This window comes from Curtobacterium sp. ISL-83 (genome assembly GCF_018613895.1).
Taxonomy (GTDB): Bacteria; Actinomycetota; Actinomycetes; order Actinomycetales; family Microbacteriaceae; genus Curtobacterium.
On the sequence record NZ_JAGGPH010000014.1, the window covers coordinates 1 to 56,818 of the forward strand.

At 71.5% G+C, this 56,818-nt stretch carries 45 protein-coding genes, 1 other RNA gene and 1 pseudogene; 24 read left to right on the top strand and 23 right to left on the bottom strand.

Translation table 11 applies throughout. The features are described 5' to 3' along the window. Window positions 1–241: 241 nt before the first annotated feature. The 5 genes from J7E22_RS14180 to J7E22_RS14200 all read right to left on the bottom strand — a co-directional run bounded on the left by J7E22_RS14180 (window position 242) and on the right by J7E22_RS14200 (window position 3,769). Window positions 242–856, bottom strand: coding sequence for a GNAT family N-acetyltransferase (locus J7E22_RS14180; RefSeq protein ID WP_214982483.1), 615 nt, complete (start codon window positions 854–856; stop codon window positions 242–244). Between the two features lie 69 nt (window positions 857–925). After that, a complete protein-coding gene (locus J7E22_RS14185) occupies window positions 926–1,627 on the bottom strand; it encodes a uracil-DNA glycosylase (RefSeq protein WP_214982484.1) in 702 nt (233 codons plus the stop codon). A 5-nt stretch (window positions 1,628–1,632) separates the two neighbouring features. Then, on the bottom strand, window positions 1,633–2,352 hold the full coding sequence (locus J7E22_RS14190; protein WP_214982485.1) for a Type 1 glutamine amidotransferase-like domain-containing protein: 720 nt from the start codon (window positions 2,350–2,352) through the stop codon (window positions 1,633–1,635). Further along, a complete protein-coding gene (locus tag J7E22_RS14195) occupies window positions 2,349–2,882 on the bottom strand; it encodes a phosphoribosyltransferase (RefSeq protein WP_251009188.1) in 534 nt (177 codons plus the stop codon). Before J7E22_RS14195 ends, J7E22_RS14190 begins: the two co-directional genes overlap by 4 nt. 95 nt (window positions 2,883–2,977) lie before the next feature. Next, the gene (locus J7E22_RS14200) at window positions 2,978–3,769 is read right to left on the bottom strand and encodes an SDR family oxidoreductase (protein ID WP_214982486.1); all 792 of its coding nucleotides are present in this window, start codon (window positions 3,767–3,769) and stop codon (window positions 2,978–2,980) included. A gap of 344 nt (window positions 3,770–4,113) precedes the next feature. Here J7E22_RS14200 and J7E22_RS14205 point away from each other — a divergent pair, with 344 nt between their 5' ends. The 5 genes from J7E22_RS14205 (at window position 4,114) to J7E22_RS14225 (ending at window position 10,244) form a co-directional block, all read left to right on the top strand. Further along, window positions 4,114–5,445, top strand: coding sequence for a bifunctional o-acetylhomoserine/o-acetylserine sulfhydrylase (locus J7E22_RS14205; protein WP_214982487.1), 1,332 nt, complete (start codon window positions 4,114–4,116; stop codon window positions 5,443–5,445). Window positions 5,446–5,639: 194 nt separating this feature from the next. Next, window positions 5,640–6,848, top strand: a complete 1,209-nt coding sequence (locus tag J7E22_RS14210) for a homoserine O-acetyltransferase (RefSeq protein WP_214982488.1) — start codon at window positions 5,640–5,642, stop codon at window positions 6,846–6,848. 136 nt (window positions 6,849–6,984) lie between these two features. Beyond that, complete coding sequence (locus tag J7E22_RS14215; protein ID WP_214982489.1) at window positions 6,985–8,142, top strand: sensor histidine kinase; 1,158 nt, start codon at window positions 6,985–6,987, stop codon at window positions 8,140–8,142. Next, window positions 8,139–9,461 (top strand): hypothetical protein, encoded by a 1,323-nt coding sequence (locus tag J7E22_RS14220; RefSeq protein ID WP_214982490.1) that lies wholly within the window; start codon window positions 8,139–8,141, stop codon window positions 9,459–9,461. Before J7E22_RS14215 ends, J7E22_RS14220 begins: the two co-directional genes overlap by 4 nt. 111 nt (window positions 9,462–9,572) lie before the next feature. Continuing rightward, window positions 9,573–10,244 (top strand): response regulator transcription factor, encoded by a 672-nt coding sequence (locus J7E22_RS14225; RefSeq protein WP_214982491.1) that lies wholly within the window; start codon window positions 9,573–9,575, stop codon window positions 10,242–10,244. A 136-nt stretch (window positions 10,245–10,380) separates the two neighbouring features. Here J7E22_RS14225 and J7E22_RS14230 read toward each other — a convergent pair whose 3' ends face one another. Both J7E22_RS14230 and J7E22_RS14235 read right to left on the bottom strand, forming a co-directional pair. After that, complete coding sequence (locus tag J7E22_RS14230) at window positions 10,381–11,646, bottom strand: MFS transporter (protein WP_214982492.1); 1,266 nt, start codon at window positions 11,644–11,646, stop codon at window positions 10,381–10,383. Between the two features lie 374 nt (window positions 11,647–12,020). After that, window positions 12,021–12,197: a hypothetical protein gene (locus tag J7E22_RS14235; RefSeq protein WP_214982493.1), complete on the bottom strand. Its 177-nt coding sequence runs from the start codon at window positions 12,195–12,197 to the stop codon at window positions 12,021–12,023. Window positions 12,198–12,317: 120 nt separating this feature from the next. Here J7E22_RS14235 and J7E22_RS14240 point away from each other — a divergent pair, with 120 nt between their 5' ends. Continuing rightward, window positions 12,318–12,485, top strand: a complete 168-nt coding sequence (locus tag J7E22_RS14240) for a hypothetical protein (protein WP_214982494.1) — start codon at window positions 12,318–12,320, stop codon at window positions 12,483–12,485. A gap of 64 nt (window positions 12,486–12,549) precedes the next feature. On the opposite strand, the gene J7E22_RS14245 is transcribed toward J7E22_RS14240, so the two are convergent. The 3 genes from J7E22_RS14245 to J7E22_RS14255 all read right to left on the bottom strand — a co-directional run bounded on the left by J7E22_RS14245 (window position 12,550) and on the right by J7E22_RS14255 (window position 15,110). Beyond that, a complete protein-coding gene (locus J7E22_RS14245; RefSeq protein WP_214982495.1) occupies window positions 12,550–12,858 on the bottom strand; it encodes a thiamine-binding protein in 309 nt (102 codons plus the stop codon). Then, window positions 12,855–14,135 carry a glycosyltransferase 87 family protein gene (locus tag J7E22_RS14250; RefSeq protein WP_214982496.1) on the bottom strand — a complete coding sequence of 427 codons (1,281 nt, stop codon included), beginning with the start codon at window positions 14,133–14,135 and terminating at the stop codon, window positions 12,855–12,857. Before J7E22_RS14250 ends, J7E22_RS14245 begins: the two co-directional genes overlap by 4 nt. A gap of 114 nt (window positions 14,136–14,249) precedes the next feature. Next, on the bottom strand, window positions 14,250–15,110 hold the full coding sequence (locus J7E22_RS14255) for an ADP/ATP-dependent (S)-NAD(P)H-hydrate dehydratase (protein ID WP_214982497.1): 861 nt from the start codon (window positions 15,108–15,110) through the stop codon (window positions 14,250–14,252). 24 nt (window positions 15,111–15,134) lie between these two features. Here J7E22_RS14255 and J7E22_RS14260 point away from each other — a divergent pair, with 24 nt between their 5' ends. The 4 genes from J7E22_RS14260 (at window position 15,135) to J7E22_RS14275 (ending at window position 19,598) form a co-directional block, all read left to right on the top strand. Then, complete coding sequence (locus J7E22_RS14260; protein ID WP_214982498.1) at window positions 15,135–15,767, top strand: HAD family phosphatase; 633 nt, start codon at window positions 15,135–15,137, stop codon at window positions 15,765–15,767. A gap of 9 nt (window positions 15,768–15,776) precedes the next feature. Then, window positions 15,777–16,859 (top strand): NADH:flavin oxidoreductase/NADH oxidase, encoded by a 1,083-nt coding sequence (locus J7E22_RS14265; RefSeq protein WP_214982499.1) that lies wholly within the window; start codon window positions 15,777–15,779, stop codon window positions 16,857–16,859. A 223-nt stretch (window positions 16,860–17,082) separates the two neighbouring features. After that, on the top strand, window positions 17,083–18,522 hold the full coding sequence (locus tag J7E22_RS14270; RefSeq protein ID WP_214982523.1) for a hemolysin family protein: 1,440 nt from the start codon (window positions 17,083–17,085) through the stop codon (window positions 18,520–18,522). Next, the gene (locus J7E22_RS14275; protein ID WP_214982500.1) at window positions 18,519–19,598 is read left to right on the top strand and encodes a hemolysin family protein; all 1,080 of its coding nucleotides are present in this window, start codon (window positions 18,519–18,521) and stop codon (window positions 19,596–19,598) included. Before J7E22_RS14270 ends, J7E22_RS14275 begins: the two co-directional genes overlap by 4 nt. 145 nt (window positions 19,599–19,743) lie before the next feature. Here J7E22_RS14275 and J7E22_RS14280 read toward each other — a convergent pair whose 3' ends face one another. Next, window positions 19,744–21,183 carry a GuaB1 family IMP dehydrogenase-related protein gene (locus tag J7E22_RS14280; protein ID WP_214982501.1) on the bottom strand — a complete coding sequence of 480 codons (1,440 nt, stop codon included), beginning with the start codon at window positions 21,181–21,183 and terminating at the stop codon, window positions 19,744–19,746. Between the two features lie 210 nt (window positions 21,184–21,393). Here J7E22_RS14280 and J7E22_RS14285 point away from each other — a divergent pair, with 210 nt between their 5' ends. Then, window positions 21,394–25,158, top strand: a complete 3,765-nt coding sequence (locus tag J7E22_RS14285) for a multifunctional oxoglutarate decarboxylase/oxoglutarate dehydrogenase thiamine pyrophosphate-binding subunit/dihydrolipoyllysine-residue succinyltransferase subunit (RefSeq protein ID WP_214982502.1) — start codon at window positions 21,394–21,396, stop codon at window positions 25,156–25,158. 90 nt (window positions 25,159–25,248) lie between these two features. On the opposite strand, the gene J7E22_RS14290 is transcribed toward J7E22_RS14285, so the two are convergent. From J7E22_RS14290 to J7E22_RS14300, 3 genes are all read right to left on the bottom strand, one after another. Beyond that, window positions 25,249–25,689: a GNAT family N-acetyltransferase gene (locus tag J7E22_RS14290; protein WP_214982503.1), complete on the bottom strand. Its 441-nt coding sequence runs from the start codon at window positions 25,687–25,689 to the stop codon at window positions 25,249–25,251. Window positions 25,690–25,754: 65 nt separating this feature from the next. Continuing rightward, entirely contained in the window at window positions 25,755–25,997 is a 243-nt protein-coding gene (locus J7E22_RS14295) for a zf-HC2 domain-containing protein (RefSeq protein ID WP_214982504.1), read from the bottom strand. Continuing rightward, the gene (locus J7E22_RS14300) at window positions 25,994–26,701 is read right to left on the bottom strand and encodes a sigma-70 family RNA polymerase sigma factor (protein ID WP_308159266.1); all 708 of its coding nucleotides are present in this window, start codon (window positions 26,699–26,701) and stop codon (window positions 25,994–25,996) included. The genes J7E22_RS14295 and J7E22_RS14300 overlap by 4 nt, the downstream gene beginning before the upstream one ends. 348 nt (window positions 26,702–27,049) lie before the next feature. Here J7E22_RS14300 and aroA point away from each other — a divergent pair, with 348 nt between their 5' ends. From aroA to glmS, 6 genes are all read left to right on the top strand, one after another. Beyond that, window positions 27,050–28,426: a 3-phosphoshikimate 1-carboxyvinyltransferase gene (gene aroA / locus J7E22_RS14305; RefSeq protein WP_214982505.1), complete on the top strand. Its 1,377-nt coding sequence runs from the start codon at window positions 27,050–27,052 to the stop codon at window positions 28,424–28,426. Then, window positions 28,423–29,481: a ribosome small subunit-dependent GTPase A gene (rsgA, locus tag J7E22_RS14310; protein ID WP_214982506.1), complete on the top strand. Its 1,059-nt coding sequence runs from the start codon at window positions 28,423–28,425 to the stop codon at window positions 29,479–29,481. The genes aroA and rsgA overlap by 4 nt, the downstream gene beginning before the upstream one ends. A 594-nt stretch (window positions 29,482–30,075) precedes the next feature. After that, window positions 30,076–31,269, top strand: coding sequence for a hypothetical protein (locus J7E22_RS14315; protein ID WP_214982507.1), 1,194 nt, complete (start codon window positions 30,076–30,078; stop codon window positions 31,267–31,269). 38 nt (window positions 31,270–31,307) lie between these two features. Beyond that, a complete protein-coding gene (locus J7E22_RS14320; protein ID WP_214982508.1) occupies window positions 31,308–32,090 on the top strand; it encodes an inositol monophosphatase family protein in 783 nt (260 codons plus the stop codon). A 711-nt stretch (window positions 32,091–32,801) separates the two neighbouring features. Next, complete coding sequence (locus tag J7E22_RS14325) at window positions 32,802–35,492, top strand: LuxR family transcriptional regulator (RefSeq protein WP_214982509.1); 2,691 nt, start codon at window positions 32,802–32,804, stop codon at window positions 35,490–35,492. A gap of 440 nt (window positions 35,493–35,932) precedes the next feature. Continuing rightward, the gene (gene glmS / locus J7E22_RS14330) at window positions 35,933–37,747 is read left to right on the top strand and encodes a glutamine--fructose-6-phosphate transaminase (isomerizing) (protein ID WP_214982510.1); all 1,815 of its coding nucleotides are present in this window, start codon (window positions 35,933–35,935) and stop codon (window positions 37,745–37,747) included. 90 nt (window positions 37,748–37,837) lie between these two features. Here glmS and J7E22_RS17700 read toward each other — a convergent pair whose 3' ends face one another. Then, window positions 37,838–38,080 (bottom strand): hypothetical protein, encoded by a 243-nt coding sequence (locus J7E22_RS17700; protein WP_251009190.1) that lies wholly within the window; start codon window positions 38,078–38,080, stop codon window positions 37,838–37,840. Between J7E22_RS17700 and J7E22_RS18430 the strand changes: the two genes are divergently transcribed. From J7E22_RS18430 to J7E22_RS14350, 4 genes and pseudogenes are all read left to right on the top strand, one after another. After that, on the top strand, window positions 37,988–38,257 hold the full coding sequence (locus J7E22_RS18430) for a M50 family metallopeptidase (RefSeq protein WP_374193280.1): 270 nt from the start codon (window positions 37,988–37,990) through the stop codon (window positions 38,255–38,257). The genes J7E22_RS17700 and J7E22_RS18430 overlap by 93 nt on opposite strands. Further along, window positions 38,146–38,619, top strand: a pseudogene (locus J7E22_RS14340) (M50 family metallopeptidase); the annotation flags it as partial. The gene J7E22_RS18430 and the pseudogene J7E22_RS14340, both read left to right, overlap by 112 nt. Before the next feature lie 111 nt (window positions 38,620–38,730). Continuing rightward, entirely contained in the window at window positions 38,731–40,146 is a 1,416-nt protein-coding gene (locus J7E22_RS14345; RefSeq protein ID WP_214982513.1) for an O-acetylhomoserine aminocarboxypropyltransferase/cysteine synthase family protein, read from the top strand. 1 nt (window position 40,147) lies between these two features. After that, entirely contained in the window at window positions 40,148–41,455 is a 1,308-nt protein-coding gene (locus tag J7E22_RS14350; RefSeq protein ID WP_214982525.1) for an LLM class flavin-dependent oxidoreductase, read from the top strand. 134 nt (window positions 41,456–41,589) lie between these two features. Here J7E22_RS14350 and J7E22_RS14355 read toward each other — a convergent pair whose 3' ends face one another. From J7E22_RS14355 to J7E22_RS14390, 8 genes are all read right to left on the bottom strand, one after another. Continuing rightward, entirely contained in the window at window positions 41,590–43,257 is a 1,668-nt protein-coding gene (locus J7E22_RS14355; RefSeq protein WP_214982514.1) for an APC family permease, read from the bottom strand. A gap of 189 nt (window positions 43,258–43,446) precedes the next feature. Next, a complete protein-coding gene (locus J7E22_RS14360) occupies window positions 43,447–44,355 on the bottom strand; it encodes a hypothetical protein (RefSeq protein WP_214982515.1) in 909 nt (302 codons plus the stop codon). Window positions 44,356–44,498: 143 nt separating this feature from the next. After that, window positions 44,499–44,875, bottom strand: a transfer-messenger RNA (tmRNA) gene (gene ssrA / locus J7E22_RS14365). Window positions 44,876–45,009: 134 nt separating this feature from the next. Beyond that, entirely contained in the window at window positions 45,010–45,486 is a 477-nt protein-coding gene (gene smpB / locus J7E22_RS14370; protein ID WP_214982516.1) for an SsrA-binding protein SmpB, read from the bottom strand. Window positions 45,487–45,656: 170 nt separating this feature from the next. Then, a complete protein-coding gene (ftsX, locus tag J7E22_RS14375) occupies window positions 45,657–46,571 on the bottom strand; it encodes a permease-like cell division protein FtsX (RefSeq protein WP_214982517.1) in 915 nt (304 codons plus the stop codon). Further along, window positions 46,568–47,323 carry a cell division ATP-binding protein FtsE gene (gene ftsE, locus J7E22_RS14380; RefSeq protein ID WP_214982518.1) on the bottom strand — a complete coding sequence of 252 codons (756 nt, stop codon included), beginning with the start codon at window positions 47,321–47,323 and terminating at the stop codon, window positions 46,568–46,570. Before ftsE ends, ftsX begins: the two co-directional genes overlap by 4 nt. 51 nt (window positions 47,324–47,374) lie before the next feature. Then, entirely contained in the window at window positions 47,375–48,484 is a 1,110-nt protein-coding gene (prfB, locus tag J7E22_RS14385; RefSeq protein WP_214982519.1) for a peptide chain release factor 2, read from the bottom strand. A gap of 136 nt (window positions 48,485–48,620) precedes the next feature. Then, window positions 48,621–49,784 carry a cysteine desulfurase family protein gene (locus tag J7E22_RS14390; protein ID WP_214982520.1) on the bottom strand — a complete coding sequence of 388 codons (1,164 nt, stop codon included), beginning with the start codon at window positions 49,782–49,784 and terminating at the stop codon, window positions 48,621–48,623. Window positions 49,785–49,861: 77 nt separating this feature from the next. On the opposite strand from J7E22_RS14390, the gene glgX reads away from it, so the two are divergent. The 3 genes from glgX (at window position 49,862) to glgB (ending at window position 56,785) form a co-directional block, all read left to right on the top strand. Then, on the top strand, window positions 49,862–51,943 hold the full coding sequence (gene glgX, locus J7E22_RS14395) for a glycogen debranching protein GlgX (protein ID WP_214982521.1): 2,082 nt from the start codon (window positions 49,862–49,864) through the stop codon (window positions 51,941–51,943). A 187-nt stretch (window positions 51,944–52,130) separates the two neighbouring features. Beyond that, on the top strand, window positions 52,131–54,131 hold the full coding sequence (locus tag J7E22_RS14400) for an alpha-1,4-glucan--maltose-1-phosphate maltosyltransferase (RefSeq protein WP_308159265.1): 2,001 nt from the start codon (window positions 52,131–52,133) through the stop codon (window positions 54,129–54,131). Beyond that, on the top strand, window positions 54,128–56,785 hold the full coding sequence (glgB, locus tag J7E22_RS14405; protein ID WP_251009191.1) for a 1,4-alpha-glucan branching protein GlgB: 2,658 nt from the start codon (window positions 54,128–54,130) through the stop codon (window positions 56,783–56,785). The genes J7E22_RS14400 and glgB overlap by 4 nt, the downstream gene beginning before the upstream one ends. Window positions 56,786–56,818 lie beyond the last annotated feature (33 nt).

The following is a 56,818-nucleotide window of genomic DNA, read 5'->3' on the forward strand; positions in this document are numbered from 1 at the left end:
CCGGACGGGAGGCACGGGTCGGCTTGGCACCGCGCCTCCCGTCCGCAGGCGGGCCGCCGCGCCCGGGCGCAGGCGCCGAGCGCGCGCAACACGCCGCAGGCGCGGCGCAGAGAGCGCAGAAACCGTCGCCCGGAAGCGCCGACAGCGACGAAACGTGCGACCTCGGCGGACGGCCTCGGGCGTGTCCGCGCGCCGCCGCCGCCGACGCCCACGCCCGCCGACCCGACCCGACCCGCCCCGCCTACGCCCGGAACAACCCCCGCCGGTTCCGCCGCCCGCCCCGGAGCCGCAACCGCATCGTCACCGTCCCGAGCCACCGGTCGTACTTGTAGCCGACGCGTCCCATGCGCCCGATCTCCTCGAACCCGAGCCGCTCGTGCAACCGGATCGACGCCTCGGCCTGCCGGTCGGCGATGACCGCGACGACCTCCCGGACCCCGGCGGCCTGGCACGCGTCGAGCAACGCCTCCATGAGCGCACGCCCCAGCCCCTTCCCGCCGGACGCAGCACCGAGGTAGATCGAGTCCTCGACCACGTGGTTCGACCGGTCCCGCGGGTTCCACGGCTCGACCAGGGCGTACCCGAGGATCTGCCCGCTCGGGTTCTCGGCGACGAGGAACGGCAGCTTCCGCTTCCGGATGTCGTCGAACCGCCGTTTCCAGGCCGCGTACGTGAAGGCCGCCGGGTCGAACGTGACGGACGAGTTCCGCACGTAGTGCGTGTGGATCTCGCGGATGTGCGGCAGATCGTGCGACTCGGCCGGGCGGATCGTGTACGCGAACCCGGTCTCCGGTGGCGCGGGCGCACGCAGGTGGCGTGGCAGCACGCGCCGTCGCTGGTATTCCTCCTCGAGCACGGGTCCGAGCCTAGAGGTCGGGCCCCCGCCTCGCGCGCGACCGGCGGGCGCGCGCCCGACGGACCGTCGTCACGGCCTGGAGGCTCGACTCGCCTCCGCGGGCAGGTTCCAGTCGACGGGCTCCGCACCCTGGGCGACGAGCAGCTCGTTGACCTGCGAGAACGGACGGCTGCCGAAGAACCCGCGGGAGGCGCTCAACGGACTCGGGTGCGCGGACGCGACGACGGGGGTGTCCCCGAGGAGCGGCCGGACGGACGCGGCCTGCGCGCCCCACAGCACCGCGACGAGCGGCGTGCCCCGAGCGACGAGCGCCCGGACGGCCTGGTCGGTGACGGCTTCCCACCCCTTGCCGCGGTGGCTGCCGGCCGCGCCCGCCTCGACGGTGAGCACCCGGTTGAGCAGCAGGACGCCGCGGTCGGACCACGTCCGGAGGTCACCGTGCACCGGTGGCGTGATCCCGAGGTCCGAGGCGAGCTCCCGGTAGATGTTCGCCAGGCTGCGGGGCACGGGCCGGACCTCCGGGTCGACGGCGAACGACAGCCCGATCGGGTGGCCGGGCGTCGGGTACGGGTCCTGGCCGATCACCAGGACGCGCACGGCCTCGAACGGCTGGGTGAACGCGCGGAGGACCACGTCACCGGCGGGCAGGTAGTGGCGACCGGCGGCGACCTCGTCGCGGAGCCAGGCGCCCATCCGGTGGACCTCGGACTCGACGGGCGCGAGGGCGCTGGCCCAACCCGGGTCGACGAGGTCGGCGAGGGGCTTCGGCACGGTGGCTAGGCGCCCATCGTCGCGACGGACACGGAGTCCTCGCCGGCGACGACGCGCCAGACGCTGCCGGTTCCCCGGACCTCGAGCGGCCCGTCGCCGACGACGAGGGTCGTGTCCTCGTCGATGGCCAGGCCCGCGGCGACGAACTCCGCCTCGGCGCTGGCGATGAGCCGCGCGAGGGTCCCGGCCTGCACGGCGTGGACGTCGATCGTCAGGTCGACCAGGCCGAGTCCCTCGCGGAGCTCGACCTCGTCGAGGCCCTCGGAGGCGTCCTCCGGGCAGACCTCGACCCGGCCGATCAGCCAGCCGCCGACCAGGGCCCGGTCGGCCGCGATCATCGCGCCGGCCGAGTAGCCGAGGTACGGCAGCCCGTCGGCGACGAGCAGGCGGATCTGGTCGACCAGGGGTGCGACGGCATCGAGGTAGTGCGGCGTGACCCCGCCACCGACCACGAGGGCGTCGACGTCGCTCAGGACGGTCGTGGCGAACGGGTCGCCCGGCGTCGTCTCGGTGACCAGGACCTCGGCCGCGCGGGCACCGCCCAGGACCTCGGCGATGTCAGCCGTCGACCCGGGGCTCGCGCCGTCGGCACCGGCGACGGACAGGAGGCCGATGCGCGGGACGGCGCGACCGACAGCGGCCGCGCGGGCGGTCGCCTCGGCCAGGAACGGCGCGGCGGCGTCCGAGGCGACGAACGCTCCGCCGCCGACCAGGTGGATGCTCACGACTCGGCCGTCACCGGGGCGAGGGCGCTCCAGGGGAACGTGATCCAGCCGTCGACCCGGCGCCAGACGTGGTCCGGTTCGAGCACGGTGCCGGGCTTGGAGTACAGGCAGGCACTCCGCACGTCGGCGCCGGCGTTCTGCACGATGTCGACGACCAGGCGCAGGGTGCGACCGCTGTCCGAGACGTCGTCGACGACCAGCACCCGCTTGCCGGCGAGGCTCGGCGCGTCGAGCGCCGGCGACAGGATGACCGGTTCCTCGAGGCGCTGTTCGACGTCGGTGTAGAACGCGACGTTGATCGAGCCGCACTCCTTCGTCCCGAGCGCGTAGGCCACGGCACCGGCGATGATGAGCCCTCCGCGGGCGACGGCCACGACGACCTCGGGTTCGAAGCCGGAGGACAGCACGTCCTTCGCCAGCAGGCGAGCGGCATCGCCGAACTCGAGCCAGCCGAGCACCTCGGGTCCGCTCGTCACGGTCACGGTCGACGGAGCCTGCGACGCGGGCTCGGGTTCGCTGCTGATCGGCATCCGCCCACGGTACCGGCAGGGGCACCGCCGCCGCGACCCGTCCCGACGGCCCGGGCGCGTGGACCCACGCGTCGAGCGGCCCGAGACTCGCGCCGCTACACCCGCGGCGTGAGGGGCCCGCGCGCGAGCTTGTGCTGCGCCGACTGCGCGACCGGCCGGATCGTGATGAGGTCGAGGTTCACGTGCCCGGGCAACTCGACCGCGTGCACGATCGCCTCGGCGACGTCCTCGGCGACGAGTGGTTCCGGCACGTTGTCGTACACCGCAGCGGCCTTCTCCGCGTCACCCCGGAACCGGGTCAGCGCGAACTCGTCGGTCTTCACGAGCCCCGGCGCGATCTCGACCACCCGGATCGGCTCGCCGTTCAGCTCGAGCCGGAGCGCGCCGACCAGGGCGTGCTCGGCGGCCTTCGCGGCGTTGTAGCCCCCGCCGTTCTCGTAGGACACGAACCCGGCGGTACTCGTCACCGTGACGATGTCCGCGTTCCCGGCCACCGCCGCACGCTGACGGAGGTGCGGGAGGAGCGCCGCGATGACCCGCTTCGTGCCGATCACGTTGACCTCGAACATGGTGCGCCAGTCCTCGACGTCGGACTCCTCGACGGTCGCCGACCCCAGGGCACCACCCGCGTTGTTCACCAGTACGTCCGCACCGCCGAGCGCCGCGACCCGTGCCGCGAGCGCCTGGACGTCATCGGCGTCGGTGATGTCCGCGACGAGCGTGTCCGTGCCGGTCTCCTCGGCGAGCGCCGCGAGCCGGTCGGCTCGCCGGGCGACGGCGAGCACCTCCCAGCCGTGTTCGCGGAACCGGCGGACGGTGGCCGCGCCGATCCCGGAGCTCGCGCCGGTGACGACTGCGCGTCGGACCTCGGTGTCGGTGGATGCCATGCGTGGTGCCTTCCCGTGGTGGACAGCGTCGGTCCACCGTACCGATCGCGCCCCGGTGCTCCGCACCGTCGCCGTCCGCTGGTGCGCGGTCCGCAGGTCGGTGCGAGGGTGTTCCTCCGCACGGAGCCGCCGACCTCGCACCAGGACGGGCGGCCTGGAGGCGCGGGACCGGTCCGCCCCGTCCGTTACGTCACGAGACGCGGACCCTGGTGCCCACCGGGCCACGTGCGTAGCGTGACCGACGTCGCAGCGCCGCACCGTTCCTCCCGACCGGCACCGCTCGGTACCGAGGGCCCACCGGCCGGCGCGCGACCCGACGACACCGCACCCGACAGGAGCACTCGATGAGCACGAACGACGCAGCCGCCTGGCGGTTCGAGACCACGCAGGTCCACGCCGGAGCCGCACCCGACCCGACCACGGGTGCCCGGGCGACCCCGATCTACAAGACGACCTCGTACGTGTTCGAGAACTCGGACCACGCCCGTGACCTCTTCGCCCTCGCGAAGCCGGGCAACATCTACTCCCGCATCATGAACCCGACGAACGACGTCGTCGAGCAGCGCATCGCCGCGCTCGAGGGCGGCACCGGGGCACTCCTGGTGTCCTCCGGTCAGGCCGCCGAGACGTACGCCGTGCTGAACATCGCCGGCGCCGGGGACCACATCGTCTCGTCGTCGTCGATCTACGGCGGCACCTACAACCTGTTCAAGTACACGCTCGCGAAGCTCGGCATCGAGACCACCTTCGTGGAGGACCAGGACGACCCCGAGGAGTGGCGTCGCGCGGTCCGTCCGAACACGAAGCTGTTCTTCGCCGAGACGATCGGCAACCCGCGCATCAACGTGCTCGACATCGAGCGGGTGTCGGGCATCGCACACGAGGCCGGCGTGCCGCTCATCGTCGACAACACGATCGCCACGCCGTACCTGATCCGCCCGTTCGAGCACGGCGCGGACATCGTGGTGCACTCGGCGACGAAGTTCCTCGGCGGCCACGGCACCGTCATCGGCGGCATCATCGTCGACGGTGGGTCGTTCGTCTGGTCGGACCACGCCGAGAAGTTCCCGGAGTTCAGCACGCCGGACCCGTCGTACCACGGTGCGGTGTTCTCCGACGCGGTCGGTGACTCGCTGGCGTACATCATCAAGGCCCGCGTGCAGCTGCTCCGCGACCTCGGGGCGTCGAACTCCGCCGACACCGCGTTCGCGCTCCTGCAGGGCATCGAGACACTGAGCCTCCGCATCGAGCGGCACGTGTCGAACGCGCAGGAGATCGCCGAGTGGCTCGACCAGCACCCGGACGTCGCGTCGGTGTCCTACGCCGGGCTCCCGACCTCGCCCTGGTACGCCGCGGCGAACAAGTACGCGCCGAGGGGCGTCGGGGCGGTGCTGTCGTTCGAGCTGAAGGGTGGCGTGCCCGCGGGCAAGGCGTTCGTCGACAACCTGCAGCTGTTCTCGCACCTGGCGAACATCGGTGACGTGCGCTCCCTCGTGATCCACCCGGCGTCGACCACGCACTCGCAGCTCACGCCCGAGCAGCAGCTCACCACCGGGGTCACGCCGGGCCTGGTGCGCCTGTCGGTCGGCATCGAGAACATCGCCGACCTCAAGGCGGACCTCGAGGCCGGGCTCGCGGCGGCCCGCGCCGTCTCGCAGGAGGGCCAGCGCGCCTAGCGGCCGCGCGCCTCCCTCCCCTCCCCCGGAACCAGATTCCGGACACAGCACCGCGGAAGCCCGCGGTGCTGTGTCCGTCCCGCGGTTCCCGACGCGGCCGCGACCCGCCCGACCCGCCCGCGCCCCGCCCGACCCGCCGGACGTGACGTAACACGACTGCGGTGACCCGCGCCTCCCGGGAGAATGATCGGACCATGGACTGGCAGACGATCCCCGAGGACTCCGTGCCGTCCACCCTGGTGCCCGGTGCCGAGCTCCGCACCGTGGGCAAGCCCCCGGTGACGGGCGCCTGGCGCCCCGGGGACGACCCCGGTGCACGGCGCTTCGCCGCACTCGGCGAGCAGTGGGTCCGCGGCGGTCGCCTGCCAGCGGTCCGTGTGGCGTACGAGACGTGGGGCACGCTCAACGACGCCGCCGACAACGCGGTCCTCGTCTTCCACGCGATGACCGGGGACTCGCACGTCGCCGGCGCTCCCGGGCCGGGCCACCGCACCGCGGGCTGGTGGGGTGACGTCGTCGGGCCGGGCCTCGCGATCGACACCGACCGCTGGTTCGTCATCGCGCCGAACATGCTCGGCGGGTGCCAGGGCACGACCGGCCCCTCCTCCGTGTCGCCCGACGGCCTCGAGTGGGGCTCGCGGTTCCCGTTCGTCACCGTGCGCGACCAGGTCGCCGTGCAGGTGCAGCTCGCGGACCAGCTCGGGATCGACCGCTTCGCCGCGATCGTCGGCGGGTCGATGGGCGGTATGCACGCCCTCGAGTTCGCGATCGCGCAGCCCGAGCGGGTGGCGCGGCTCGCCGTCCTCGCGTCGACGGCGCAGACCACCGCCGACCAGATCGCCGCGAACTCACTGCAGCGCGCCGCGATCCAGATGGACCCGGGCTTCGCGGGTGGTGACTACTTCGAGGCGGACCCGGGTGAGGGGCCGCACCGCGGGCTCGCGCTGGCCCGACGGATGGCGCTCATGACCTACCGCGCCCCGGACGAGCTGAACGGCCGGTTCGACCGGTCCTGGCAGAGCGACGTGTCCCCGCTCGGCGACGACGGGCGGTTCTCGGTGGAGAGCTACCTCGACTTCCACGGCAACAAGTTCACCCGGCGGTTCGACGCGTCCTCGTACGTCGCGCTCACCCACGCGATGGACTCGCACGACGTCGGGGCGGCCCGCGGTGGAGTGGCGGCCGCGCTCGGACGGGTCACGGCGCGGACGCTCGTCGTCGGCATCTCGAGCGACCGCCTGTTCCCGGTCGAGGACCAACACCGGATCGCGGCCGGGATCCCGGACACGCTCGACGGTGACCACGCGGCCGTGATCCCGAGCGAGTTCGGGCACGACGGGTTCCTCATCGAGCACGCCGCAGTTGGCGGACATCTCGGGCGGCTGCTCTCCGGGCGGGTGTAGTAACGATCCCGCACCCATCCGAACCGGGCGGGCGCGCCGAACACCCCCCAACGGGTGTCGCGCATGGAATGATGACGGAGAGCGTCGATGACCGACACTCGCCTTTCCGGCACGACCACGTGACAACAGGACTCCGATGGAACTCATCGCACAGGAACGCGACCGCTTGCTCCGGTCGACGACCCGTGTCATCGGGATCGTCTGCGCGCTGATCTCCGTCATCGGGATCGTCAGTTCCCCCGCCGTCCCCGTGCTGCCGCTCGTCGGCGCTCTGGTGTGCATCGCGGTGATGATCGGCGGCTTCGTCGTCTTCGGCACGAACGGCGCGGTGTGGTGCACCGCCCTCGTGCTCGCCGCCGGGCTCGGCGCGCTCGCGCTCCTGTTCCTCGGCGTCGACCCCGCGTCCCGCCACGTGATCGCGAGCGCCGTCGTCCCGCTCGCCGGGGGCAGCGTGGCCGCGCCGCTCATGGCCCAACGCGGCAAGCCGTTCGGCCTGGCCCTCACGATCGTCGCCGGGCTGCTGACGCTCGTCGCGGTGACGTGGGCGTCCGGCAGTCCGGTCTCCACGTCGACGAGCGGCGTCGCGCTCAGCTGGGTGCTCATCGCCGTCGTGGCGTTCTGGATCTCGCGGAGCATCCCGCGCGTGGCCCGCCGGATCTACAGCATCGGCACCGCACACCGTGCAGAGCGGCAGGCGAGCGAGACCGAGGCCCAGCGGCGGCAGGGTGCGCGGCTGCTGCACGACACCGTGCTGGCGACCCTGACGCTCCTCGCGCACTCGGGCGTCGGCGTGTCCGAGCAGGCGATGCGTGAGCAGGCAGCCGAGGACGCCCGGCTCCTCCGTCACCTCCGCCTCGGCGCCACGCCCCAGCCGTCCCAGTCCGGCGACTACTCGCTCACCCGCGAGGAAGAGTCGCCCCTCGGGCAGACCCTCGAGTCCGTGAAGCAACGGTTCGGCCGGATGGGCCTCGAGGTCAGCTGGCACGGCACCGGGCAGGTGCTGCTGCCCTCGCACGTGCTCGACGCCTTCCTGCTCGCGCTCGGTGAATGCCTCGAGAACGTCCGCCGGCACGCGGGCGTCGGCGAGGCGCACGTCACGATCGTGCACGACAACGAGATGGTCCGGGCCATGGTCACGGACTCCGGGGTCGGCTTCCAGCTCGACGCGATCAGCGCCGAGCGACTCGGCTTCAAGGAGAGCGTCGTGAACCGCCTCCGCGAGGTCGGCGGCGACGCCAAGCTGTTCTCCGCGCCGGGATCCGGCACCACCGTCGTGTTGGAGGCACCGCGATGAGCCGCATCCCCGAGGACACCATCAGCCACGGGCTGCCGGGTGAGCCGCCACTGCCCGCTCCGCGGACCCGCCGGGAGGCCCGTGAGCGGTACCGGGGCAGCGAACGTCGACAGGCGCGCGGCCTCCCCTCCACCTCCACCGGTGCGCGATCGCTGCGGCAGGCCGCGAAGCCGGGCGCCTCGCTCGGCGCCGGCTACCTCGGCCTCGGCGCCGCGGTGCTCACCGCCATCGAGGCCGTCGCCGGCATCGCGTTCTTCATCGCGCGCTGGCACGGTTACGTCGACCCGTGGCTGCCCGCCATCGCGTGGGGGCTCTACGTCGTCGCGGCGATCGGCGTCGGGCTGAGCGTCCTCACGTACGGCGAACGGCTGACCGGCCCGGCGTTCGTGCTCATCTGCGTGGTGCTGGCGTGCGTGGTGACGCTCGACTTCGTGGGCATCTGGCCCCAGCACGACATCGTGCACACCGCGACGGCCTCGATGGCGGCGGGCTTCGCGCTGCTCCCGATCGCGACCCTCCGGCCGGCGCGAGAGGTCGCCGCCGCCATCACGGTCCTCGGGCTCGCGTTCGTCGCCATGTCGTTCGCGTCCACGCCGATCACCCGCGACTCGCTCCCCGGCATCGTGTCCCTGCTCTCGCTCGTGGTCGTCCCACCGTCGATCGCGCTCTACGTGGTGCAGCGGTTCCGGCAGCTCGTCCAGCGCGAACTCGACCGGGTCCTCGTGCAGAGCAACGTGCAGGCGCCGCAGTTCGCGGTCGGGATGCTCGCGTCGGACGAACTCGCCCGGCTGGACCTGGCGGCCGAGAAGCTCCTCGACGCGGTCGCGAACGGGACCGACCCGCTGCCGTTGTCCGACGCCTCGGCATCGGTGGCGGCGTCGCTGGCGACCGAACTCCGACTGCACCTCATCGAGGGCCGGCGCGAGACCTGGCTCTACCACGCCATCACCGAGTCGGACAACCTCGGTCGTGCGGTGAGCGTCGCCGACCCCGCGTCCCTCGCCGGGCACTTGTCGCCCGCACAGCGCGACGGGCTGCTGCAGGCGCTCTGGCAGATGGTGGGCGACGGGCGGACGACGCAACCGGGCTCCCCCGTCGTGTCCGTCACGCTTGGTCCGGTCGGCACGGACGGCCACCCGGTCACCGACGACACGATGGACGTCCCGATCATCATCGAGTCGCACGGCGTCGCCCGACGGAGCCTCGGCCCGATGGCCTGGAGTGCACTCGCCCGGGTCGGGTCGTACTCCGAGACCGTCCGGGACGGCACCCTGCACATCGTCGCGCACTGCGTCGTCGACCGGCATCCGACGATGTAGTCCGCAGCGCGAACCGGCTGGCCCGAACACGCCGGACACCCTGACCAGCCTGCCCGTGCCACGTGGCCCGTCCCCCTAGGATCAGCCACACCCCCGAGAAAGGACGCCCCCATGGCGACTCCAGAGGAACCGATCCGACTCGCGCTCGTCGACGACCACAAGATGCTCCTCGGGGCCCTCACCGAGTGGATCCGCGGTGCCGCTGACGACATCACCCTCGTCGCCGCCGTCACGACCTGGCCCGAGCTCCTGACGAGCCCGTCGTTCCCCGTGGACGTCGTGCTGCTCGACCTCGACCTGAAGGACGCGATCCCGGTCTCGCTGAAGATCTCGACGCTCAAGACGGCCGGCGTGAAGACCGTCGTCATGAGCACGTACTCCGAGCCGAACGTCGTGCGCGAGGCCCTCGCCTCCGGTGCCCTCGGGTACCTCGTGAAGAGCGAGGACGCCGAGATGATCGTCGAGGCCATCCGCTCCGCCCAGCGGGGCGAGCAGTACGTGTCCGCCGAGCTCGACCTGGCGATCAACAGCGGGGACGTCGGCGGGGTGCCGAAGCTCAGCGCACAGGAGCGCCGGGTGATGGCGCTGTACGGCGGCGGGGAGCCCGTGAAGAGCGTGGCGTACCAGCTCGGCATCTCGGAGGAGACCGCGAAGAGCTACCTCAAGCGCATCCGCGAGAAGTACCGCGTGGCCGGCTTCGACGTCGGCACGAAGGTGGCGCTGCGGAAGCGCGCGATCACCGACGGCATCATCGTGCAGGACGGCAGCCCCGTCGGCCTGTAGTGCGCCGCCCGCCCCGTGCGGGTCGTGTGCGAGCTTGTGGCCCCGTGCGAGGTTGTGTGCCCCGTGCGACCGTGTTCCGCCGCACGGGGCGCACAACCCCGCACCACACTGGAGGCGCGGCGGCGGCCGACCGCCGTCAGGCCGTCGGCACCGGCGCCGTGACCGGGCCGGTGGACGGCGACGAGGAGCGCAGCGCGGCGCGCCGGTTGCTCCGCCGCTCCACCCGGTAGCTGATCGTCGTCACGCCGACCCCGAGCAGCGCGAGCCCGATGCCGAGCCACCCCGGCGCCAGGAACCCGAACCCGGCCGCGATCACCGCACCCCCGAGGGCTGCCCCGATCGAGTTCCCGATGTTGAACGCCGAGTGGTTGAGCGCCGCCGCGATCGTCCGGGCGTCTCCGGCGACGTCCATCAGGCGCGACTGCACCGCGGGCGGGATCGCCGACGAGGTCGCCCCGAGCAGGAACGCACCGAGGAACATCCCCCACACCCACTGCGCGGTCAGCACGGTGAGGAGCAGGGCCCCGATGAGCGCGAACATCCCGATGAAGATCGTGCGCTTGACGCTGTGGTCGGCCAGGAATCCGCCGAGGACGCCACCGACGACCATGCCGATCCCGACGACGACCAGGACGAGCGGCACGAACGACTCCGGCAGGCCGGTCACGTTCTGCACGAGGGGCGAGATGTACGAGTACACGGCGAAGAACCCGCCGAACCCGACGGCGCCGAGCCCCATCACGATCCACACCTGCGGCACGCGGAAGGCCCGGAGTTCGCGGCCGATCGTGGCGTGCTCGTCACGGGCACTGCGCGGGACGAACGCGAGCACGGCGAGGAACGTCAGCGCGAACAGCGCCGCGACCACCCCGTAGGCGACGCGCCAGCTCGCCATCTGTCCCACCCACGTGATGGCCGGGACCCCGACGACGTTCGCGACGGACAGACCGAGCAGCACCATCGCGATGCCCTTGCCACGCTTGCCCGGGCCCATCAGGTCGCCCGCGACGATCGAGGCGATGCCGAAGTACGCCCCGTGCGGGAGCCCGGCGACGAACCGCGCGACGAGCACGAGCCCGAACGAGGGCAGCACCGCACTCGCGACCGTGGCCACGACGAACCCGACGAGCAGCACGAGGATCAAGCCCTTGCGAGGGAACTTCGCGGACATCGCGGCGATCGTCGGCGCGCCGACGACGACCCCGAGCGCGTACGCACTGACGAGCCATCCGGCGTGGGCGATCCCGGCGTCCGGGTGGGCCGCGTACTGCTGCGGCAGCAGTGCCTCGGCGATGTTCGGCAGCAGCCCCATCGCGACGAACTCCGTCGACCCGATGGCGAATCCGCCGAGGGCGAGCGCGAGCAGTGCGAACGTGCGGCGCGTGGGCGTGAGCTGGGTCATCTGGCCTCTTCGGACGGGAGGATCGTGGGGGCGTTCGCGAATCGGCACCGCTGGTCTCGTGCGGGCGGCCGCGACGGACCGACCGATGAGCCGGACCGCGGGACACGACGGCGGGGTGCACGGGATCGCGACACCCGCACGGACCGTGCCTGCACGCAGTCACCGCCGCCGAACGGTCGATCCCGGTTCAGCGGCGAACGGAACTGCCGGGCACGTCGGAACGGCCCGGTCCCAGCAGCATAGACCGCTCCAAACCGTCGACGGAAGACGTCGCGTCGAATCGATTCGAAGCCCGCGCTTCCGACGTCGATCGGAACGGACGCGGATGAGCGATCTATCCCCTGCTGGCAAAAGCGACGCCCAGGCGGGAGCCGTCAGGCGGCGCGACGCTCCGGCACGCTCGCGGCGACCGCGAGCTCGGGGAGCTCGTCGCGGTGGGTCCAGCCGACGCCGCACTCGGTGCAGCTCGCCCAGGCGTTCTCGCCCTGGTCGTCCGTGTCGATCACGACCGTCTGCATGTCGCAGTCGGGGCACCAGCCATCGTGCATCATCACGTGCTCCTCCGCCGTCTCGACGGCCACCCGGTGTGGCTCGATGTGCCCCATGAGACACCCGGCCACCGACATCCCCGGGAGGTGCCCGGCGTGTCGTCGCCGTGGTTCACTGGCGGCATGACGACCAGCGTGGGCACCGTCCTGGCATCGTGCGCGATGAGCACTCCCGACTGCGTGGACAACCACTCGGTGGACGCGTTGCCGACCGTCGCCGTCGTGCTCGTCATCGTCGCGGCCATCGTCGCGGTGGGCATTTGGTTGCTCCGTCGACACCCGCGCGGCTGACCGCGACCAGACGAACCGGACCTCCCGGACCTCCCCGCCGAAGCGACGAACCGGACGAACCAGGTCAGTCCCCGAGCGCCGCCTCGAGCCGCTCGAGCTTCCCGTCCAGCTCCCCCGTGTGCCCCGGACGGATGTCCGCCTTGAGCACGAGCGACACCCGCGTGCCGAACGGTGCGACGGCCTCGGTCGCCCGCTTCACGACGCCCATCACCTCGTCCCACTCGCCCTCGAGCTCGGTGAACATCGACGACGTGCGGTTCGGCAGCCCGGATTCCCGGACGACACGCACGGCCGCAGCCACGGCATCGTGCACGGAGGCGTCCGCGGACGCATCAGGACCACCGGACGGGGCGACGGAGAACGCGACGATCATGCGTCCATCCTGCCCGCCTCCGGCACGGCACGCGCACCGGAACCGTCAGCGGCCGAGGACGGACGACCGGCCGGCGCGGAACGGCCGAGACGCACGATCGCCACGACGGTCCAGACGAGCACGGCGACCTCGAGCAGGTTGCGGAGCGTCAGGACGACCAGGACCCACGGCTGCACGGTGAGCACCTGGTCGTAGTACCCCGGGTAGATCACCTGCGTGAGCAGCGCCATCGGCAACACGGCGACGGCGACCGGCAGGAACCGCGTCGCACTGGCCCGTCCGGCGACGAGCCCCCACACGACGGGCACCGCGATCCACCCGATGTACTGCGGCGACCCGACCTTGTTGGTGGCGATGAGCGCCGCGACGAGCAGCATCGCGAGGAGCGGCGCCGCCTCGGCACGGCGCGCCCCGCGGTGCACGGCCCAGAGCGCGAGCAGCACCCCGCCGACGACGACCACGGCCATGAGCGGCGTCGAGAGCACGGCTGCCGTGTGCGTGCCGGCCCCGGAGACCTCGAACGTCAGGATCTCGCGGTTGTAGTAGACGGCGGCGCCGGGGACACCGAGCGCGGCGGCCCACATGAACGGCGTCGCGAGGGGTGACTCGATCTGCAGTGCACGACCGCTCTGCTGCCCGACGAACGACAACAGGTGCGCGGCTCCCCCGTACAGGACGCCGACCAGGACGATGAGCGCGGAGAGCACCAGCGCCCCCGCCAGAACGGCGCGACGGTGCCCCCGCCGCAGCAGCAGCAACACGCCGACCAGGGCGGCCGGCCAGACCTTCGTCCAGGCCCCGGCGGTGAACAACGCCGACGCGATGGCCGGACGCGATGCGACGAAAGCCACCCCGATCAGCGCGAGGACGGTGGAGACCGTGTCGATGCGCGCGAGCCCGATGGGGCCGAGGGCGAGCAGGAAGGCCAACCACCACCAGACCACGGGGACGCCGCGCACCCGGAACCGCCACAGGAACGCGCACGCGACGGCGTCGAGCAGGGTCATCAGGACGAGCCAGCCGGGCCCGATCGACGCGACGCCGCCCAGCGCCGCGGCCGCCATCGGCACGATCGCGAGGATCGGGTACACCCAGTCCGAGTCGATGCCGACCCAGTACCCCGCCTGGTGTCCCGTCTCGATCCAGCGCCGGTACGTGATCGTGACGTCGCCGAGCGGGATGTTCGGGGAGACGGCCGTCAGCCAGAGCAGGACTGCGTGGACGGCGACGAACGCCACCACGAAGGCGACGACCGGGAGCCAGCGTCTCGTCTGCACCGCACGAGCGTACCGGCCGACGCACGCGGACAGCGCGTGACCAGACGACGGACGGGAGGCGCGGGGCGGGCCGGTCCATCGCCTCCCGTCCGCCCTCCGGGTCGTCTGCACGTCCTAGCCCTGCGCGTCCCCGTCCACCACGAGGTCCCGGACCACCCCGGGCAGCTGCTCGACGACGGCCGTCATCGGGAAGGGGCCCCCGCCGGACGCCCGTCGCGCGGCGACCCCGTGCACGACGGCGGCTGCGGCCGCCAGGTGGGCGAGGTCGGACGGCGTCAACGGCGTGCCGGATGCCTCCGCGGCGGCCGCCCGCGTCGCGACCAGAGCGCCGAGCACCCCACCCAGTACGTCCCCGGCCCCGGCGGTCGCGAGCCACGGCGTCGCCGAGGACGCGACGAGCCGGACGCTGCCGTCGGGTGTGGCGACGTGGGTGCGCTCCCCCTTGAGCAGCACGACGCTGCCCGTCTCCGCCGCCGCCCGGAGTGCCGCCGCCGCCGGGTCCTCCTCGATGGACCCGCGTGGCACGTCGAGCAGCGCGGCGAGCTCCCCCGCGTGCGGCGTGAGCACCGCGAGCGGCCCGAGGTGCACGAGGGGCAGGGCACCGGCGTCGACGACCACGGGCACACCGTCGTCGGACGCGTGCGCGAAGGCGTCGGCCGTGGTGGGGTCGAGTTCCCCGAGCGACGACGCCGAGATGCCCGATCCGACCACCCACGCTTGCACCCGTCCTCCGCCTGCGACCACCTCGGGGCGTCGGATCAGCACGTGGTCGGTCGCCCGCGACGGTCCGACGTACCGGACCATGCCGACCCCGGTGTGCACGGCGGCGTCGACCCCGAGCACCGCCGCCCCCGGGTACTGGTCGGAGCCGGTGGCGATGCCGAGTACGCCGCGTCGGTACTTCGTGGAGTCACCGGTCGGTGCGGTGGTCCAGCGGGCGGCGTCGGTCGGGGCGAAGGGGACGAAGTCGTTCACGGGCGCCACGTTACGGTGGACCGCATGAGCCTGTTCCTGCCCGGTCGCGTGGTGGTCTTCGACTACGGCGAGGTGATCAGCCGGACGCCGCACGCCGCGCGGACGGCACTCGTCGAGGCGACCGGCCTCACGGCGGAGCAGCTGTTCCCCGTCTACCAGGAGCTCCGGCACGACCTGGACCGTGGCGACCTGTCCGTCCTCGACTACTGGCGTGCCATCGCTGCCAGGACGGGCCGGTCGTGGAGCGTCACCGACATCCACCGGTTCTGGGCCCTCGACTTCACCGGGTGGTTCGAGGTCGACCCGGACACCCTCGCGATCGTCGAGGAGCTGCACGACGCGGGCACCCGGCTCGCGCTGCTCTCGAACGCGGGCTTCGACTTCGGCGACCCGTACCGCCGGTCCCCGATGGGGTCGCTGTTCGAGGCCGTCGTCGTCTCCGCCGAGGAGCACGTCCTGAAGCCGGCGTCGTCCATCTACCGCGACACCTGCGTCCGTCTGGGAATCGAACCCGCGCAGATGGTGTTCGTCGACAACAGGGCCGAGAACGCCGCCGGCGCGGAAGCGATCGGGGCGGTCGGCCACCACCACACGTCGCCGGAGTCGCTCCGCTCGTTCCTCACGGAACTGGCCGCGCTGCCGGCGCCCGTTCACTGAGGAGCACACGTGACGCACGCCCTGTTCGAACCGATCACCATCCGTGACCTGACCGTCCGCAACCGCATCTGGGTCTCGCCGATGTGCCAGTACTCGGTCGAACAGCACGACGGCGTCCCCACGCCGTGGCACCTCGTACACCTCGGCGGGTTCGCGAAGGGCGGCGCCGGCGCCGTCGTCGTGGAGGCCACCGGGGTCGTTCCCGAGGGCCGCATCACCCCGCAGGACCTCGGGATCTGGAACGACCAGCAGCGTGACGCGTTCCGCCCGATCGTCGACTTCATCCACTCGCAGGGTGCCGCCGCCGGCGTGCAGCTCGCCCACGCCGGGCGCAAGGCCTCCACGTTCCGCCCGTGGGAGTCCGTCCACGGCAGCGTCCCCGCGGACCAGGGCGGATGGCAGACCGTCGCCCCCTCCGCCGAGGCGTTCGACGGCTACGCGACCCCGCGCGAGCTCGCGACCGAGGACATCCGCGTCGTGGCCCTGGCCTTCGCCGCCGCTGCCCGCCGATCGGTCGAGGCCGGGTTCGACCTGGTCGAGATCCACGCCGCGCACGGGTACCTCCTGCACCAGTTCCTCTCGCCGCTCAGCAACCGCCGCACGGACTCCTACGGCGGGTCGCTCGAGAACCGGGCCCGCGCGCTCCTCGAGGTGCTCGACGCCGTGCGCGCCGAGGTCGGTGAGGGCTTCCCCGTCGTCGTGCGGTTCTCCGCCACCGACTGGGTCGACGGGGGCCTGACGCTCGACGAGACCACGCAGGTCGCCCGGTGGGCGGCCGAGCACGGCGCCGACCTGGCCGACGTCTCGACCGGCGGCAACGTCGCGTCGGCACCGATCCCGGTCGGGCCCGGCTACCAGGTGCCCTTCGCCGCCGCGGTGAAGCGCGACTCGGGCATCGGGACGATCGCGGTCGGCATGATCTCCGAGGCGTTCCAGGCCGAGCAGATCGTGGCGACCGGCCAGGCCGACGTGGTCATGGTGGGCCGTGAGCTCCTCCGCGACCCCGGGTTCCCGCTCCGCGCGGCCGTCGAGCTCGGCGTCAGCGTCGACTACGAGCCGCAGCAGTACCACCGCGCCCGCGTCACGTCCTAGACCGACGTCCGCGACGCGGGTCGCGCCTCCAGGCCGGGGAGGCGCGACCCGCCTTCTGTACGTTCTCACGGTTCCGCCGACCGGCAGGCAGTACCATCGGAGGCACTGTGGACGATCCCCCGAATAGTGCTTCTCCGCCTTCCCACTCATCCGGCGCTCACTCGGTGAGCTGCCCGACCCCGCGCGGCCCGGGGGGTGCATCGTGACACCGATCGACATCGTCATGCTCGTCGGCGGCATCCTGCTGACGCTCGGCACCGGCGTGTTCGTCGCGTCCGAGTTCGCCCTCGTGAACCTCGACCGCGCCGACGTCGAAGCACGGCGCGACCGAGGCGAGACCGGGCTCGCGCCGGTGATCGCGGCGCTCAAGGTCACCTCGACGCACCTGTCGAGCGCGCAGCTCGGCATCACGCTGACGACGCTGCTCACCGGGTACCTGCTCGAACCCTCGATCGCGAAGCTCCTCGAAGCGCCGTTCCTGGCACTCGACATGCCCGAGGGGGTCATCGAGACGGTCGGGTCGATCGTCGCGCTCGTCATCGCCACGCTGCTGTCGATGATCCTGGGCGAACTCGTGCCGAAGAACTTCGCGCTCGCCCTCCCCCTGCAGACCGCTCGACTCGTCGTGCCGGTGCAGGTCGCGTTCACGATGGTCTTCAAGCCCGCGGTCCGCGTGCTGAACGGCACCGCGAACGCCGTCCTCCGGTCGCTCGGGATCGAGCCGCAGGAGGAACTGTCCGGGGCACGGAGCGCCGAGGAGCTCACCTCGCTCCTCCGGCGTTCCGCGTCCGAGGGCTCGCTCGAGCAGGACACCGCCACGCTGCTGCAGCGTACGATCTCGTTCTCCGAGCTGAGCGCCAGCGACGTGATGACCCCGCGGCCGCGCCTCTCGACGATCCGCGTGTCGGAGTCCGCCGACGACGTGATCGCCCTCGCCCGTCGCACCGGGTTCAGCCGGTTCCCCGTCATCGAGGAGGACGCCGACGACGTGGTGGGGCTCGTGCACGTCAAGCAGGCCGTGGCCGTCCCGCGCGAGAAGCGCCGTGACGTGCCGGTCGGTGCGCTGATGACCGACGCCGAGCGGGTACCGGAGACCATGCCCGGCGACACGCTGCTGGCCGAGGTCCGCAGCCGCGGCTACCAGATGGTCATCGTCGTCGACGAGTACGGCGGGACCGCCGGCGTCGTCACGCTCGAGGACCTCGTGGAGGAGCTCGTCGGTGAGGTCTCCGACGAACACGACCGCGCCCGCATCGACGTCGTGCGCTCCCGGAACTGGCTGACGTTCCCGGGGCTCCTGCGGCCGGACGAACTCGAGGACCGCGCCGGCGTGCGCGTGCCCGAGGAGGGCCCGTACGAGACCGTGGGCGGGTTCATCATGTCGACGCTCGGGCGGCTGCCGTCCGTCGGGGACGAGGTCGCGATGGACGACGGGGTGTTCCGCGTCGAGCGGCTCGACGGCCGCCGGGTCGACCGGATCCGGTGGACACCGACACCCTCCGCGACCGAGCCGGGATCCGCCGGTGCGGGGTCGGTCGGTGCGGGGTCGGCCTCTGGGGGCCCGGCGACCGGGTCGACCGCGACCACCGGGTCGAACCCGACCACCAACTCCTCGCCGGTCACCGGCATCATCATCCCCGCGACGAAGGGCGGTTCCCGATGAACGGCCTCGTCCTCGCCACCGGCGACGCCTCCCGCTCGACCAGTTCGGACTGGTGGGGCATCTTCTGGCTCGTCGTGCTCCTGCTCGGCAACGCGTACTTCGTCGCCGCGGAGTTCGCCGTCATCTCGGCACGCCGCTCCCAGATCGAACCACGCGCAGAAGAGGGCTCGAAGGCCGCCCAGATGACCCTGTGGGCGATGGAGCACGCCACCCGGATGCTCGCCACCACGCAGCTAGGCATCACGGTGTGCTCGCTGCTCATCCTGAACGTGTCCGAGCCGGCGATCCACCACCTGCTCGAGGGCCCGCTGCATCTCACCGGGTGGAACGCCGAGGTCATCGGCACGGTGGCCTTCGTGTTCACGCTGCTGCTCGTGTCGTTCCTGCACGTGGTCTTCGGCGAGATGGTCCCCAAGAACATCTCGTTCTCGATGCCGGACCGCGCCGCGCTGCTGCTCGTCCCGACCCTCTGGTACATCGGCCACGGACTGCACTGGGTCATCGTCGGCCTGAACGAGGCGGCGAACGCCGTGCTGCGCCTGTTCAAGGTCGAGCCGAAGGACGAAGCGGTGAGCGCCTTCACCGTGGAGGAGGTCCAGACGATCGTCGAGCAGTCCCGCCGCGAGGGCATGCTGACCGACGACGGCAAGCTCGCCATGGCGTTCGAGTTCACCGAGAAGAAGGTCCGCGACGTCGCCGTGCCGATGGCCGAGCTCGTCACGCTGCCCGACGACGCCACCCCCGGGGACGTCGAGCACGCCGTCGCGCAACGCGGGTTCTCGCGCTACGTGCTCGTCGGCGACGACGGCGACCCCACCGGGTACGTGCACGTGAAGGACGTCATCGACCTGCGCCCGGACGAGTACGACGAGCCGGTGCCGCCGAAGCGCATCCGCCAGCTCATCTCGCTCTACACGGAGATGGACCTCGAGGACGCGCTCGCGACGATGCGCGGGGCTGGACGGCACGTGGCGCGGGCGTTCGACGCGGACGGCCGGACGGTCGGGGTCCTGTTCCTGGAGGACATCCTGGAGGAACTCGTCGGCACCGTCGAGGACGCGACCCGCCGCCGGTAGCCGCACCACCACACGGACGGGAGGTGGGCCCCACCCGCCGGTACCGGCGCGCCGCGCCAGCGGGGTGACGGCCGTGCCGGGAGGGACGGTGCCAGCTGGCACCGCGCCTCCCGTCCGCCGTGGGTCCGGGCCGGAGCGCTGCGCGCTACCAGCTGACGGGGAGCGGCTTGCCCTCCTCGTAGCCGGCGGCCGACTGGATGCCGACGAGCGCCCGCTCGGAGAACTCCGCCAGGCTGGAGGCCCCGGCGTAGGTGGCGGAGCTCCGGACGCCGGTGGTGATCATGTCGAGCAGGTCCTCGACGCTCGGCCGCTCGGGGTCGAGGTAGATCGTCGACGACGAGATCCCCTCGGCGAACAACGCCTTGCGTGCCCGCTCGTACGGGTCGAGGCGCTCGAAGCGCTCCCGCACGGCCTTGGCGGACGCCATCCCCCAGCTCTCCTTGTACGCACGGCCCGCGTCGTCACGCCGGAGCGTCCCCGGGGCTTCGAGCGTCCCCGCGAACCAGGACCCGATCATGACCGCGCTCGCACCGGCCGCCAGGGCGAGGGCGACGTCCCGCGGGTACCGCACGCCCCCGTCGGCCCAGACGTGGGCACCGAGGGAACGAGCGGCGGCCGCGGTCTCGAGGACGGCGGAGAACTGCGGCCGACCGACGGCCGTCATCATGCGCGTGGTGCACATCGCGCCCGGCCCGACGCCGACCTTGATGATCGACGCACCGGCCTCCACCAGGTGGGCGACCGCGTCGGCGGTGACGACGTTGCCCGCGACGAGCGGGATGTCGAGCCCGAGGGCCGCGACCTGGCGGAGCGCCCGGAGCATGCCCTCCTGGTGCCCGTGCGCGGTGTCGAGCACGAGCACGTCGACCCCGGCGGACGCGAGCGCCTGCGCCTTGGCCGCGACGTCTCCGTTGATCCCGACCGCTGCGGCAACCCGGAGCCGGCCGTTCCCGTCGACCGCGGGCCGGTAGATGTCGGAGCGGATGGCGCTCGTCGGGCTGGTCGTGCCGACGACGCGTCCGTGACGGGTGACCGGTGCGAAGTCGACGCCGGCAGCGGTGAGCACGTCGTAGACGTGACGCGGGGTGCCGGCGTCCTCGGCGTCGATGCCGGTGGAGGCGCCGTGCAGCAGGTCGCCGAGGGTGGCGTCGGGTCCGGCGGTCGCCAACCGCGTCGCGGGCACGCAGCCGAGGTACTCCCCCGTCGCGTCACGGACGACCACGCCGCGGCCGGCGACGGGCAGCAGCTGCCCGAGCGCGTCGGCGACGGTGGCGTCCGAGCCCATGTCGTACGCGGTGTCGAACGCGACCGGCTGGTCCTTCACCCACCGGATCGCGGCGTCGAGGTCCTGCAGGTGCATGTCCTGCGGCAGCACACCGAGGCCACCACGGCGGGCGAGCGTCGCCGCCAGCCGCGGTCCGGTGACCGAGTTCATGTTGGCGCTGATGATCGGGATGGTCGCGCCGGACCCGTCGTTCGTGGCGAGGTCCACGTCGAAGCGGCTCGTCACGCTCGAGCGGCTGGGGACGAGGAAGACGTCGGAGTAGGTCAGGTCGTGTGTCGGCCGCGTCTCGTAGAACCTCATGCGCCCCACTGTACGGCTCCGCCGAACGGCCGGTCTGGCGGGTTCCGGGCGCCCGGGGAGCGACACGCGCGGTGCCCGGACAGGGACCGGACTCGCCTCCGACTGACACCGAACGGTCACCTCGGAGCGGCTAGGCTTTCGGTCAGTGCGGCGCAGGGTTGCCCGCACGACACACACGAGCATCTATCGATGGAGAGTGGGCGATCGGCTGTGTCGAGCCATCTGACCGGAACCGACGAGACCGCGGGCGAATTCGGCGCGAACGAGTGGCTCGTGGACGAGCTCTACGAGCAGTTCGTCGCGGACAAGGACTCCGTCGACAAGTCCTGGTGGCCGGTCCTCGAGAGCTACCACCGCACGCAGGGTGGCGACCCCGCTCCGGCGCCGTCCGCGCCCACCGCTCCCGCTGCCTCCGCCCCCGCCCCCGCGCCGACCCAGGCGACGTCGTCGACGCAGCAGCCCGCGACTGGTGACGCCGCCGAGGTGAAGTCCGGGCCGATCCAGGCGAAGACCACCTCGCGCCAGCCGTCCCCGCAGCCGATCCCGGCCGAGGCGAACGACGCCACCGACGACCACGCCGAGACCCACGAGGACGTCGCGACACCGCTCCGCGGCATGGCGAAGACCCTCGCGTCGAACATGGACGCCTCGCTCACCGTCCCGACCGCGACCAGCGTGCGGACGATCCCGGCGAAGCTGATGATCGACAACCGCATCGTCATCAACAACCACCTCCGCCGTGCTCGCGGCGGCAAGATCTCCTTCACGCACCTGATCGGCTGGGCCATGGTGCAGGCGCTCAAGGACACCCCGAACCAGAACGTGTTCTACGAGGAGCGCGACGGCAAGCCCTTCGTCGTCCAGCCCGCGCACGTCGGTCTCGGCATCGCGATCGACGTCCCGAAGAAGGACGGCACGCGCTCGCTCCTCGTGCCGAGCATCAAGCGCGCCGAGTCGCTGACGTTCGGCCAGTTCCTCACCGCCTACGAGGACCTGGTCAAGCGCGCCCGTGACAACAAGCTCACGCCGGCGGACTTCCAGGGCACGACGATCTCCCTGACGAACCCGGGCGGCATCGGCACGGTGCACTCCGTCCCGCGCCTCACGAAGGGCCAGGGGTCGATCATCGGCGCCGGCGCCCTCGAGTACCCGGCGCAGTTCCAGGGCTCGGCGTCGAAGACCCTGATCGAGCTCGGCATCGGCAAGACCATCACGCTGACGAGCACGTACGACCACCGCGTGATCCAGGGCGCTGGGTCGGGCGAGTACCTCAAGCGCGTGCACGAGCGTCTGATCGGCGAGCACGGCTTCTACGAGGGCATCTTCGCCGCACTCCGCATCCCCTACAAGCCGATCCAGTGGGCGAACGACATCAACGTCGACCTGGCGCACCGGGTCAACAAGACCTCGCGCGTGCAGGAGCTCATCAACAGCTTCCGGGTCCGCGGCCACCTGATGGCCGACATCGACCCGCTCGAGTACCGCCAGCGCACCCACCCGGACCTCGAGATCGAGAACCACGGACTGACGTTCTGGGACCTCGACCGCGAGTTCGTCACCGGCGGTCTGGCCGGCACCACGAACGCGCCCCTGCGCGACATCCTCGGGATCCTGCGGGACGCGTACTGCCGCACGACGGGCATCGAGTACATGCACATCCAGGACCCGGAGCAGCGACGCTGGATCCAGGCCCGCATCGAGGTCCCGTACTCGAAGCCCTCGAAGGACGAGCAGCTGCGCGTCCTCGGCAAGCTGAACGAGGCCGAGGCGTTCGAGACCTTCCTGCAGACCAAGTACGTCGGGCAGAAGCGCTTCTCGCTCGAGGGCGGTGAGTCCACGATCGCGTTCCTGGACACCGTCATCCAGCAGGCCGCGGCGGCCGGGCTCGACGAGGTCGCGATCGGCATGGCCCACCGCGGTCGTCTGAACGTCCTGACGAACATCGCCGGCAAGACCTACGGCCAGATCTTCCGCGAGTTCGAGGGCTCGTCGCTGCCGGGCTCCGTCTCCGGGCAGGGCTCGGGCGACGTCAAGTACCACGTCGGCACGGAGGGCGTGTTCCGCGCTTCGGACGGCACCGCCATCCCGGTGACGATCGCCGCCAACCCGTCGCACCTCGAGGCCGTCGACGGCGTGCTCGAGGGCATCGTCCGCGCGAAGCAGGACCGCGAAGCCCCCGGCACCTTCGGCGTGCTGCCCGTGCTCGTGCACGGCGACGCCGCGATGGCCGGGCAGGGCGTCGTCGTGGAGACCCTGCAGATGTCGCAGCTCCGCGGGTACCGCACCGGCGGCACCGTGCACCTCGTGATCAACAACCAGGTCGGGTTCACCACGCCGCCGGAGTCCGCCCGCTCATCGGTGTACTCGACGGACGTCGCGAAGACCATCCAGGCGCCGATCTTCCACGTGAACGGCGACGACCCCGAGGCCGTGGCCCGGGTGGCCGACCTGGCGTTCGCGTACCGCCAGGAGTTCCACCGCGACGTCGTGATCGACCTGGTCTGCTACCGCCGGCGCGGCCACAACGAGGGCGACGACCCCTCGATGACCCAGCCGCTCATGTACAACCTCATCGAGGCGAAGCGCTCCGTCCGCACCCTGTACACCGAGGCCCTGGTCGGCCGCGGCGACATCACGCAGGAAGAGTACGACGAGGCCCACCGCGACTTCCAAGACCGCCTGGAGCGCGCCTTCGCCGAGACGCACGAGGCGCAGACGGGCACCATCCCGGTGATCGACGTCGACGACGACGGTGCCGTGCAGGGGCTCGAGCGTCCCACGGCGCAGCGTGACGACTCCGAACACCAGGTCCGTGAGACCGCGGTGTCGGAAGACCTCGTCCGGGCGATCGGCGACGCGCACAGCAACCCACCGGTCGGCTTCTCGATCCACCCGAAGCTGCAGCAGCTGCTGTCGAAGCGCACCGACATGACGCGCAACGGCGGCATCGACTGGGCGATGGCCGAGCTGATGGCGATCGGTTCGCTCCTCGTCGAGGGCAAGCCGGTACGCCTCGCCGGGCAGGACGCCCGACGCGGCACGTTCGTGCAGCGCCAGGCGGTGTTCCACGACCGGGTGAACGGCCAGGAGTGGCTGCCGCTGTCGAACCTCACCGAGGACCAGGCCCGGTTCTACATCTACGACTCGCTGCTCAGCGAGTACGCGGCGCTGGGCTTCGAGTACGGCTACTCGGTCGAGCGTCCCGACGCGCTGGTGATGTGGGAGGCCCAGTTCGGCGACTTCGCGAACGGTGCCCAGACCATCATCGACGAGTTCATCTCCTCGGCCGAGCAGAAGTGGGGACAGCGCTCCGGCCTCGTCCTGCTGCTCCCGCACGGCTACGAGGGCCAGGGGCCTGACCACTCGTCGGCGCGCATCGAGCGGTACCTGCAGCTCTGCGCCGAGGACAACATGGTGGTGGCCCGGCCGTCCACGCCCGCGTCGTACTTCCACCTGCTGCGTCGTCAGGCGTGGGAGCGCCCGCAGCGCCCGCTGGTCCTGTTCTCCCCGAAGGCGATGCTCCGGCTGCGGCAGGCGACCAGCCCGGTCGACGCGTTCACCACCGGCGGCTTCCGCGAGGTGCTCGACGACGACCGCGTGGCGGACAAGTCGGCCGTGCGTCGCGTCGTCCTGCACTCGGGCAAGGTCCACCACGACCTCCGGGCCGAGGCCGAGAAGCGCGGGATCGACGACGTGGCACTGGTCCGACTCGAGCAGCTCGCGCCGCTCCCCCTCGACCAGATCCTGTCGGTGCTCGCGGGCTACCCGAACGCCGACGTCGTGTGGGCGCAGGAAGAGCCGGAGAACCAGGGCGCCTGGCCGTTCGTGTGCATGAACCTCTCCCCGCACCTGGACGGTCGGCCGATGTCGGTCGCCTCGCGCGCTGCCAGTGCGGCCCCGGCGACGGGCTCGTCGAAGCGCTCCGCACAAGAAGCCGCCGAGGTCATCCGGAAGGCCCTGGGCACCTCCGCCTAGACGGTCCCCGCGTCAGCAGCGACGAACGGAAGCGCCCGGTGTCGGGAGTCCCTCGGACTCCGACACCGGGCGCTTCCCCGCTCGCGACGGCTACACGATCTTCGTGTACCGCAGTCCGGTCTCGTGGTACCCGCGCTTCTGGTAGAACCGGTGCGCGCTGTCGGTCGCGGCGGCGTTCACGGCGCTCAGGCGACGGACGCCCTGCTCGGCCGCCCACGTCTCGAACGTCCCGATGAGCGTGGAACCGGTGCCGAGCCTCCTGGCCGTCCCGTCGACCACCAGCAGGAGCAGCTGCGCCGTCGGCTCGTCGCTCGCGTAGGTCCATGTGAGCTGTGCGCCGGCGACCGCGGTCGCCCGACCGTCCGCGCCGCGGACCAACCAGGTCCGGTGGCCCGCCTCGGGCGTGAGCCGCTCGAGCCGTGCGCGCATCGCGGCGTCGTCGACCTGGTGGCCGAGCAGGCGGACCAGGGCGGCGACGTCAGCGACGTCCGCGTCGGACCATGAGGTGATCGACTCGACGGAGAGGGTCATGGGGTGACCCTACCGACGCCTCCCGGTGTGTGACGACGTGACGGGGGACGACAGGTCGTGCGACGTCAGTGGGTGGCCTGCTCCACGCGGATGCGGGCGAGGATCTCGCTCCGGAGCTGCTCCGGAGCGGTCTCCTTGCACGCGCGCCGCACGGTCTCCATGAGGACGACCCCGACGTGGTGCTCGGTGGTGCAGTCCACGCAGTCCGCCATGTGCTCGCGGATGTCCGCCGCGTCCTCGCGGCCCAGTTCGTCGTGCAGGAACTCCTCGAGTTCTGCCTTCGCCTTCGAGCAGTCGCAGCCGCTCATCGCGCGTCCTTCCCTTCGGAGCGACCAGCGGCCGCTGTTGCCTTCGTCGACCGAGCTGCCGTGGTCGCCGTGGTCGCCGTGGCGCCACGACCTCGCCCGCGCATCGTCGGCGTCGACGCTGCGTCCGGGACGATGCCGGTCTCTCGTGCGTGTTCGGCGAGCAGCCCCCGGAGGAGCCGTCGTCCGCGGTGGAGCCGGCTCATGACCGTCCCGACCGGGGTCTTCATGATCTCGGCGATGTCCTGGTACGAGAAGCCCTCGACATCGGCGAAGTAGACCGCCATCCGGAAGTCCTCCGGGATGGACTGCAGGGCGTCCTTCACGGCGGAGGACGGCAGGTGGTCGATGGCCTCGGCCTCGGCGGAGCGCGCCGAGATCGACTGCGTGATGCTCTCCGCGCCGCCGAGCTGCCAGTCCTCGAGGTCGTCGATGGTGCCCTGGTACGGGTTCCGCTGGTTCTTGCGGTACGTGTTGATGAACGTGTTCGTCAGGATCCGGTAGAGCCACGCCTTGAGGTTCGTGCCCTGGCGGAACTGCCGGAAGGCGGCGAACGCCTTCACGAACGTCTCCTGCACCAGGTCGGACGCGTCGGCGGGGTTCCGTGTCATGCGCATCGCCGCGCCGTAGAGCTGGTCCATGAACGGGAGTGCCTGGTCTTCGAAGAGCGTGCGGAGCTCGTGCTCCGAGACCGTCTTCGCGTCCACGACGTCGGGCTCGGTGGCGTCGGCCGCGTCCGACGTCTCGTCGGTCGCGTCCGCCGTGTCCTCGGACGACCCGTCCTCGAACGCTTCCTGCTCGTCCTCGACCGCGTCCAACTGGACCTCGGTCTCGGTCACGAGGTCCTGGGGTGCTGCCTGCGGCTCGTCGGTCGTCATCGCGGCCCAGTCTAGGCGGACGGCCGCGAGCGGTCCCCCGGACTCGGCGGGGTGTCCGTCGGACCCGGAGACGGGCTCGACGACGGTCGTCACGGCGGCTGCGAGCCGCTCGGACGTCCGTGTCAGTGTTGCTGTCGCCAATGGTCCTCCCGATGCGTTCAGTACCCTTGTGAACTGATGGCTGCTACGACGCATTCCCACCCGACGCCCGAGCCCTGGCGCGCACCGCTCGCACGTGGTCCCCTGCGCGGGGACGTGTCGCTGCCCGGGTCCAAGTCGCTGACGAACCGGGAGCTCGTGCTCGCCGCCCTCGCCGACGGCCCGTCCACGATCCGGCTCCCCCTGCACTCGCGCGACTCGGCGCTCATGCTGGCCGGCCTCCGGCAGCTCGGAGTCGGCATCGACGAGGTCGCTCCCGCGGACGGTGCGGCCCCGAACCCGTACGGACCGGACCTCCGCATCACCCCGGCGGCCATGCACGGCGGGGTCCGGCTCGACTGCGGCCTGGCCGGCACGGTGATGCGCTTCCTGCCCCCGCTCGCCGCGCTGGCGACGGGACCGGTCACGGTCGACGGCGACCCGTACGCCAGGAAGCGTCCGATGGGCGCGATCATCCGCGCGTTGGCGGACCTCGGGGTGGACGTCACCGACGACGGCGACGGCGCGATGCCGTTCTCGTTCACCGGTACCGGATCGGTCCGGGGCGGGGCCCTGTCGATCGACGCCTCCGCCTCGTCCCAGTTCGTCTCCGGCCTGCTGCTCTCCGCGCCCCGGTTCGACGAGGGCCTCCACCTCACGCACGTCGGCGAGCGCCTGCCGAGCCTGCCGCACATCGAGATGACCGTGGCCGCACTGCGCGCGCGCGGCGTCCGGGTGGACGAGCCCGCGATCGGCGAGTGGGTGGTGCACCCGGGGCCGATCGCCGCGCGGGACACCACCATCGAACCCGACCTGTCGAACGCCGCACCGTTCGCCGTCGCCGCGCTCGTCGCCGGCGGCACCGTGCGGATCCGGACCTGGCCCGCCGAGACGACGCAGGTCGGCGCCGACCTCGAGACGCTCCTGCCCCTGTGGGGCGCGACCGTGGTCCGTGATGGTGACGACCTGGTGGTCGACGGCGGCGTCGGGATCCGGGGCGGGGCCTCCTTGCCGGGTGTCACGCTGGACCTGAGCCGCGGCGGCGAGCTGGCACCGGCGCTCGTCGCGCTGTCGGCCCTGGCCGACGAGCCGAGCGAGGTCACCGGCATCGGGCACCTGCGCGGGCACGAGACGGACCGGCTCGCCGCCCTGGCGGCGGACCTGAACCGGTCGGGAGGCGCGGTGCACGAACTCGACGACGGGCTGCGGATCACGCCGGCGCCGCTCCACGGCTCGGCGTGGGCCGCGTACGACGACCACCGGATGGCGACCGCGGGGGCGATCGTCGGCCTCGTCGTGGACGGCATCGCGGTCGACGACATCGGGTCGACCGCGAAGACGCTGCCGCAGTTCCCGGAGCTGTGGGCCGCGCTGGTGGCGACGTCCGTCCCCGCCGACGGGAGCGTGTCCCGATGAGCTGGTGGGACGACGGCGACGGTGCCGACACCGACGAGGACGAGCCGTACGGGCAGTACGACGAGTCGAGCGTGCGGGTCCGACCGAACCCGAAGGGCAACCGGCCCCGCACGAAGACGCGGCCGACGTACGACAACGCCCCGACGGGTTGGGTGACGAACGTCGACCGTGGGCGGTTCGGCGTCCTCGTGTCCGTGGAGGGCGTCGAGCACGTCATCACCGCCACGAAGGCCCGGGAGCTCGGCCGGAAGTCGGTCGTGACCGGCGACCACGTGTCGCTCGCCGGTGACGTGTCCGGTGACGAGGGCAGCCTCGCCCGGATCGTGAAGGTCGCCGAGCGGACGACCCTGCTGCGCCGGAGCGCGGACGACACCGACGAGGTCGAGCGGGTGATCGTGGCGAACGCCGACCAGATGCTCATCGTCGTCGCCGCAGCCGACCCCGAGCCGCGGACCCGGTTGATCGACCGGTACCTGGTCGCCGCGTTCGACGCGGGGCTCGACCCGATCCTCTGCATCACGAAGACGGACCTCGCGGACCCGGGCCCGTTCCTGGCGCACTTCGCCTGCCTGGATCTGCAGATCGTCACGAGCCGGCAGGACGACGTGCCGTTCGACGCCCTGCACGAGCTGCTCGACGACAAGGTGACGGTCACGGTGGGGCACTCCGGTGTCGGGAAGTCGACGCTCGTGAACGCCCTCACCGGGTCGACGCGGGCGATCGGTGTCGTCAACTCGGTGACCGGACGGGGGCGCCACACGTCGTCGTCCTCGATCGCGCTCCGGGTGAACAACGGCGGGTGGATCATCGACACCCCTGGCGTGCGGTCGTTCGGGCTCGGGCACGTCGAGCCGGCCAACGTGTTCCGGTCCTTCGCCTCGCACGCCATCCCCGTGCTGCCGGCGCCGGACGGCATCCCGCTGGACCAGGCGCACGACTGGGAGATCGTCGATCGGGTGCAGGCCGGGGAGCTCGGGCCGACCGGGGTCGAGCGGTTGGACTCCTTCCGCGCGCTGCTGACCGGCATGGGCGGCGAGGACCCCGGGACGGAGTAGCCCGGCGGCGCCGGTGCCGTGCCGTTACCGGTGCCGGTGCCGAACGGGCTCGGCGCGGCGCCGATCGGGCACTTCCTGGCACGTTCGGGCTCGCCAGGCGACGGACAACGCCCGCTCGCCGATCGGCCCGCGGCGTGTCGTGCCCGGTCGAGGGCCGCCGCTCGGGGCCGAGGCGCGACCGGCGACCGTCCGAGGGGCTGGCTCCGACGCTCCCGCCGTCGGGCGCCGAGCGGGCACATTCCGGCACACTCGCAGCTCCTCGGCGACGACGTCCGCACGCTCGGCGGACCCGGCACGACGTGTCGTGCCCGTTCGACGGTGGACGGTCGACGGCTGGACGGGTGGACGGCTGGACCGGCGAGCGGGCACGTTCCGGCACACTCGCCGCTCCTCGGCGACGACGTCCGCACGCTCGGCGGACCCCGCACGACGTGTCGTGCCCGCTCGACGGGTAGACGGGTAGACGGCTGGCCGGCTCGACGGGTAGACGGATGGACGGATGGACGGCCGGCGATTTGACGTCCGGTGCAATGAGTCAGTCGCTCGGGCGACGGACGGGTCGACAGGCTCGCGGGGACGATGTACAGTCGGACCGTGTCTGAAGTTGCAAAGTACAACTTTGCGCCGACCACCGTCGACGCTCCGTCCTCCCCCACGATGACGACGACGACGTCGCACCCGCCACTCTCCCCGTCCACCCCGCACGTCGGGACCCACGCCGCTCCCCGGAGCCCCCGCCGCCCGGACGAGCCCACGCTCCTCCGCCCCGCCGGGCTCGGCCGCACCCTGCTGTCGTTCGCGACGCACATCCTGGTGCCGCTGTTCCTCGCGGCCGGCATGGGGCTGGCGTACCTCGGCGCATTCCACGCCCCGATGCCGAAGGACCTCCCCGTCGGCATCGTGGGGCAGGGCCCGGCAGCACAGGTCTTCGCCCAGACCGTGACCGACCAGTCCAAGGGAGCCCTCGTGGCCCACGTCGTCGCGAGTCCCGCGCAGGCGGAGCAACGCGTCCGTGACCGCGACCTCGCTGCCGTGTACGCTCCCGGCACGACCGGAGCGACGCTCTACGTGTCGACGGCGGCGTCCGAGACGACCGCCACCGCGGCGCAGAAGGTCTTCCTGCCGATCGCGTACGGCCAGCACCTGCCGTTCACGGTCAAGGACGTCGTGCCGGCTGGTGACCAGGACTCCACCGGCCAGGGCCTGTTCTTCCTGCTCGTCGCCCTGAGCGTCGGCGGGTACGCCTCGGCGATCGCCGTCGCCGCGTTCGCGACCCGACTCCGCGCCGTGTGGACGGTCGTGGTCGGCCTCGCGACGGCCGGCGTCGTCGCGGGCATCGGGATCCTGATCGCCGGTCCGGTCTACGGGGTCGTCACCGACCACCGGTGGCAGGTCTTCCTGTTCGCGTGGATGTACGACGCGATCATCATCGGACTCGGCATCGGGCTGCACCCGATCCTCGGACGCTGGACGACGCCGATCCTCACGATGCTCTTCGTGATGCTCAACTTCACGTCGTCGGGCGGGATCTTCCAGCCGGCGTTCCAGCCCGGCTTCTTCGCCGCGCTGCACGCGTTCTGGAGCGGTGCCGCCTGGCTGCAGGCAGCCCAGGACCTGCAGTACTTCCCGGGCGCCTCGCTGGGTCGTCCGTCACTCGTGCTCGCCCTGTGGCTCGCCGCGACGGTGCTCCTCTGCGTGGTCGTACACGGACTCGTCGCACGGCGGACCCGCATCGCCCGCGAGCGTGAGGTCACCCGGCTCGAGGAAGAAGAGGTCGTGGCCGCCTAGCGCGCACGCCGCCGCGGAGCCCGCACTACGCTCGACGCGTGGACCTCAGCGCCGACCTGGACTTCGCCCGTTCCCTCGCCGACACCGCCGACGCGATCAGCCTCGAGCGGTTCCGCGCAGCCGACCTGCACGTGTCGAAGAAGGCCGACAGCACGCACGTCACCGACGCCGACCAGGCCGTCGAGCGTGCACTGCGGGAGCGCCTCGCGGCGGAACGACCGGACGACGCCTTCCTCGGCGAGGAGACGACCGCGGACACCGGTGCCGAGGCCGTCAGCGAAGGGCACCGCCAGTGGGTGGTGGACCCGATCGACGGCACCGCGAACTACCTGCGCGGGGTCCCGGTCTGGGCAACGCTCATCGCCCTCGCGGTGGACGGCCGTCCGGTCCTCGGCGTCGTCAGCGCGCCGGCCCTCGGCAAGCGCTGGTGGGCGGCGGAAGGACTCGGTGCGCACTCCCTCGACGGCCCGCTGCACGTCTCCGGCGTCGCGGAGCTCCCCGAGGCGAGCCTGAGCTACAACAGCATCCAGCAGTGGGACGACGACGACCGTCTCGAGCCCCTGATCGAGCTCTCCCGCCGGGTCTGGCGGACTCGCGCCTACGGCGACATGTGGTCGTACATGCTCGTCGCCGAAGGTGCGCTCGACATCGCCGGCGAACCGGACCTGAAGCCGTGGGACATCGCCGCGCTCGTCCCGATCGTGGAGGAGGCTGGCGGCCGTTTCACCTCGCTCGACGGCGACCCGGGGCCGTGGCACGGCAGCGCGCTGGCGACGAACGGACTGGTCCACGACGCCGTCGTCGAGGTCATCCGCCGCTGATCCGGGCTGCGTGCGACACCACCGCTGTCCGACGACAACGGCCAGGTCGCACCGCAGCCACGACGCACGACGCGACGACTCCCACGATGTCGCGAACCCGGACCTGCACGACCGCCGACCACCCACCGGCACGAACGTCCCCCGGACCCGTCCCCCGAACGCTCCGACCACCCCGACACACCCCATCGCGACGGTGTACCCCGGCCGGGGGTCGCAGGTCGTCCGAGATCGGCACACCGCCCTGGAACCGGCGGAGAAGCGTACCCCGATTCCGTCCCGCGGACCCCGGGTCACCCCCGCAATGGGGCACTCGTCCCCCCCGGACTGGGGACACGCAGGGGGACAATCGCTCGCGGCGACCGGACAAGACGAGAAGAACCTGAGTTATCGTGCTTTTCAACGGCAGGTACAGAAGACGTCTCGGATTCCCTAGATCCGTCACCGACCCGGCCCGTCGTGTTCGTCCGGAAGACCCTAACCCGAGGGGTGATACAGACGATGACTTCATCGTTCCCAGGCGGAAGCGAGTGCACCCTCACTCGTGGTCCGCGTTCAGACCACCACAACCCACGACACGTGACGCTGCGCCCGCGCACCGTCCCGTCGCTGCGTCCGCGCGGCGTCCTGCTGCTCCCGTCCCGGAGCCTCCCGACGCTGCCCTCGCGCCGCGTCCCGTCGTTGTTCGCATCCGGACCCGGAGCTCGGTGAGTCATGGCACTCACCGGTCGCCGTCTTGAGGTCGACCGGATCGCGACCCTCGCGGTACTCCCCCGGGAGTCCGCGATGGTTGTCGTCGGCGACCCTGGTTCCGGACGCAGCAGCGTCCTCGACGCGGTCGCGAACCGCGTCTCCCTCCCCGTCGTGCGCGTCGGTGTCAACGGAAGCGAAGCACGCTGGCCCTTGGCCGGCGTGACCGCCCTGTTCACCGCACTCGACGACCCCCGTGCCACGGCGCACATCGCCCACCTGCTGCAGGCGGGCGCCCAGATCCCGGCCTCGGCCGACGGTCTCGCCGCTGCACACGACTTCCTCGATGCCGTCCACGCGCTGACGCTCCCGCCGACGCTCGTGCTCATCGACGACCTGGACCGGATGGACGCGGAGAGCCAGGAGCTCATCGCGTTCCTCGCCGGACGACTCGCGGGCACCGCGCTGCGCGTCGTGGCGAGTGTCAGGACCGTGCCGTCGAACGGCCCCCTGGCGGCGCTGCCGATGCTGCGCCTGGAGCCCCTGCCCGCGGACGAGGCGCTCGTCCTCGCCCGCGACATGGCTCCCGAAGAAGCGAACGACGGCGTCCTCGCGGTCCTCGCCGAGGAGACGGGCGGCAACCCCGGTGCACTGCGTGAGCAGCTCGCCGTGCTGTCCCGCGAGCAGTTGAACGGCTCCGAGCCGCTCGTGCTGCCACTCCGCCCCACACCGACCACCGAGGCGATCGCCGCCGTGGTGCTCGGTTCGACTGCGGGACGAGATCTGGACGTCCTCGCACGACTGGCACTGGTCCCCACGGCGAAGGCCTCCGGCTGGGACCGTGACGAGGTCGACGACCTCGTCGGTGCCGGACTCGCCTCCGTCCGCGGCCAGTCCGTGACGGTGCGCGACCCGCTGGTCCGCTCCGCGCTGTACTGGAAGATGGGCGCCCGCGACCGGCGGAACGCGCACGCCGAACTGGCCGAGGCGAGCGCGGAGTCCGATCCCCGCGCCGCCGCGTGGCACCGCAGCTTCGTCGACGACGTCCCGGACGTCGTGGCGCTGCTGGCCGCGGCCCGGTCGTACGCGATCGACGGCAACCCGTCGGCCGCGGTGACCCTCACCGAGCGTGCGCTGCACATCGGTGGCGGCGTCGAGGACGAACACGAAGCGCTCCTCGGGGTCGCCGAGGTCCTGCTCGGCCGTCGGTTGCTCGGGCTCGCCGCCCGGTACCTCGCCGCGATCCGGCCGTTCCGGTCGACCCCGCAGGAGGTCCGCCGCCTCCGCCTGCAGTACTCGGTGGAGTACCTGAGCGGTGACACGGTGCACGCCGACGAGCTGCTGTTCCCGGTGGGGACGGCCGAGCCGGCCGACGGTGACGCCGTCGCCGGACTGCTGGCCATGGTGGCGTGCTTCCGCGGGGAGGCGTGGGAGCTCGACCAGGCCCGCGACCTGCTCGCACGTGCCGCACAGCACGAGGCGACCGCCTCACCCCGCACGCTCGAGATCATCACGAGCGCCCGCGAGCTCATCGCGGCGGTCGACGGCACCCTGCCCGCCGACTCGGACCTGCACGAGGGGCTCTCGTCGAGCGTCCTGCTCGGCATGTCCGACCCGGCACTGTTGCTGCTCGCGCACGCGCTCAGCATCGCCGAGCGCTACCGCAGCGCCCGTCGGGTGTTCGCCCTGGTCCTCGCCCGTGGTCCGGAGACAGCCGTGATGTGGACCGAGGCCGCCCGCTACCTGTCCGCCGAGAACGAGGTGCGCTCCGGGAACTTCCGGCAGGCGCTCCGCGCGATCGACGTGTGGGAGGCCGGCTCGTCGATCACCGAACGCCTGCGGGACCCGTCCCGCGTGACGGCGCTCGCATGGCGGCACTTCGCGGAGGGCCGGTCCGCCGAGGCGCTCGACGTCCTGGACCGGTGCCTGGAGCAGCGCACCACGAACCGCCTCTGGGGCGCGACCGCGAAGCTCCACGCCCTGCGCGGCCGGGTACTGCTGCTCGACGGCCGTCTGGACGAGGCGGTCACCGCGCTGGAGGCCGCCGACGCCATCGGTCGGTCGCTCCGGAACCCGGCGCTGCTCCGGCACCTGGGCGACCTGGTCGAGACGTACGTCCGGCTCGGACGGATGGACGATGCCCGTGCGATCACGGCACGACTGGCGGGCGACCACCACGCTCGGCCGTCCCGCTGGGGTGCGCTCGTGCTCGCCCGGAGCCTGGCACTCGTGTCCGACGACACCACGCGGGAGATCGCGCGTCGGCGTGCCCTGGAACTGTTCCAGCCGCACGACTCGCAGTTCGAACGCGCTCGGACGTTCGCCGCGCTCGCGGTGACGGGCACCCCGAGCGAGCGTCCGCGGCTCGGTGCCGCTGCCGCCGCGGCGTACGAGGCCGCCGGGTTGCGTCGGCCCCTCGCCACGCCGTCCCCGGCCGCCGCGATGCCGATGGCCACGCCGATGTCGTCCCTGCGCTCCGCACCCGTGCTGTCGCTCCCGGGCAGCCCGCGGAGCGCTCCGGACGCGTCGACCGTGCTCACGTCGCTGACGGCGGAGGAACGTGCCGTCGTGCAGAAGGTGACCGAGGGGTACCGCAACCGCGAGATCGCCTCGTCGCTCTTCATGTCGCAGCGCACAGTCGAACTGCGGCTGACGCAGATCTACCGCAAGGTGGGCGCGCGCTCGCGCTCGCACCTGGTCGCGCTGCTCACCTGAGCGGACCACACGACGGGACGGGAGGCCCGGTGCCAGCTGGCACCGGGCCTCCCGTCCCGTCGTGTGCGGGGCCACGGGCCCGCCGCGCCGGTGCGAGGCTGCCGCGTTGCGGGACACCGCACCACTGCTCCGGGAGTCGCACCCACGCGGCGGTGAACCGCAAGAGCGCCCCGCGGCCGTTGCCGTGACGGGCACCCACGGGTGATGCTTCCCCTGCACCGACCGCCGTGCCCCTCCGGGGGACAGCCCGCGGTACCCCCGTCCGGTACCCGAACCGTCGGCCCAAGGACCCCGCCGTCCGCCCTCGCCTGATCCGAGGGCGGGCGACGGCCCGGGCCGGCGGACCGGACGCGCGGCAGACCCGACGGCGGTCGGTGCCGAACTCCCGCTCCGCCACAGTCCCTCCCCCGGCCTGTGTCCTCGAACCGAATGGACATCCGATGTGCGGCATCATCGCGGCGCGCGTGTCTGACGACGCCTCCCCCTACCTGCTCGACGGTCTCGAACGGTTGGAGTACCGCGGCTACGACTCAGCGGGGATCGCCGTCCGGACCGTGGTGGGCGGCATCGAGACCGTCCGGTCGGTCTCGCGGGTCGGTGACCTCCGGACGCTCGTCGCAGCGCGCACCGGGGCTGCCCTCACGGGCGTCGGCATCGGTCACACCCGCTGGGCGACGCACGGCCCCGTCCGCGAGGCGAACGCCCACCCGCACCGCGACTGCTCCGGCCGCATCAGCGTCGTGCACAACGGGATCATCGAGAACGCCGACCGGCTCCGGGCGACGCTCGAGCGCCAGGGGCACGAGTTCCGGTCGGACGTCGACTCCGAGGTCATCTCGCACCTGGTCGAGCGCGCCCTCGCCGTTGACCCGGACCTCATGCTCGCCGTGCAGATCGCGACCGCCCAGCTCGAGGGGTCGTGGGCCATCGTCGTGCTCGACGCCCGCGACGGACGGATGGTGGTCGCCGCTGACCGCTCCCCGCTCGTCGTGGCCCGCTCGGCCCGTGGTGACTTCGTGGCCAGTGACGTCGGCGCGATCGCCGAGTGGTGCGAGACCTTCGTCGCGCTGCGCGACGGCGACGTCGTGGAGCTGGGCGAGGCGTGGTCGTGGTCCTCCCGTGGGATCGCTGTCCCGGTGCCGTTCCCGACGCCGTCCCCGTTCGCCGCCGCGGCGCTCGACCTCGGCGACCACCCGGACCACATGGCGAAGGAGATCGGGGAGCAGCCCGGCGTCGTCGCCGACATCCTCGAGCGGATCGCACGACGGGCCGCCGACGGCAGCATTTGGCTCGGTCTCGGTCTGCCCGTGTTCCGCCGGCTGGCGATCGTCGCCTGCGGGACCTCGTTGAACGCGGGACAGGTCATCGCGACCGCGCTGCGCGGGATCGGCGGCATCCCCACCGACGTCGTCGTCGCGAGCGAGGCCGACCAGGCGGTGCTCAGCCCGGGCACGCTGATCGTCGCGATCAGCCAGTCCGGCGAGACCGCCGACGTGCAGCGGGCGCTCGACCGGTTCGAGGGCCGTTTCCCGGTGCTGGCGCTGACGAACAACCTGCACTCGTCGCTCGCCCGCCGTGCCGACGCGGTGCTCGACTGCCACGCCGGGCCCGAGATCGGCGTCGCCGCGACGAAGACCTTCACGGCCCAGGTGGTGGTCGGTGTCGCGGCCATGATCTCCGAGCTCGTCGCCTCCGGGCGCATCGACCGGCCCCGCGCCGACGCCCTGGTCGGCGAGCTGCTCGACCTGCCCGCGCGCCTGGAGCGCGCCGCCGCGATCGCCGCCGACCGCATCCCGCTCCTGGTGTCGACCGTGCGCGACGCGACCGGCTTCCTGTTCCTCGGGCGCGGTGCGGGCCTGCCGTACGCCGCCGAGGGCGCCCTCAAGCTCAAGGAGCTCAGCTACCGGTGGGCCGAGGCGTACCCGGCGGGCGAGCTCAAGCACGGTCCGCTCGCGCTGGTCGACGACGGCACCCCCGTGGTGGTCATCGACCACGGGGAGCCCCGGATCCAGGCGGCGGTCGCCGAGGTCCGCGCCCGTGGCGGCTTCGTCATCACCATCGGCGGGGAGGGCTCGGACATCCCGGCGCTCGGCCGTCGGGTCGCCGGCGACCTCGCCTGGGGGCACGCGACCGCACCGTGGGGACCGCTCGAAGCCGTCGTGCCCCTGCAGATGCTCGCCCGCGAACTCGCGCTGCAGCTCGGCTGCGACGTCGACAAGCCCCGGAACCTCGCGAAGTCGGTGACGGTCGAATAGCCAGGCACAACCGCTGGAACCGCTTGACGGCGTTCCTCGTCGTCCTCACCGTGCTCGCGATCGTCGGCACGATCGTCGTCATCACGGTGCTCACGCAGGGCCACCCCTGATCAGGGTCGTCCTCGGCGTCTTCCTGGGCGGGGCTGCGATGCTGGTCGCTTGACCACCACAGCCCCGCCCCTCGTCGTCATCGCGCTCCTCGTGGGCGCCGTCCTGCCGTTCGTGCCGCTCGTCGGACGGGTGGCCCGGATCGCCGCGACCATCGCGCACGAGGTCGGCCACGCCGTCGTCGTCGTGCCGTTCGGCGGGCGGATCCAGCGCATCGACCTGCATCCCGACGGCTCCGGCGAGGCGTGGGTCCAGCTCGGCGGCGTCCCCGGGGCATCCGCTGGCTCGTCCGGATCCTCAACCTGTACGCCGGGTACAGCGCGCCGCTCTGGGCCGGTGTGCTCCTGGTCACCGGCGTCCTGCACGGCTCGCGCTGGCTGCCCGTCGTCGTGCTCGCGGTGATCGGACTCGTCGCGCTGCTCTTCGTCCGGAACTGGTTCGGCCTGCTGGTGGCGCTCGCGTTCGACGCCCTCGCGCTCTGGGTGGCGCTCCGGCCCTCGGACACGACCGTGCTCGTGGTCGCGGCGGTCGGCGCGTTCTTCGTCGTCGACGGCCTGCGGTCGGTGGTGCAGGTCGCACGGTGGCTCGTCACCGGGGCGCGCGTGCAGACCGACTTCCACATCGCGGCGGCCGAGATGCGGGTGCCGGCGAGCGTCTGGTTCGTGTTGTTCCTGGTCGTCAACGGCGTCGCCGTGTGGCTCGCGCGGGGACCGCTCGGTGCCGTGTGGGACACGGTGACCGCCGGCGTCCGTTCCCTCGTGTGACGCGGAGCCCGGAGCGGACGGGCCCCGACCGTAACGCGGGGAAGCATTCCCCGTTGCTCACGGGGAAGCCTGCGAGAGTACGACCGACCCGCAACTCCCGGAAGGTACCCCATGGCGAACGAGGACCACGGTTTCACGACCGAACAGGTGCACGGCGGCTTCCTGCCCGACCCCGGGCACGGCGCGCGCGTCCCCGCGATCCACATGTCCTCCGGGTTCCTGTTCGACGACTTCGACCAGGCCCGCGACCGCTTCGCCGGGACCGACGACGGGTACACGTACACGCGCCTGGGCAACCCGACGAACGCCGACGTCGAACGTCGGATCGCGCTGCTCGAGCGCGGCACGGAAGCGATCCTCGTCGGGAGCGGACAGGCAGCCGCGACCGTTGCCTTCCTCGCCCTGCTGCAGGCCGGGGACCACGTCGTGAGCGCCCGGAGCATCTACGAGGGCACCAAGAGCCTGCTGCTGCAGAACCTCGGCCGGCTCGGCATCGAGGTCGACTTCGTCGCCGACCAGCGTGACCTCGACGAGTGGGCGCGGCTCGTCCGTCCGAACACGAAGGTGTTCTTCGCCGAGACCATCCCGAACCCGAAGAACGACGTCCTCGACATCACGGGGGTGGCTGATGTCGCCCACCGCGCCGGCGTCCCGCTCCTGGTCGACAACACGCTCGCCACGCCGTACCTGGTGCGACCGCTCGAGCACGGCGCGGACTTGGTGATCCACTCCGCGTCGAAGTTCCTCTCGGGGCACGGCGCGGGCCTCGGTGGTGTCCTCGTCGACGGTGGGACGTTCGACTGGTCCGCGTCGCCCGACCGGTGGACGCAGCTGACGAGCCCCGAACGCTCCCTCGGCGGCGAGAGCCACGTGGAGCGCTTCGGTCGGCGCGCGTACATCGTGTACGCCCGCGACGTCATCAGCTCCCGCATCGGCCCCACCCCGTCGCCGTTCAACGCCTTCCTCCTCCGCCAGGGCATCGAGACGCTGTCGTTGCGCGTCGAGCGCCACAGCGCGAACGCGCTGGCCGTCGCGTCGTTCCTGGAGCAGCAGCCGGACGTGACGAGCGTCGACCACGCGGGTCTCGCCTCCAGTCCGTACCACGACCTCGCCCAGCGGTACCTGCCGCGTGGAGCGGGTTCCGTCTTCGCCTTCACGCTCGCCGGCGGCGAGCCGGCCGCGCGGGCCTTCATCGACGCGGTCGAGCTGTTCAGCCGGATGACCCACCTGGGCGACGTCCGGTCGCTCATCCTGCACCCCGCCACGACCACGCACGCCGGCCGGACCCCGGAGGAACGCGCCGAGCTCGGCATCGACGACGGACTCATCCGGCTGTCCGTCGGCATCGAGGACGTCGCGGACCTGGTCCGCGACCTGGAGCGCGGGTTCGCCGCGGTCCGCTCGATCGCTGACAGCCACGGCAGCGGCCTGGAGGCACGCCTCGCGTCCGCCACGGAGGTCACCACCGCGACGTCCGCGCCGGCAGCCGGCCCCGCCCAGGGGCACGTCATCGCCGGTGAGGTCTGAGGTGGCCGACCTGCAGCACTTCGGGTACTTCTTCTCACGGGGCTTCGGCCCACAGGCATGGGGCCGCTCCGACTGGGACTGGGGCCACGACTGGACGAAGCCCGACCTGTACCAGCAGTCCGTCCGCGCGCTCGAACAGGCCGGCATGGACCTGGTGATCGCCGAGGACGCGATCTCGCTCGGCAACCCCGCGACCCTCGACCTCCGCATCCGCCAGGCCTACGGCGGCCCGAAGCACGACCCGCTGCTGCTGGCGCCCTACCTGTTCGCGGCGACGTCGCACATCGGCATCGCGCCCACGGTGAACGCGGGCATCACTCCCCCGTACCTCGCCGCCCGCCAGTTCGCCACGCTCGCGCACCTGTCGTCCGAACGGCTCGGCATCAACGTCGTCACCGACGTCGGGAGCGCACGGCACGCCGGTCTCCCGCCCTTGCCGCACGACCAGGCGTACGACCGCGCTGAGGAGTGGATCGGGCTGCTCCGACGGCTCTGGGGGTCCTGGGGGCCGTCCGGCTACGTCGGGGACCCCTCGGACTGGAGCTTCGCGAACGGCGACGCTCTCGACTCGTTCTCGCACGAGGGGGCCTACTTCCGGGCCGACGGCCCGCTCAACGCGCTCCCGCTCGCGTCGGACCCGATCGTGGTCTCCCCCGGCGGGTCCGGACGCGGACTCGCCTTCGCGGGCACGCACTCGGACGTCCAGCTCGCACTCGCACCACTGACGGCCGCCGCGGTGGCCGACTACCGGGCTCGTGTGCTGGGCGCGGCCGCCGACGCCGGGCGCTCCGCCGCGGACCTCCGGATCCTGTTCGTGCTGAAGCCCGTCATCGCGAGCTCCGCGGACGAGGCCGACCGACTGGTCGCCGCGTCCCGGCACCCCTCCGATGACGCCCTGCGAGCCGCGGCGGTCGCGTGGTCGAGCGACTCGGAGACGGACCTGCTGGCGCTCGACCTCGACGCGCCGATCCCGCTCGGTACCTTCGGCGACCACGTCTCCGCCGGCACCGTGCGCGGGCTCGTCGGTGACACGCCGGACGCGCCCCTGCGGGAGCTCCTCACCCGGAAGGCGAGGCTCGGCCGGATCGCGACCAGGGACGGGTTCGTCGGGACCGCCGACGAGTTCACCGACTTCATCGAGGAGCTCGGCAGCGAGGCCGACAACGACGGCATCATCTTCTCCGGCGACCTGCACCCCGCGCAGGTGTACCGGATGCTCGGGGACCTCGTGCCGGCGCTCCGGCGGCGGGGGCTGCTGCGGCGGGAGTACGGCGACGGCGGGCTGCGGGCGAACCTGTTCGACTTCTGACGCCCGGCTGCCCGGCTGGTCCGCTGGTCGGCTGGTCGGCTGGTCGGCTCGTCGGCTGTTGGGCCGCTGACGCGGGCGGACAGCGAAGGGCGCGGTGCCGATCGGCACCGCGCCCTTCGTCCTGTCACCGGCGATCAGTGGTGGATGGGCTCCACGACGCCGGCTTCTTCGACCACCTGGACGTCCTCCGCGGTGCGGAGGATCTCCTCGCGGTTCGAGGCGGAGTTGATCGCCCAGAAGTAGATCACGACCGAGAAGACCGCGATCACGAGGATGTCGACACCGAGCGGGAACACCGGGTTCTTCAGCGGACCGAAGTCACTGAGGAACACGATGAGCCCCATCCCGACCAGGTAGGGCAGCAGCCACTGGGCCGCCTTCCAGTCCCACCGCGGTTGCACGCTGGTCGCACCGCGGAAGACGTTGTTCAGGATGATGACGACCGCACCGATGAGGATCGCGACGCCGAGCTGCCAGTCGGTCTGCCATCCGGTCCACAGGATGATCAGGTTCGCGATGACGAACGCCACCGGGGACAGCACGGACGCGAGCGGCATGCGGTACGGGCGCTCGATCTCGGGGATGCGCTTGCGGAAGGCTCCGAGGGCGAGCGGCGCACCGGCGTACATGAGCACGGAGGCGCTCGTGATGAGGCTGACGAGCGACTGCCACGACGGGAACGGCAGGAAGCAGACGCACCCGATCACGAAGGCGGTGATCAGACCGACCCACGGCACACCGGCGCGGGTGGTCCACTCGAACGCCTTCGGGAAGTAGCCGTTGCGGCTCAGCCCGTAGGAGATACGCGACGTGGCCGTGACGTAGATGAGTCCGGTACCGGCCGGCGAGATGATCGCGTCGATGAAGATGATCACGGCGAGCCAGGTGAGGCCGGCCGCCATCGCGACGTCGGCGAACGGGCCGGTGAACTTCGTGAAGTCCGCCGTCGCCCAGTTGCCCTGGATCGCGCCCGACTGCAGTGCCCCGAGGAACACGATCTGCAGCAGGAAGTAGATCACGAGCCCGATCAGGACCGAGCCGATCACCGCGCGGGGGATGTCCCGCTTCGGGTTCTTCGCCTCACCCGCGAGCTGGTCGGCCTGCTCGAAGCCGAGGAACGCGAAGATGATGCCGGACGTCGAGACGGCCGCGAGGATGCCCTTCAGGCCGTCCGGAGCGAAGCCGTTGGCCGCACCGAAGTTCGACCCGTGGAACCCGCTGAAGCCCAGCACGATGATGACGAGCAGGGGGATGGCGACCTTCCACCAGGTGGCAGCGGAGTTCGTGTTCGCGAGGATCCGGACGCTGAACAGGTTGATCACGGTCACGACCGCCATCAGGAGGATCGCCACCCCGATCCCGGCACCGGTCAGGAGCTGCTGGGTCTCGCCGTTCACCGTCTCGGTGTGCAGCCAGGCGTGCGCGAAGTTCCAGTGCTGCGCGTACTTGATCATCGCCTCGACCTCGATCGGGGCGACCGTGACGGACTGCAGCCACGAGAACCAGCCGAACGACGCGCCCGCGACGCCGCCGAAGGCGATGTGCGGGAACCGCGCGGTTCCACCGGCGATCGGGAACATGCCACCGAGTTCGGCGTGCACGAGGGCGAGGACGAGGACCGCCACACCACCGATGACCCACGAGATGATCGCGGCCGGGCCGGCGGTCTTCAGCGCTTCCTGGGATCCGAAGAGCCAACCGGATCCGATGATCGACCCCGTCGAGGCCCAGATGAGCCCGATGAAGCCGACGTTGCGCTTGAGGCCGGAGTCCGGCAGCTTCTGTGCTGTCGTAGTTGCCACTGTTGCTCCTGTCGAAGAACCACGGCCCCCGTCTCGGGGACCACGATGAATGACTCTGGCACTGTGACAGCAAGTTGGCCGGATTCTGTAACACACTAGAAACACGAGTGCTGTACGAGCGTACAGATTCCGATGCGCGAGTGCGTGTGGCGTCCAGACCGTCCGGACGGCCCGGCGGGTCCCGTTGACTCAGGACTTCTTCTTGCCCGACTTCTTCTTGTCCGACTCGTCGTTGCCGGACTTCTTCGTGGCGGACTGCTTCTTGTCCTGCTTGTCCTGCTTGTCCTTCTTGCTGTCCTTCTTGCTGTCCTTCTTGCTGTCCTTCTCGCTGTCCTTCTCGCTCTTGTCCTTCTTGTCCTTCTTGCTGTCCTTGTCGCGCTTGCTCTTCTTGTCCTTCGTGTCCTGCTTGCCGTCCTTGGTCGAGCCCGACCGTCCTCCGGACGGGTCCTCAGACCGCTCCGAGCGGACGATCGCCTCCGGCGCGACCACGGAGGGCTCGATGCCGTCCACGGGCTCCACGACCACCGCCGAACCGGTGTCGGCAACGATGTCGACCGGCTCCTCCTCGAGGACCGGCGCGAGCGCGTCCGCCACCCGCTCCACCACGAGCTCGGCCCCGTCCTCGGCGAGCCGGACGAGCGCCTGCGCCGCCCGCACACGGGTCGTCGTCCTGCGCGCCAGCACATCCGCGCGGGCTCCCTCGAGGAACGCCCGCAACGACCGCTCCACCGCCGACCGACCACGCGGCGCGGACCGGTCGAGCCGGTCGAGTTCCCCGGCCACGCCGGCGACGTCGTCCTCGACGTGCTCGAGTCGGACGGACTGGATGAGCGCCGCGACCACCGCTGCCGCCCGCTCGACCGCAGCGGAACGCTGGTCGAGGACGACGAGCATCTCGAATGCGGTCCCGTAGGTCACCGTCTCGACACGGACAGGCTCGGCGCCACGACCCCGCACGACCAGCCGCGCTTCCGGGGTCGGCAGCCAGGCCACCACGGCCGCCACGGTCGCGACGGACCCGACCACCCGCTCGTACTCGGCGAGCCCGAACGGCCCCTGGTCTCGCAGACGGACTCGGATCGCGATCTCCCGCACCACGGACGGCACCTCTCGTCTCCTCGACGCGGGCCGATCCCTGCGCCTGCTCGGAGCGTAGCCCTCACACGTGGCAGGAACACGAACGCCCCGCACGAGGCGGGGCGTTCGGTGGGAACAGTGTGACAGCGGCCGTCCGTCGGCGATGGTGGAGATGGGGGGAATCGAACCCCCGTCCATCGCTGCAATTCGACGTCTTCTACGGGCGTATCCGGATGATTCGTTCTGCTCGGCCCCGTCCTTTGCTACCGGCATCTAGGACGACGGGCCCAGTCTCAGTGCAAGTCCCGCACGGCCCTGAGGCGCAACCGTGCAGCAAGTCCTCTGGATGACGTCGGGATCAGGTTAGGGGACGGTCACCTGGCCGACGGACTTCATGTGCTGGGCTGCTTACGCAGCGAGAGCGAAGTCAGTGCGCTTGGAATTGGCACTTGTTGTTTTCCACGGATCGTTCACGAGATGACCGTGGGTCCTCGGCCCGCTTCCCGTCGGCACACAGGCAATGTCGAAACCGATCATCCCCGTACGGGCCGGCGGACGAGCCGCTGTCACACTGTTGAGTTCCCAATCGCTCCTGGAGGAGCAGTTCGCTCCCGGAGGAGCAGCTGTTCAGTCTAGCTGACCAGACGCTGACGCGCCAGGCCGTCTCGGACGAGCCTACTCGCCCACCCGGTTCCGAGTGCGCATCGCACGCTCGGCCTCGCGCTTGTCGGTCTTCTCGCGCATGGCCTGACGCTTGTCGAACTCGCGCTTGCCCTTGGCGACCGCGATCTCCACCTTCGCCCGGCCGTCGTGGAAGTAGATCTGCAGCGGAACCAGCGTGTAGCCACCCTGCGCCGTCTTGTGCGAGATCTTCACGATCTGCTGCTTGTGGAGGAGCAGCTTGCGCTTCCGCCGAGGCGAGTGGTTGTTCCACGTGCCCTCGGTGTACTCGGGGATGTGCACGGCGTCGAGCCAGGCTTCGCCGCCGTCGATGAAGGCGTACCCGTCGATGAGCGACGCGCGCCCTTCGCGCAGGGACTTCACCTCGGTGCCGGAGAGCACCATGCCCGCCTCGTACGTGTCCTCGATCAGGTAGTCGTGACGGGCTCGACGGTTCGTTGCGACGACCTTCTCACCGCGTTCCTTCGCCATGACGTCTCCTCTCGATGACGGGCTGCCGGCACCGATCGCGCCGCGCAGCCCTCCAGCCTAGTGAACACGACACGGACCGCGCACCTTCCCGGCGCGCCGCCCCCCCCGCCGCCGCGTCGCCCGCCGGTCGGCCAGCCGGCGGGCGGTCGGTCCGTCCGTCCGTCCGTCCGTCAGACCTTGAGGTACCGGCGGATCGCCACGAACGCCGACAGCGCCGCGAGCAGCACCCCGATGACGATCACCGCCGGCACGACGATGGCCGCGTCACCCATCCCGATGAACGCCGTCCCCGTGAACCGCTTCGACAGGTAGTTCCGGACGAAGAACCACACGACCGCGACGATCGCACCTCCGGCCAGGACAGCCCCGATGGCAGCGGCGATCACCCCCTCGAGCACGAACGGTGTCTGGATGAACCGGTTCGACGCTCCCACGAGTCGCATGATGCCGAGCTCTCGCCGTCGACTGAACGCCGACAAGCGGATCGTCGTCGCGATGAGGAGCACGGCGGCGATGAGCATCAGGGACGCTATGCCGATCGCGGTGTACGACGACGCGTTCAGCAGGTTGAAGATCGGTTGCAGGTACCCACGTTGGTCGACCACGCTCTGCACGCCGGCGACCTTCGACAGACTCTCGACCAGGACATCGGCCTGCGACGGGTTCTTCAGGTTCACCCAGAAGGTCTCGTTGAGGTACTCCGGCTTGACGAACTCCGTGGCGGGCGAGTCCTTGAACTGCTGCTTGAAGCGCGTGTACGCCTGGTCCTGGTTCTCGTAGTACGTCTTCTCGATGTACGGCTTGAGCGTCGTCGAGTCGAGCTGCGCCTGGACCTGCTTCCGCTGGTCGTCGGTCGCCTTCGCACCCGTGCAGTTGCCGGTGGTGTCGGTGTCGGTGCACAGGTAGACGGCGACCTGCGCCCGGTCGTACCAGTACCCCTTCATCTGGTTGATCTGCATCTGGAGCAGGATCGCGGTCCCGACGAAGGTCAGCGAGATGAAGGTGACCAGGACGACGGAGACGACCATCGACGCGTTGCGCCGCAGGCCCGAGGAGACCTCGGACATGACGAGTCCGAGCCTCATCGGATGAGCCCGGGGATGGTCTGGATGCCGGTGGTGTTCGAGACACCGGGACGGACCACCGGGAGCGCCTGCGTCTGGTACCCGCCCGACTGCTCGTCACGGAGGATCGTGCCGTTGGACAGCTCGATCACGCGGCGCTGCATCTGGTTCACGATGCTGGCGTCGTGGGTCGCCATGAGCACGGTGGTGCCTCCCTGGTTGATGCGTTCGAGGAGCGCCATGATGCCGGCGGAGGTCGTGGGGTCCAGGTTGCCGGTGGGCTCGTCGGCCAGCAGGATCGCCGGCTTGTTCACCACGGCGCGCGCGATGGCGACACGCTGCTGCTCGCCACCGGACAGTTCGTGCGGCATGCGGGTCGCCTTGCCGGCGAGTCCCACGAGCTTCAGCACGTCGGTCACGGCCTCGCTGATGAAGCCCTTGCTCTTGCCGATCACCTGGAGCGAGAACGCCACGTTGTCGAAGACGTTCTTGTTCGGCAGGAGCCGGAAGTCCTGGAACACCACGCCGAGATTGCGACGGAAGTAGGGGACCTTGCGCGAGGACAGCGTGCCGAGCCGCTGGCCGAGCACGTGGATCTGGCCGCGGGACGGCTTCTCCTCCTTGAGCACGAGGCGCAGGAAGCTGGACTTCCCGGAGCCGGACGCGCCCACGAGGAAGACGAACTCGCCCTTGAGGATCTCGAGGGAGATGTCGTCCAGCGCGGGACTCGGGTTGCCCGAGTAGACCTTGGTGACCTGGTCGAATTTGATCATGACCGGTTCAGGGTAGGTCGCCGAGCCTGGAACGCAAGCGAGGCGCGCGGCTCAGGAAGCGTCGCGCTGCTTACGCCACCGGATCCCGGCGTTGATGAACCCGTCGAGGTCACCGTCGAACACCGCTGAGGGGTTGTTCACCTCGTGCTCGCTCCGCAGGTCCTTGACCATCTGGTAGGGCGCCAGCACGTAGTTGCGGATCTGGTCGCCCCAGCTCGCCGTGATGTTGCCGGCGAGTTCCTTCTTCTTCGCGTTCTCCTCTTCCTTCTTCAGGAGCAGGAGGCGCGACTGCAGCACGCGCATGGCGGCGGCACGGTTCTGGATCTGCGACTTCTCGTTCTGCATCGACACCACGGTGCCGGTGGGCAGGTGGGTGAGGCGGACGGCGGAGTCGGTCGTGTTGACGGACTGCCCGCCGGGGCCGGAGGACCGGAAGACGTCGACCCGGATGTCGTTCTCCGGGATGTCGATGACGGCGGTCTCCGGCATGAGCGGGATGACCTCGACCGCGGCGAAGGACGTCTGGCGCTTGCCCGCGGACCCGAACGGCGACATGCGCACGAGTCGGTGCGTGCCGGCCTCGACCGACAGGGTGCCGAACGCATGCGGTGCGTCGACCTCGAACGTGGCGGACTTGATGCCGGCTTCTTCGGCGTAGGACGTGTCCATCACGGTGGTCTTGTAGCCGTGCTGCTCGGCGTACCGCAGGTACATGCGCATGAGCATCTCGGCGAAGTCCGCGGCGTCGACACCACCGGCACCGGCGCGGATGGTGATGACGGCCGGGCGGTCGTCGTACTCGCCGTCGAGGAGCGTCTGGACCTCGAGCTCGCCCATCACCTTCTCGATCGACTTCAGCTCGTCACGGGCCTCGATCGCCGACTCTTCGTCCTCGGCCTCGTTCGCCATCTCGACCAGGACCTCGAGGTCGTCGATCCGCTGCTCGGTCTCGGCGAGCTTCCGGAGCGCGGTCTGCCGGTGGGACAGCGCGCTCGTCACCTGCTGTGCGTGGTCGACGTCGTCCCAGAGGTCCTGGGCACCGGCCTGCTCGCTCAGCTCGTCGATCTCGCGCTGCAGACGCTCGACGTCGATCACGGTGCGGATGTTGCCGAACGTCACGCGGAGTGCGGAGATCTGCTCGTTGAAGTCCAGTTCGACCATGGTCCCCGATCCTACCGGCGCGCACCCGGCACGGCCGACTGGAGGCGCGGATCACCTCCGACACGCGGCCGCGGCCCCGCCGTCGTGCCCGGTCCCCCACCCCGCGCACCGGAGCGGGGACGGCACGCCCGGTGCGTCAGCGGCCGAGCGACGGCGTGCGGGACGCCATGCCCGCGACCCCGGCCCGCGCGACCGCGTCCGGCAGCGCCGTGAGGAAGGCGTCGACGTCCGCCTCCGTCGAGGTGTGGCCGAGCGTGATGCGCAGCGCACCGCGGGCGTCGTCCTCGCTCAGTCCCATCGCCAGCAGCACGTGGGACGCCTCGGGGACGCCCGCCTGGCACGCGGAGCCCGTGGACACCGCGACCCCCGCCGCGTCGAGCAGGAACAGCAGCGAGTCCCCCTCGCAGCCGGGGAACGTGAAGTGCGCGTTGCCGGGCAGCCGGTCGACCGGGTCGCCCATCAGCACGGCCGAGGGCACGGCGGCCCGCACACCGGCGACCAACCGGTCCCGGAGTGCCGTCACGTCGGCGTGCGGCACCGACGCGGCGACCCCGAACGCCGCGGCCGCCGGCGCGTCCTGGGTGCCGCTCCGCACCTGTCGCTGCTGGCCGCCGCCGTGGATCAGTGGCTCGACGGTGGCCCGGCGGCCGAGCACGAGTGCGCCGATCCCGACCGGGCCGCCGATCTTGTGCGCGGACACGCTCAGGGCGTCGAGTCCGGAGTCGCGGAAGGACACCGGCACCTGCCCGTAGGCGGCGACCGCGTCCGCGTGCACCGGAACGCCCGCGGCATGTGCCAGCGCGACGATCCGCGTGACGGGCTGGATGGTGCCCACCTCGTTGTTGGCCCAGAGGAACGTGACCAGCGCGACGTCGTCGGCGGAGGCGAGCCGTGCCTCCAGTCCGGCCAGGTCCACGCGACCCTGCGCGTCCAACGGCACCACGTCGACGACGGCGCCCTCGTGCTGCTCGAGCCACGCCACCGTGTCGACGGTGGCGTGGTGCTCGCCCGCCGGCACGACGATCCGGGGGCGTGCCCGGTCGCGCTGCCGGGCCCAGAACAGCCCCTTGACGCCGAGGTTGATGCTCTCCGTGCCGCCGGAGGTGAAGACGACCTCCACCGGGTCGGCGTCGAGGGACGCGGCCACCGCCGCACGGCCGTCCTCGAGCAGCATCTTCGCCTGCTGGCCCGCGCTGTGGATCGAGGAGGGGTTGCCGACCGTCCCGAGCGCGGCCGTGAAGGCGGCGAGCGCCTCCGGCAGGATCGGCGTCGTCGCAGCGTGGTCGAGGTAGACGGGCACAGTGCTGTCGGTGTGGATGGCGTACTCCCTGGAGCGGACGATTCCAGGATACGCGCGCGTCCTCGTACCCTTGGGCCATGCACGAGACCGTCATCGACCACCCCGCGGGGTTCCTCCTCGGCGACGGCGTCGCTCGGTACACGGTGCGGTCCGCGACGGCGACGGCCGTGACCCTCGTCGTGCAGCACGCCGACGCCTCCGGGTCGACGTCGTTCCCGCTCGAGCGGGTGGCGGACTCCGACGCGTGGACCGCCGAGACGCCCGGGGTCACCCCCGGCGACCGGTACCACCTGCTCGTCGACGGTCCGGACGGGCCCCGGCACGACTTCGACCCGGCACGTCCGCTGCTGGACCCGTACGCACGCGGGATCGAGCGGGCGGCTGCTGAGGACGACGCCGTCGGCACCGGGACCGGCCCCGGTGCGGCTGCCCAGCGCTGGACGGGCGTCGTGGTCGACGACTCCTTCGACTGGGGCAGCGTCGTCAAGCCCGCGACCCCGCTCGACCGTGCGGTCGTGTACGAGGCGAACGTCCGCACCCTGACCGCCGCGAACCCCGCCGTCCCGGAGCACCTCCGCGGCACGTACGCGGGGGTCGCGCACGAGAGCACCATCGCGCACCTGCACCGCATCGGGGTCACCACCCTCGAGCTCCTGCCGGTGCACGCGTTCGACACCGAGCACTGGCTGCAGGAAGCGGGACGCGAGAACGCCTGGGGGTACAACACCCTCGGGTTCTTCGCCCCGCACGCGGCGTACGCGTCCGCCGACGCACGGGCGGCCGGCACCTCCGCCGTGCTGCGCGAGTTCAAGGGCATGGTCCGGCTGCTCCACGAGGCCGGGATCCAGGTCGTGCTCGACGTCGTCTACAACCACACCGCGGAAGAGGGGCTCGGGGGTCCGACGAGTTCGCTCCGCGGTGTCGACGGTGCGAACCGCTACCGCTGGGCGGCGGACGACACCTACTTCGACACGACGGGCTGCGGGAACACGCTCGACACCTCGGTCGAGGCCACCGCGGACCTGGTGGTCGACAGCCTCCGGTACTGGGCGCGCGACGTGCAGGTCGACGGGTTCCGCTTCGACCTGATGGCATCGCTCGCCCGGGATGCCGACCACGTCTTCGATCCCGCTCACCCCCTCCTCGAACGGATCCGGAACCACCCGGACCTGCAGGACGTGCTCGTCATCGCCGAACCGTGGGACGTCGGACCCGACGGGTGGAAGACCGGCTCGTTCGGTGCGCGGACGAGCGAGTGGAACGACGGGTTCCGGAACACGGTGCGGCAGTTCTGGTTGACCGACATCGCCGAGGAACGCCGGAACGGCGCCCCGAGCACCGGGATCGGTCGGTTGGCGCACGCCCTGACCGGTTCCCAGGGCCTGTTCGGTGCCGAGCGCGGGCCGCTCGCGGGCGTCAACTTCGTCACCGCGCACGACGGCTTCACGCTGCTCGACCTGGTCGCGTACGACGGCAAGCACAACGAGGCGAACGGCGAGGACAACCGCGACGGCACGAACGACAACCGGTCCTTCAACCACGGCATCGAGGGCGAGACCGCCGACCGCGGCGTCCGGGCGGCCCGTGGTCGTTCGATGCGGAACCTGCTCGGCACGCTCATGCTGTCGGCCGGCGTGCCGATGCTCACCGCAGGTGACGAACGGAGCCGGACCCAGCACGGCAACAACAACGCGTACGTGGTGTCCGACGACCTGACCCCCGTCGACTGGTCCGACCACGAGGACGCCGAGGCGATGACCGCGTCGTTCGCGGCCCTCGCCCGCCTGCGGTCCGCGCACCCGGCGCTCCGACCGTCGCGCTTCGGCGTCGAGGGGCAGGAGACCCCCGGGGCTGCGCGGATGAGCTGGTACGGGCCGGACGGGCACCCGATGACGATCGAGGGCTGGGACCAGCCGATCCACCGCGCGCTCCAGTACTTCGTGGAGTCGGCGCCGGAGCACGAACCGGCGGACCGGGTGCTGGTGGTCGTGCACGGCAGTGGTCGCACGCGGGACATCACCCTGCCGGTGCGCGAGGACGTCGTCGGGTTCCGACTCGCCTGGTCGAGCGAGAAGCACCGCGACCACGAGCGGCTCCGGCCGGCCGGGCAGGTCTTCACGGCTTACGGGCCGGGGATCCACGTGTTCGAGATCGCCTGATCCGTCCCGTCGGGCGGACCGACGGAGTCCACGGGTGGGATGCATCCGGCGGATCGGACGGGAGGCGCGTGGCGGCGCCGCCACGCGCCTCCCGTCGTTCCTCCACACCCGTCCGGCGCGCCCGGCCGTCCACACCGAGCCGGGTTTCCGGGGAACGTCGCGGCGCTGGACGGGTAGCGTCGACTCCGTGGCCACCGCAGACCGACCCCGGCGACCGAAGCCCGGGCGCATCCCGATCACCGAGCTCGCTCCGACGACTCCCAATGGTTACCCCGGAAAGGCGTTCGACGGCGAGGTCATCACCTTCGGCGCGACCGTCTTCCGAGAAGGACACGGCGTCATCGGCGCCGACCTCGTCCTCGAACGTCCGGACGGCGGTACCCGCACGGTGCCGCTCGCGCCGGGCGCACCCGGCACCGACCGGTTCGAGGCGACCGTCCAGGTCGACCACGTCGGCGTCTGGACCTGGCACGTCGAGTCCTTCGCCGACGACTGGGCGACGTGGTTGCACGCCGCCCGACTGAAGATCGCGGCCGGTGTCGACACCGAGGCGACGCTGCTCGACGGCGCCGTCCTGCTCGACCGCCTGGCCGTCGAGACCGACTCCCCCGCCGCCACGCGGGCGGCCGCTCGTGTCCGCGACACCGACCTCGACCCGGCCGAGCGCCTGGCCGCCGTCGACGACCCGCGCATCGTCGCCGAGGTCGAGGACTCGCCCCTGACCTCGCTGCGGACGACCTCGCCGACGCAGCTGCTCGACGTCGAGCGCACCCGCGCCGGCGTCGGCGCCTGGTACGAGTTCTTCCCCCGGAGCGAGGGCGCGAAGAAGAACCCGGACGGCTCGTGGAAGAGCGGCGACTTCCGCACGGCGGCTCGCCGTCTGCCCGGCGTCGCCCGGATGGGCTTCGACGTCGTGTACCTGCCGCCGATCCACCCGATCGGTTCGACCGCGCGCAAGGGACCGAACAACACCCTGACGCCGGGGCCGAACGACCCGGGCAGCCCGTGGGCCATCGGCTCGGCCGAAGGCGGCCACGACGCGATCCACCCCGAGCTGGGGACCGAGGACGACTTCCGCGACTTCGTCGAGACGGCGAAGAACAGCGGGATGGAAGTCGCGCTCGACTTCGCGCTCCAGTGCTCGCCGGACCACCCGTGGGTCAGCGAGCACCCGAACTGGTTCACCCAGCGCGCCGACGGTTCGATCGCGACGGCCGAGAACCCGCCGAAGCGGTACCAGGACATCTACCCGATCCAGTTCGACAGCGATCCGGAGGGGCTGGTCGCCGAGGTCGAGCGCGTGCTCCGGCACTGGATCGCCTTCGGCATCCGGATCTTCCGCGTGGACAACCCGCACACCAAGCCGCTGTGGTTCTGGGAGCGCGTGATCCGCGAGATCCGTGACGAGCACCCGGACACCGTCTTCCTCGCCGAGGCGTTCACCCGCCCCGCGATGATGCGCGCCCTGGCCGAGGTCGGGTTCCAACAGTCCTACTCGTACTTCACCTGGCGGAACACGAAGGACGAGATCCAGGACTACTTCGAGGAGCTCTCGCACGAGACCAGTGCGTACCTCCGGCCGAACCTGTTCGTGAACACGCCCGACATCCTGTCCGAGTACCTGCAGTTCGGCGGTCGCGCCGGGTACAAGGTGCGCGCTGCCCTCGCGGCGACGGGTGCCCCGACGTGGGGGATGTACTCGGGCTACGAGCTCTTCGAGGACGTCGCCCGTCCCGGTTCGGAAGAGAACATCGACAACGAGAAGTACGAGTACAAGCCCCGTGACTTCGCGCTCGCCGAGTCCGAGGGCGCGAGCCTCGCGCCGTACGTCACCATGCTGAACCGGTTCCGGCAGGCGCACCCCGCCCTCCGGCAGCTGCGGAACCTGCACGTCCACGACGCCGAGGACCCCGCCGTGGTCGTGTACTCGAAGCACCTGCCCGGTCGGTACATCCGGTCCGGCCGCGACGACACGGTGATCATCGTCGCGAACGTCGACCCGCACTCCGTCCGGGAGACCACCGTGCACCTCGACCTCGCCGCCCTCGGCCTGCCGCCGGAGACGTCGTTCGACGTCCGCGACGTCGTGACCGGGCAGCGCTGGGTCTGGGGCTCGTCGAACTACGTCCGCCTGGACGCCTTCCAGGAACCCGTGCACCTGCTCGTCGTGGAGGGACCACACCGATGACCAACACCGACCCGAACGAGCCGAAGCGGCCGACGCCGCAGCCGCCGACACCGACACCGCCAGCCGCGGCCGAGCAGCCTCCGCAGTCCGGTCGCGGGCAGGGTCCGAGCGTCCCGCCGGTCCCGCCTCCGCCACCCCAGGTGCTCCCCCGGCTGATGCCCGCTGACACGCCGCGACCGACCCATCCGGTCGAGCACGTCGAGCCGCCGGCCGCCCGGTACGAACCCCGTGTCTCCGGACCTGGCGAGGACATGCCCGGTGCGCCCCCCGTCGTCCGGGAAGCCCCGGACCGCGGTGTCCCGGAGTCGGCGACGCTCGCCGGCAGCACGTCCGGTGCGGCGCACCCACGGCACCTGACGACCGACGCGGTCGGCAGTGCGGCGGACGCCGGGTCCTCCGACGACGGCCCTGACGCTCCCAGTGCGTCGCCGGACGCTCCCGCTGCGCACCGGGCGCCCGCTCCGCCAGCCGGATCGGACGACCCCGCCGGCGGCAGCACGGGGCCACGTCCGGCACCCGTCGAGGAGTGGCTCCGGCAGCAGGTCGCCGAGGCCCGCTGGTCGCAGCCGCACGACGTCCTCGGGCCGCACCCCGTCGACGGCGGCACGAGCATCCGCGTCGTCCGCCACCTGGCGACGGCCGTGCGGATCGTCCGACCCGACGGGGACGACGTCGAACTCACCTCAGAGGGCGACGGGCTCTGGGCCGGTGCCACCACGGGCGAGCTCGGCCGGTACCGGGTGGAGGCCGACTACGAGGACGACGACACGTGGACCACCGACGACGCGTACCGCTTCCCCGCCACCATCGGCGAGATCGACCTGCACCTGTTCGGTGAGGGCCGTGACGAGCAGCTGTGGCACCACCTCGGCGCGCACGTCCGTACCGTCGACGGCGTCGAGGGCGTGGCCTTCACCGTCTGGGCGCCCCGTGCGACGGCCGTCCGGGTGATCGGCGACTTCGAGGGATGGGAGGGCCGGACAACCGCGATGCGCCGGCTGACCGACCTCGGCATCTGGGAGCTGTTCTGGCCCGGCGCCCGTCCCGGCCAGCGCTACAAGTTCCAGATCCTGACCGACTCCGGGTGGGTGGAGCGGGCGGACCCGTTCGCCCGCCAGGCTGAGGTACCGCCGCTGACCGCGTCTGTCGTGACCACGTCCGACTACACGTGGTCCGAGGGCGACGCGGCCTGGATGGCCGAACGTGCCACCTCCACGACGCACGACCGGCCGATGAGCGTGTACGAGATCCACCTCGGCTCCTGGCGTCCCGGGCTGAGCTACCGCGAGGTCGCAGACCAGCTCATCGGGCACATGCAGTACACCGGGTTCACCCACGTCGAGTTCCTGCCGCTCGCAGAGCACCCGTTCGGCGGTTCGTGGGGCTACCAGGTCACCGGGTACTACGCGCCGACGTCCCGCTTCGGGTCGCCGGACGACCTCCGGTACCTGATCGACCGGCTGCACTCCGCCGGCATCGGCGTCATCATGGACTGGGTCCCCGGACACTTCCCGAAGGACGAGTGGGCCCTCGGCAAGTTCGACGGCTACGCACTGTTCGAGCACCCGGACCCCCGCCGCGGCGAGCAGCTCGACTGGGGCACCTACGTGTTCGACTTCGGGCAGCCGCAGGTCCGGAACTTCCTGGTCGCGAACGCGCTGTACTGGTTCGAGGAGTTCCACATCGACGGGCTGCGCGTCGACGCGGTCGCCTCGATGCTGTACCTCGACTACTCCCGCACCGAGTGGCTGCCGAACGTCCACGGTGGGCGCGAGAACCTCGAAGCGATCTCGCTGCTGCAGGAGACCAACGCGACCGCGTACAAGCGCTACCCCGGCATCGTGATGATCGCCGAGGAGAGCACCTCGTGGCCGGGCGTCACCGAGCCCACGAGCGCCGACGGTCTCGGGTTCGGTCAGAAGTGGAACATGGGGTGGATGCACGATTCGCTGCAGTACATCGAGCGTGAGCCGGTGTACCGCAGCTACCACCACGACGAACTGACGTTCTCGTTCGTGTACGCCTTCAGCGAGCACTTCACCCTGCCGATCAGTCACGACGAGGTCGTGCACGGCAAGGGGTCGCTGTACGGCAAGATGCCCGGCGACGAGTGGCAGAAGCTCGCGAACGTCCGGGCGTACCTGGCGTACATGTGGGCACACCCGGGCAAGCAGCTGCTCTTCATGGGCCAGGAGTTCGCCCAGCCGTCCGAGTGGTCCGAAGCCCGCGGGCTCGACTGGTGGCTCCTCGACGACCCGGCGCACCGTGGCATCCAGGACCTCGTCGCCGAGCTGAACCGCGTGTACCGCGCGTCGCCGTCACTGTGGACACACGACTCCTCGGCCGAGGGCTTCGAGTGGATCGAGGGCGGCGACGCACCGCACTCCACGATCGGGTTCCTCCGGAAGGCCGGCGACGAACGCGTGGCCGTCTTCGTGAACTTCTCCGGTGTCCCGGTCGAGCGGCGCTTCGGGTTGCCGACCGCCGGCGTCTGGGAAGAGGTGCTCAACTCCGATGCCACCGCGTTCGGCGGCTCGGGCGTGGGCAACCTCGGTGGCATCACCGCCGAGGACACCCCGTGGGCCGGACGCCCCGCGTCGGCCCACATCGTGGTGCCGCCGCTCGGCGCGGTCTGGCTGCGGCTCGCGGACTGACCCCGCGCACCGCGACGGACGGGAGGCCCGGTG

Excerpts from the sequence above, each read along its gene's own strand:
- ftsX (WP_214982517.1), bottom strand. The coding sequence starts at position 46,571 with ATGAGGCTCGGACTCGTCATGTCCGAGGTCTCCTCGGGCCTGCGGCGC.
- J7E22_RS14225 (WP_214982491.1), top strand. The coding sequence starts at position 9,573 with ATGGCGACTCCAGAGGAACCGATCCGACTCGCGCTCGTCGACGACCAC.
- J7E22_RS14295 (WP_214982504.1), bottom strand. The coding sequence starts at position 25,997 with ATGAGCGGCTGCGACTGCTCGAAGGCGAAGGCAGAACTCGAGGAGTTC.
- J7E22_RS14270 (WP_214982523.1), top strand. The coding sequence starts at position 17,083 with ATGCTCGTCGGCGGCATCCTGCTGACGCTCGGCACCGGCGTGTTCGTC.
- J7E22_RS14240 (WP_214982494.1), top strand. The coding sequence starts at position 12,318 with ATGACGACCAGCGTGGGCACCGTCCTGGCATCGTGCGCGATGAGCACT.
- glgB (WP_251009191.1), top strand. The coding sequence starts at position 54,128 with ATGACCAACACCGACCCGAACGAGCCGAAGCGGCCGACGCCGCAGCCG.
- J7E22_RS14235 (WP_214982493.1), bottom strand. The coding sequence starts at position 12,197 with ATGATGCACGATGGCTGGTGCCCCGACTGCGACATGCAGACGGTCGTG.
- J7E22_RS14245 (WP_214982495.1), bottom strand. The coding sequence starts at position 12,858 with ATGATCGTCGCGTTCTCCGTCGCCCCGTCCGGTGGTCCTGATGCGTCC.
- glmS (WP_214982510.1), top strand. The coding sequence starts at position 35,933 with ATGTGCGGCATCATCGCGGCGCGCGTGTCTGACGACGCCTCCCCCTAC.
- J7E22_RS14200 (WP_214982486.1), bottom strand. The coding sequence starts at position 3,769 with ATGGCATCCACCGACACCGAGGTCCGACGCGCAGTCGTCACCGGCGCG.
- J7E22_RS14325 (WP_214982509.1), top strand. The coding sequence starts at position 32,802 with ATGGCACTCACCGGTCGCCGTCTTGAGGTCGACCGGATCGCGACCCTC.
- aroA (WP_214982505.1), top strand. The coding sequence starts at position 27,050 with ATGGCTGCTACGACGCATTCCCACCCGACGCCCGAGCCCTGGCGCGCA.
- J7E22_RS14195 (WP_251009188.1), bottom strand. The coding sequence starts at position 2,882 with ATGCCGATCAGCAGCGAACCCGAGCCCGCGTCGCAGGCTCCGTCGACC.
- J7E22_RS14345 (WP_214982513.1), top strand. The coding sequence starts at position 38,731 with ATGGCGAACGAGGACCACGGTTTCACGACCGAACAGGTGCACGGCGGC.
- ftsE (WP_214982518.1), bottom strand. The coding sequence starts at position 47,323 with ATGATCAAATTCGACCAGGTCACCAAGGTCTACTCGGGCAACCCGAGT.
- J7E22_RS14205 (WP_214982487.1), top strand. The coding sequence starts at position 4,114 with ATGAGCACGAACGACGCAGCCGCCTGGCGGTTCGAGACCACGCAGGTC.
- J7E22_RS14280 (WP_214982501.1), bottom strand. The coding sequence starts at position 21,183 with ATGAGGTTCTACGAGACGCGGCCGACACACGACCTGACCTACTCCGAC.
- J7E22_RS14275 (WP_214982500.1), top strand. The coding sequence starts at position 18,519 with ATGAACGGCCTCGTCCTCGCCACCGGCGACGCCTCCCGCTCGACCAGT.
- smpB (WP_214982516.1), bottom strand. The coding sequence starts at position 45,486 with ATGGCGAAGGAACGCGGTGAGAAGGTCGTCGCAACGAACCGTCGAGCC.
- J7E22_RS14260 (WP_214982498.1), top strand. The coding sequence starts at position 15,135 with ATGAGCCTGTTCCTGCCCGGTCGCGTGGTGGTCTTCGACTACGGCGAG.
- rsgA (WP_214982506.1), top strand. The coding sequence starts at position 28,423 with ATGAGCTGGTGGGACGACGGCGACGGTGCCGACACCGACGAGGACGAG.
- prfB (WP_214982519.1), bottom strand. The coding sequence starts at position 48,484 with ATGGTCGAACTGGACTTCAACGAGCAGATCTCCGCACTCCGCGTGACG.
- J7E22_RS14220 (WP_214982490.1), top strand. The coding sequence starts at position 8,139 with ATGAGCCGCATCCCCGAGGACACCATCAGCCACGGGCTGCCGGGTGAG.
- J7E22_RS14215 (WP_214982489.1), top strand. The coding sequence starts at position 6,985 with ATGGAACTCATCGCACAGGAACGCGACCGCTTGCTCCGGTCGACGACC.
- J7E22_RS14290 (WP_214982503.1), bottom strand. The coding sequence starts at position 25,689 with ATGACCCTCTCCGTCGAGTCGATCACCTCATGGTCCGACGCGGACGTC.
- J7E22_RS17700 (WP_251009190.1), bottom strand. The coding sequence starts at position 38,080 with ATGCAGGTCGATGCGCTGGATCCGCCCGCCGAACGGCACGACGACGAC.
- J7E22_RS14210 (WP_214982488.1), top strand. The coding sequence starts at position 5,640 with ATGGACTGGCAGACGATCCCCGAGGACTCCGTGCCGTCCACCCTGGTG.
- J7E22_RS14230 (WP_214982492.1), bottom strand. The coding sequence starts at position 11,646 with ATGACCCAGCTCACGCCCACGCGCCGCACGTTCGCACTGCTCGCGCTC.
- glgX (WP_214982521.1), top strand. The coding sequence starts at position 49,862 with ATGCACGAGACCGTCATCGACCACCCCGCGGGGTTCCTCCTCGGCGAC.